General features: G+C 73.4%; 54 protein-coding genes (1 of these 54 running past the window's edge). 23 read left to right on the top strand and 31 right to left on the bottom strand.

All coding sequences use genetic code 11. The features are described 5' to 3' along the window. Positions 1–187, top strand: partial view of a mycoredoxin gene (locus ACZ6I1_RS25225; protein WP_362295934.1) — the 3' portion only. Its footprint begins 74 nt before the window's first position; the window shows 187 of its 261 coding nt (coding positions 75–261); its start codon lies beyond the left edge, outside the window; its stop codon occupies positions 185–187. A 46-nt stretch (positions 188–233) separates the two neighbouring features. Here the strand turns inward: ACZ6I1_RS25225 and nudC are convergent, their stop codons facing one another. The 5 genes from nudC to ACZ6I1_RS25200 form a co-directional block, all read right to left on the bottom strand. Continuing rightward, positions 234–1184 carry an NAD(+) diphosphatase gene (gene nudC / locus ACZ6I1_RS25220; RefSeq protein ID WP_469290742.1) on the bottom strand — a complete coding sequence of 317 codons (951 nt, stop codon included), beginning with the start codon at positions 1182–1184 and terminating at the stop codon, positions 234–236. A 31-nt stretch (positions 1185–1215) separates the two neighbouring features. Further along, a complete protein-coding gene (locus tag ACZ6I1_RS25215) occupies positions 1216–2670 on the bottom strand; it encodes a dipeptidase (RefSeq protein ID WP_469290740.1) in 1455 nt (484 codons plus the stop codon). A 10-nt stretch (positions 2671–2680) separates the two neighbouring features. Continuing rightward, entirely contained in the window at positions 2681–6634 is a 3954-nt protein-coding gene (locus ACZ6I1_RS25210) for a UvrD-helicase domain-containing protein (RefSeq protein WP_469290738.1), read from the bottom strand. Between the two features lie 44 nt (positions 6635–6678). Further along, the gene (locus ACZ6I1_RS25205; RefSeq protein ID WP_469290736.1) at positions 6679–10023 is read right to left on the bottom strand and encodes an ATP-dependent helicase; all 3345 of its coding nucleotides are present in this window, start codon (positions 10021–10023) and stop codon (positions 6679–6681) included. 171 nt (positions 10024–10194) lie between these two features. Then, the gene (locus ACZ6I1_RS25200) at positions 10195–10533 is read right to left on the bottom strand and encodes an MGMT family protein (protein ID WP_469290734.1); all 339 of its coding nucleotides are present in this window, start codon (positions 10531–10533) and stop codon (positions 10195–10197) included. Positions 10534–10700: 167 nt separating this feature from the next. Here ACZ6I1_RS25200 and ACZ6I1_RS25195 point away from each other — a divergent pair, with 167 nt between their 5' ends. The 3 genes from ACZ6I1_RS25195 (at position 10701) to ACZ6I1_RS25185 (ending at position 15522) form a co-directional block, all read left to right on the top strand. Continuing rightward, the gene (locus ACZ6I1_RS25195) at positions 10701–13463 is read left to right on the top strand and encodes a lysylphosphatidylglycerol synthase transmembrane domain-containing protein (protein ID WP_469290732.1); all 2763 of its coding nucleotides are present in this window, start codon (positions 10701–10703) and stop codon (positions 13461–13463) included. A gap of 147 nt (positions 13464–13610) precedes the next feature. Next, positions 13611–13793: a hypothetical protein gene (locus ACZ6I1_RS25190; protein ID WP_469290730.1), complete on the top strand. Its 183-nt coding sequence runs from the start codon at positions 13611–13613 to the stop codon at positions 13791–13793. A 133-nt stretch (positions 13794–13926) separates the two neighbouring features. Beyond that, entirely contained in the window at positions 13927–15522 is a 1596-nt protein-coding gene (locus ACZ6I1_RS25185; protein ID WP_469290728.1) for an alpha/beta hydrolase, read from the top strand. 111 nt (positions 15523–15633) lie between these two features. Here the strand turns inward: ACZ6I1_RS25185 and moeZ are convergent, their stop codons facing one another. From moeZ to ACZ6I1_RS25150, 7 genes are all read right to left on the bottom strand, one after another. After that, positions 15634–16812, bottom strand: a complete 1179-nt coding sequence (gene moeZ / locus ACZ6I1_RS25180) for an adenylyltransferase/sulfurtransferase MoeZ (RefSeq protein WP_469290726.1) — start codon at positions 16810–16812, stop codon at positions 15634–15636. 63 nt (positions 16813–16875) lie between these two features. Continuing rightward, entirely contained in the window at positions 16876–17640 is a 765-nt protein-coding gene (locus ACZ6I1_RS25175; RefSeq protein WP_469290724.1) for a spherulation-specific family 4 protein, read from the bottom strand. Next, positions 17628–18635: an NAD-dependent epimerase/dehydratase family protein gene (locus ACZ6I1_RS25170; RefSeq protein ID WP_469290722.1), complete on the bottom strand. Its 1008-nt coding sequence runs from the start codon at positions 18633–18635 to the stop codon at positions 17628–17630. Before ACZ6I1_RS25170 ends, ACZ6I1_RS25175 begins: the two co-directional genes overlap by 13 nt. After that, positions 18632–19513 (bottom strand): hypothetical protein, encoded by an 882-nt coding sequence (locus ACZ6I1_RS25165; RefSeq protein ID WP_469290720.1) that lies wholly within the window; start codon positions 19511–19513, stop codon positions 18632–18634. Before ACZ6I1_RS25165 ends, ACZ6I1_RS25170 begins: the two co-directional genes overlap by 4 nt. A gap of 212 nt (positions 19514–19725) precedes the next feature. Further along, positions 19726–21309 (bottom strand): GT4 family glycosyltransferase PelF, encoded by a 1584-nt coding sequence (gene pelF, locus ACZ6I1_RS25160; RefSeq protein ID WP_469290718.1) that lies wholly within the window; start codon positions 21307–21309, stop codon positions 19726–19728. A gap of 184 nt (positions 21310–21493) precedes the next feature. Further along, entirely contained in the window at positions 21494–22861 is a 1368-nt protein-coding gene (locus ACZ6I1_RS25155) for a DUF3152 domain-containing protein (RefSeq protein ID WP_469290716.1), read from the bottom strand. 5 nt (positions 22862–22866) lie between these two features. Beyond that, the gene (locus tag ACZ6I1_RS25150; RefSeq protein WP_469290714.1) at positions 22867–23835 is read right to left on the bottom strand and encodes an alpha/beta fold hydrolase; all 969 of its coding nucleotides are present in this window, start codon (positions 23833–23835) and stop codon (positions 22867–22869) included. Positions 23836–23965: 130 nt separating this feature from the next. On the opposite strand from ACZ6I1_RS25150, the gene ACZ6I1_RS25145 reads away from it, so the two are divergent. From ACZ6I1_RS25145 to ACZ6I1_RS25130, 4 genes are all read left to right on the top strand, one after another. Beyond that, on the top strand, positions 23966–24184 hold the full coding sequence (locus ACZ6I1_RS25145; RefSeq protein WP_469290712.1) for a hypothetical protein: 219 nt from the start codon (positions 23966–23968) through the stop codon (positions 24182–24184). Between the two features lie 126 nt (positions 24185–24310). Then, on the top strand, positions 24311–24973 hold the full coding sequence (locus ACZ6I1_RS25140) for a TetR family transcriptional regulator (protein ID WP_469290711.1): 663 nt from the start codon (positions 24311–24313) through the stop codon (positions 24971–24973). Between the two features lie 134 nt (positions 24974–25107). Continuing rightward, complete coding sequence (locus ACZ6I1_RS25135) at positions 25108–25335, top strand: DUF3107 domain-containing protein (protein WP_069921827.1); 228 nt, start codon at positions 25108–25110, stop codon at positions 25333–25335. A gap of 131 nt (positions 25336–25466) precedes the next feature. Then, the gene (locus ACZ6I1_RS25130; RefSeq protein WP_469290708.1) at positions 25467–25769 is read left to right on the top strand and encodes a hypothetical protein; all 303 of its coding nucleotides are present in this window, start codon (positions 25467–25469) and stop codon (positions 25767–25769) included. A gap of 90 nt (positions 25770–25859) precedes the next feature. On the opposite strand, the gene ACZ6I1_RS25125 is transcribed toward ACZ6I1_RS25130, so the two are convergent. Beyond that, positions 25860–26618: a ferritin-like fold-containing protein gene (locus tag ACZ6I1_RS25125; protein WP_469290706.1), complete on the bottom strand. Its 759-nt coding sequence runs from the start codon at positions 26616–26618 to the stop codon at positions 25860–25862. A 451-nt stretch (positions 26619–27069) separates the two neighbouring features. Here ACZ6I1_RS25125 and ACZ6I1_RS25120 point away from each other — a divergent pair, with 451 nt between their 5' ends. From ACZ6I1_RS25120 to ACZ6I1_RS25110, 3 genes are all read left to right on the top strand, one after another. Then, entirely contained in the window at positions 27070–29040 is a 1971-nt protein-coding gene (locus ACZ6I1_RS25120; RefSeq protein WP_469290704.1) for a DEAD/DEAH box helicase, read from the top strand. 109 nt (positions 29041–29149) lie between these two features. Then, entirely contained in the window at positions 29150–30016 is an 867-nt protein-coding gene (locus ACZ6I1_RS25115; protein WP_469290702.1) for an alpha/beta fold hydrolase, read from the top strand. Between the two features lie 86 nt (positions 30017–30102). Next, positions 30103–30255 (top strand): hypothetical protein, encoded by a 153-nt coding sequence (locus ACZ6I1_RS25110; RefSeq protein ID WP_469290699.1) that lies wholly within the window; start codon positions 30103–30105, stop codon positions 30253–30255. Positions 30256–30347: 92 nt separating this feature from the next. On the opposite strand, the gene ACZ6I1_RS25105 is transcribed toward ACZ6I1_RS25110, so the two are convergent. The 4 genes from ACZ6I1_RS25105 to ACZ6I1_RS25090 all read right to left on the bottom strand — a co-directional run bounded on the left by ACZ6I1_RS25105 (position 30348) and on the right by ACZ6I1_RS25090 (position 33325). Then, a complete protein-coding gene (locus ACZ6I1_RS25105; protein ID WP_469290697.1) occupies positions 30348–30953 on the bottom strand; it encodes a MarC family protein in 606 nt (201 codons plus the stop codon). Between the two features lie 83 nt (positions 30954–31036). Then, on the bottom strand, positions 31037–31900 hold the full coding sequence (locus tag ACZ6I1_RS25100; RefSeq protein ID WP_469290695.1) for a PHP domain-containing protein: 864 nt from the start codon (positions 31898–31900) through the stop codon (positions 31037–31039). A 137-nt stretch (positions 31901–32037) separates the two neighbouring features. After that, entirely contained in the window at positions 32038–32682 is a 645-nt protein-coding gene (locus ACZ6I1_RS25095) for a DUF6758 family protein (protein ID WP_469290693.1), read from the bottom strand. A 58-nt stretch (positions 32683–32740) separates the two neighbouring features. Continuing rightward, positions 32741–33325: a suppressor of fused domain protein gene (locus tag ACZ6I1_RS25090; protein ID WP_362587941.1), complete on the bottom strand. Its 585-nt coding sequence runs from the start codon at positions 33323–33325 to the stop codon at positions 32741–32743. A 376-nt stretch (positions 33326–33701) separates the two neighbouring features. Here ACZ6I1_RS25090 and ACZ6I1_RS25085 point away from each other — a divergent pair, with 376 nt between their 5' ends. Both ACZ6I1_RS25085 and ACZ6I1_RS25080 read left to right on the top strand, forming a co-directional pair. Further along, complete coding sequence (locus ACZ6I1_RS25085) at positions 33702–34817, top strand: magnesium and cobalt transport protein CorA (protein ID WP_469290691.1); 1116 nt, start codon at positions 33702–33704, stop codon at positions 34815–34817. Between the two features lie 32 nt (positions 34818–34849). Next, on the top strand, positions 34850–35362 hold the full coding sequence (locus tag ACZ6I1_RS25080; protein ID WP_469290689.1) for a hypothetical protein: 513 nt from the start codon (positions 34850–34852) through the stop codon (positions 35360–35362). A gap of 6 nt (positions 35363–35368) precedes the next feature. Here ACZ6I1_RS25080 and ACZ6I1_RS25075 read toward each other — a convergent pair whose 3' ends face one another. Then, on the bottom strand, positions 35369–36139 hold the full coding sequence (locus ACZ6I1_RS25075) for a hypothetical protein (RefSeq protein ID WP_469290687.1): 771 nt from the start codon (positions 36137–36139) through the stop codon (positions 35369–35371). 178 nt (positions 36140–36317) lie between these two features. Between ACZ6I1_RS25075 and ACZ6I1_RS25070 the strand changes: the two genes are divergently transcribed. From ACZ6I1_RS25070 to ACZ6I1_RS25060, 3 genes are all read left to right on the top strand, one after another. Next, a complete protein-coding gene (locus ACZ6I1_RS25070; RefSeq protein WP_469290685.1) occupies positions 36318–37589 on the top strand; it encodes a magnesium transporter MgtE N-terminal domain-containing protein in 1272 nt (423 codons plus the stop codon). 106 nt (positions 37590–37695) lie between these two features. Continuing rightward, entirely contained in the window at positions 37696–38262 is a 567-nt protein-coding gene (locus tag ACZ6I1_RS25065; RefSeq protein WP_469290829.1) for a DUF1003 domain-containing protein, read from the top strand. A gap of 87 nt (positions 38263–38349) precedes the next feature. Beyond that, entirely contained in the window at positions 38350–39465 is a 1116-nt protein-coding gene (locus tag ACZ6I1_RS25060) for an Mrp/NBP35 family ATP-binding protein (RefSeq protein ID WP_469290827.1), read from the top strand. A 69-nt stretch (positions 39466–39534) separates the two neighbouring features. On the opposite strand, the gene ACZ6I1_RS25055 is transcribed toward ACZ6I1_RS25060, so the two are convergent. The 5 genes from ACZ6I1_RS25055 to sigE form a co-directional block, all read right to left on the bottom strand. Next, entirely contained in the window at positions 39535–40236 is a 702-nt protein-coding gene (locus ACZ6I1_RS25055; protein ID WP_469290683.1) for a hypothetical protein, read from the bottom strand. Between the two features lie 115 nt (positions 40237–40351). Further along, positions 40352–40798, bottom strand: coding sequence for a sec-independent translocase (locus tag ACZ6I1_RS25050; protein WP_469290680.1), 447 nt, complete (start codon positions 40796–40798; stop codon positions 40352–40354). A gap of 118 nt (positions 40799–40916) precedes the next feature. Continuing rightward, positions 40917–42245: a S1C family serine protease gene (locus tag ACZ6I1_RS25045; RefSeq protein ID WP_469290678.1), complete on the bottom strand. Its 1329-nt coding sequence runs from the start codon at positions 42243–42245 to the stop codon at positions 40917–40919. Between the two features lie 27 nt (positions 42246–42272). After that, positions 42273–42950, bottom strand: a complete 678-nt coding sequence (locus tag ACZ6I1_RS25040; protein ID WP_469290676.1) for an anti-sigma factor family protein — start codon at positions 42948–42950, stop codon at positions 42273–42275. Continuing rightward, positions 42947–43726 carry an RNA polymerase sigma factor SigE gene (gene sigE / locus ACZ6I1_RS25035; protein ID WP_469290674.1) on the bottom strand — a complete coding sequence of 260 codons (780 nt, stop codon included), beginning with the start codon at positions 43724–43726 and terminating at the stop codon, positions 42947–42949. The genes ACZ6I1_RS25040 and sigE overlap by 4 nt, the downstream gene beginning before the upstream one ends. 179 nt (positions 43727–43905) lie before the next feature. On the opposite strand from sigE, the gene ACZ6I1_RS25030 reads away from it, so the two are divergent. Beyond that, a complete protein-coding gene (locus ACZ6I1_RS25030) occupies positions 43906–44568 on the top strand; it encodes an O-methyltransferase (RefSeq protein ID WP_362587969.1) in 663 nt (220 codons plus the stop codon). A gap of 49 nt (positions 44569–44617) precedes the next feature. Here the strand turns inward: ACZ6I1_RS25030 and ACZ6I1_RS25025 are convergent, their stop codons facing one another. Both ACZ6I1_RS25025 and ACZ6I1_RS25020 read right to left on the bottom strand, forming a co-directional pair. Next, positions 44618–45235 carry a hypothetical protein gene (locus ACZ6I1_RS25025; RefSeq protein ID WP_469290671.1) on the bottom strand — a complete coding sequence of 206 codons (618 nt, stop codon included), beginning with the start codon at positions 45233–45235 and terminating at the stop codon, positions 44618–44620. Between the two features lie 126 nt (positions 45236–45361). Then, positions 45362–45529 (bottom strand): DUF3117 domain-containing protein, encoded by a 168-nt coding sequence (locus tag ACZ6I1_RS25020; protein ID WP_003966491.1) that lies wholly within the window; start codon positions 45527–45529, stop codon positions 45362–45364. Between the two features lie 332 nt (positions 45530–45861). Here ACZ6I1_RS25020 and chcB point away from each other — a divergent pair, with 332 nt between their 5' ends. Continuing rightward, complete coding sequence (chcB, locus tag ACZ6I1_RS25015; protein ID WP_469290669.1) at positions 45862–46665, top strand: 2-cyclohexenylcarbonyl CoA isomerase; 804 nt, start codon at positions 45862–45864, stop codon at positions 46663–46665. A 41-nt stretch (positions 46666–46706) separates the two neighbouring features. On the opposite strand, the gene ACZ6I1_RS25010 is transcribed toward chcB, so the two are convergent. Together ACZ6I1_RS25010 and ACZ6I1_RS25005 are read right to left on the bottom strand one after the other, a co-directional pair. Continuing rightward, the gene (locus ACZ6I1_RS25010; RefSeq protein WP_469290667.1) at positions 46707–47288 is read right to left on the bottom strand and encodes a DNA-3-methyladenine glycosylase I; all 582 of its coding nucleotides are present in this window, start codon (positions 47286–47288) and stop codon (positions 46707–46709) included. Then, on the bottom strand, positions 47285–47638 hold the full coding sequence (locus ACZ6I1_RS25005; RefSeq protein ID WP_469290665.1) for a DivIVA domain-containing protein: 354 nt from the start codon (positions 47636–47638) through the stop codon (positions 47285–47287). Before ACZ6I1_RS25005 ends, ACZ6I1_RS25010 begins: the two co-directional genes overlap by 4 nt. A 76-nt stretch (positions 47639–47714) precedes the next feature. Between ACZ6I1_RS25005 and folP the strand changes: the two genes are divergently transcribed. Further along, positions 47715–48575, top strand: a complete 861-nt coding sequence (folP, locus tag ACZ6I1_RS25000; RefSeq protein ID WP_469290663.1) for a dihydropteroate synthase — start codon at positions 47715–47717, stop codon at positions 48573–48575. A gap of 48 nt (positions 48576–48623) precedes the next feature. Here the strand turns inward: folP and ACZ6I1_RS24995 are convergent, their stop codons facing one another. Together ACZ6I1_RS24995 and dapE are read right to left on the bottom strand one after the other, a co-directional pair. Beyond that, the gene (locus ACZ6I1_RS24995; protein WP_469290661.1) at positions 48624–49382 is read right to left on the bottom strand and encodes an LOG family protein; all 759 of its coding nucleotides are present in this window, start codon (positions 49380–49382) and stop codon (positions 48624–48626) included. 64 nt (positions 49383–49446) lie between these two features. Continuing rightward, positions 49447–50526, bottom strand: coding sequence for a succinyl-diaminopimelate desuccinylase (gene dapE, locus ACZ6I1_RS24990; protein WP_469290659.1), 1080 nt, complete (start codon positions 50524–50526; stop codon positions 49447–49449). An 85-nt stretch (positions 50527–50611) separates the two neighbouring features. On the opposite strand from dapE, the gene ACZ6I1_RS24985 reads away from it, so the two are divergent. Continuing rightward, complete coding sequence (locus ACZ6I1_RS24985; protein WP_469290657.1) at positions 50612–51583, top strand: hypothetical protein; 972 nt, start codon at positions 50612–50614, stop codon at positions 51581–51583. Positions 51584–51842: 259 nt separating this feature from the next. Further along, on the top strand, positions 51843–52214 hold the full coding sequence (locus ACZ6I1_RS24980) for an ATP-binding protein (RefSeq protein ID WP_469290655.1): 372 nt from the start codon (positions 51843–51845) through the stop codon (positions 52212–52214). Between the two features lie 101 nt (positions 52215–52315). Here ACZ6I1_RS24980 and dapC read toward each other — a convergent pair whose 3' ends face one another. After that, positions 52316–53410, bottom strand: coding sequence for a succinyldiaminopimelate transaminase (gene dapC, locus ACZ6I1_RS24975; protein WP_469290653.1), 1095 nt, complete (start codon positions 53408–53410; stop codon positions 52316–52318). Between the two features lie 107 nt (positions 53411–53517). Beyond that, entirely contained in the window at positions 53518–53847 is a 330-nt protein-coding gene (gene fdxA, locus ACZ6I1_RS24970) for a ferredoxin (protein ID WP_030868357.1), read from the bottom strand. 117 nt (positions 53848–53964) lie between these two features. Here fdxA and ACZ6I1_RS24965 point away from each other — a divergent pair, with 117 nt between their 5' ends. Together ACZ6I1_RS24965 and ACZ6I1_RS24960 are read left to right on the top strand one after the other, a co-directional pair. After that, positions 53965–54951, top strand: coding sequence for a GNAT family N-acetyltransferase (locus tag ACZ6I1_RS24965; protein WP_469290650.1), 987 nt, complete (start codon positions 53965–53967; stop codon positions 54949–54951). A 65-nt stretch (positions 54952–55016) separates the two neighbouring features. Further along, a complete protein-coding gene (locus tag ACZ6I1_RS24960) occupies positions 55017–55742 on the top strand; it encodes a transglutaminase-like domain-containing protein (RefSeq protein ID WP_469290825.1) in 726 nt (241 codons plus the stop codon). The last annotated feature ends 240 nt before the right edge of the window (positions 55743–55982 follow it).

Here is a 55982-nt window from a genome sequence, read left to right as displayed (position 1 = left end):
GGACCGGGAAGGCATCGCGTACAACGAGATCAACATCGAGCTCGACCCGGCGTCCGCGGCGTTCGTGGAAAAGGCCAACGGCGGCAACCAGACGGTTCCGACCGTTCTCGTGAAGTCCCCGGCGGGCAACGAGTCCGTCATGACGAACCCCTCGCTGGCCCAGGTCAAGCAGGCCCTCGCCGTCTGATCGCGCTCCACGGGAAGGCCCCCGCCGCGGCGGGGGCCTTCCTGTGTCAGGTGGTGGGGCCGGGCTTGGGGAGGGGCTGGCCGTACCAGCGCTCGACCAGGCGGGCGGCGATGGAGATGCCTCCCGACGGGGGGTGGACCTCACCCGATTCGATCGCCTTGCGCAGGTCCTCGCGGGAGAACCAGCGGGCCTCCTCGATCTCCTCGCCGTCCACCGTGATCCGGGAGGTGGTGGCGCGGGCGGTGAAGCCCAGCATCAGGCTGTACGGGAACGGCCACGGCTGGCTGGCCACGTACTCGACCTCGCCGACCCTGACGCCCGCCTCCTCCCATACCTCGCGGATGACGGACTGCTCGATCGACTCGCCCGGTTCGACGAACCCGGCGAGCGTGGAGAAGCGGCCCTCCGGCCAGTGCACCTGGCGTCCCAGCAGCGCGCGGTCCTGCTCGTCCGTGACCAGCATGATCACGGCCGGGTCGGTGCGCGGGTAGTGCTCGGCGCCACAGCCCGGGCAGCGGCGGATGTGTCCGGCGGCCGCGACCACGGTGCGCTCGCCGCAGCGGGAGCAGAAACGGTGCATCCGCTGCCAGTTCTCCAGCGCCACGGCGTGCACCATCAGCCCCGCGTCGCGCGGGGACAGCAGCAGTCCGGCCTCGCGCAGGCCGGCCGCGCGGGCCGACTGGTCCATGCGGCCGGGCAGCGAGTCCTTCTGCAGTGCGAAGTACCGTACGCCGTCCTCGTCGGTGCCCAGGAAGTAGCGGTGCGTCTCGGTGACCGGGGCCTCGAAGGCCGGGGTCATCACGATGCCGGTGCCCCCGTCGGGGGTGTCGTCGATCAGGACCTGGCCGCCGGAGACGACGAAGACGCGGGTCGTCGGGTGGCTCCAGGCGGCGGCCAGCCAGGCCTCGTCGAGGCGGTGGTGTGCCGCGCGGTCGATGCCGCTGGGCGCGGTCAGCGAGAGCGGGCGCTCGGTATGGATGCTCACGGGTACTTCCAACTCCCCCGGTGGTGGGACAGGCAGGTGGGCGTCAGTGGGATGTGCGGTGGGGCGCGGCCGGGTCGGAGGCCGGGCCGTACGCGGCCAGGTCGGACGCGGCCAGGTCGCCCCAGAGGTAGGCGGTCGTCTCGGCGCCCTTGAGGAGCAGATCCAGCTCGACCTTCTCGTTCGGCGAGTGCCAGCCGTCGGACGGCACGGAGATCCCGAGGAAGAGGACGGGCGCGCCCAGGACGTCCTGGAGGTCGGCCGCGGGTCCCGAGCCGCCCTCGCGGGTGAAGCGGATCTTCTGGCCGAAGGCGCGGCCCATCGCCCGTACGACCGACTGCAGCGCCGGGTGGTCCAGCGGGGTCAGGCACGGGCGGGTGGGTGCGCCGAAGATGATGGAGTGGCGGATCCCGGCCGGGACGCGGGCCGAGACCCAGTCCCTGACGGCCGCCTCGACCTCGTACGGGTCCTGCCCCGACACCAGGCGGAACGACAGCTTCAGGTGCGCGGAGGCGGGCACGATCGTCTTGCCGCCGGGGCCCTGGTAGCCGCCGCCGATGCCATTGACCTCGGCGGTCGGGCGGGCCCAGACCCGCTCCAGGGTGGAGTACCCGGCCTCGCCCGCGGCCGCGTGGGACTTGGCGGTACGGAGCCACTCGGACTCGTCGAACGGGAGCTCGGCGATCAGCGCCCGCTCGGCGTCGGTGAGCTCGGCGATGCCGTCGTAGAAGCCGGGGATGGTGACCCGTCCGTCCTCGTCGTGCAGGGCCGCGACCAGGCGGGCGGCGACGGTGGCCGGGTTGGGCACGGCTCCGCCGAAGGCGCCGGAGTGGATGTCCTGGTCCGGGCCGTGGAAGTCGATCTCGCAGTCGGCGACGCCGCGCATGCCGGTGCAGACGGTGGGGGTGGTCTCGGACCACATGCCGGTGTCGGAGACGATCACCACGTCGGCGGCGAGCTGGTCGGCGCGGGCCTCGACGAGCGTGCGGAAGTTCGGGGAGCCGGACTCCTCCTCGCCCTCGATGAGGAGCTTGAGGTTCACGGCGGGGGCGTCGGCGCCGGTGGCCGCCAGGTGGGCGCGCACGCCGAGGGTGTGGAAGAACACCTGCCCCTTGTCGTCGGCGGCGCCGCGGCCGTACATCCGGCCGTCCTTGATCACCGGCTCGAACGGGTCGGTGTGCCAGCCGTCGGCGAGGGCGGCGGGCTGCACGTCGTGGTGCCCGTAGACGAGGACGGTGGGCGCGGCCGGGTCCTCGCTCGGCCAGTGCGCGAAGACGGCCGGGGCGCCGTGCAGGGTGGTCTCCCACACCTCGGCGACCGGGAAGCCGGTCTCCTTGAGCTTCGCCGCGAGCCATTCGGCGCTGCGGCGGACGTCGCCCGCGTGCTCGGGCTGCGCCGAGACGGAGGGGATGCGGAGCCACTCGGCGAGGTCGTCGAGGAAGGCGGCGCGGTGGGTGTCGATGTACGTACGGACGACGCTGTCCGGCGGGGTGTCGCTCATGGCCCCGAGCCTAGCTGTCCGCCTGGTGGTCACCGTCGGTGCCCGATGTGCCTTGGAGGATCCGCTCAAGTCGGGCGCGGTCCGGCAGGTTGCGGGGGCGGATCACGCGGCCGCTGCGGACGTGCAGGAAGGCGGCGGTGACCTGCTCGAGCGGGGTGCCGGTGGCTTCCGCCCAGGCCAGGCGGTAGACGGCGAGCTGGAGGGGGTCGGCCTCGGTGGTGCGCCCGGTCTTCCAGTCGACGATCTCGTATCCGGTGTCCGTGCGGTAGACGGCGTCGATCCGGCCGCGGATGACCCGGCCGGCGAGGGTGAGCTGGACCGGGGCCTCCATGCGGTGGGGCGGCCGGTCGGCGTACTCGCTCCGCTCGAAGGCGGCCTTGAGGGAGTCGAGATCGGCCTCGTCGGCGACCTCCTGATCGGTTCCGGGCAGCTCGGTGGCGGGGTCGAGCACGTCGAGGAGCGGGAGCGGGAGCTCGTCGAAGCGGGACTCGACCCAGGCGTGGAAGCGGGTGCCCTGGCGCGCAGCGGGCTGCGGGGGCTTGGGCATGGGACGGGCGAGGTCGCGGGCGAAGGCCTGCTCGTCGGCGGCGAGCCGGAGCAACTGGCTGGCGGAGAGGGCAGCCGGGAGTTCGACGTCGCGGACGGCTGCGCGGGCGCGGCGCAGCTCGCCCTCCAGGGCGTCGAGGTCCCGGTCCCAGGAGGCGACGGCCCGCGCGTCCTCGGGGGTGAGCGAGGCGCCTCCGGCGGGGGGAGGGGTGGTGCCCGCTGCGGCGGGGGCGGGCACGGGCGCGGGCACGGGCACGGCTGCGCCGTCGCCGTCGCCGTGGCGGGGCCCCGGCGGGGACCAGAGGCCGGCCTCCGGCCACAGGTCGTCGTCGTACGGGGCACTGCCCCGGGGCCCGTACGGGGTCGGGCCGACGGCCGGTGTGCGGGACCCGGCGGGGCCGGCCTCGGCGGAACGGGGGCCGCCGGAACGGGAGTCGGCGGGAGCCCAGAGGTCGGCCTCCGGCCACAGGTCGTCGTCGAGGGCGGGGTCGGGCGGGCAGGGGGTCTCCCCCACCCCGCCCCTTCCCGGAACCGGGGCTTCACCCCGGGCCCCGGGGCGGGACCGGGAGCCGTCGCCCTGCGGGGCGGCGGCAGCGGGCTGCGGCTGCGCCGCGGGGCGGACGCCGTCCCGGTCCCGCCCGTCGGCCTCCGCCCCTAGGGCGGCGGAGCCGTCGGGGGTGCCGGAGGCGTCGTCCCGCGGACCGGCCGGGTCGGGCGCGGCGGCCCGCGCCTCGTCCGCCCAGGCTTCTTCCGCCCAGGGCTCTTCGGCCCAGGGGTCGTCGGCCGGCCAGGGTTCGTCCTCGTAGGACGGGTCCTCGCAGGACGGGGGCCAGAGGTAGGAGCCCTCCTCCTCCGGCGGGGCGGGGGCGGGGGCGGGGGCGGCCAGGTAGGACTCGACCAGGGCGGCCGCCGAGCGGCGCAGGGCCAGGGAGTGCGGGTCCAGGGGGAGGGGCCAGGAGTGGTCCTGGGCGGACTCGGCGGCCAGGGCCGGGTTCTCCGCGTCCGGGGCGGGCTCGTCCGCCCAGGCCTCGATCTCGCCGAACCCGGCCGCGCAGTGCTCGTACAGGGCCTGGAGGAACGGCGACGGGCCGCGGCGCCTCTTCTGGGTCGGACCCCACCAGTGGCCCGAGGCCAGGAGGAGGGAGCGCGGGCGGGTGAAGGTCACGTAGCCGAGGCGGAGTTCCTCCACGGCCTTGTGGTCCTTCAGGGCCGTCTTGAAGGACTTCAGCCCGGCCGAGGTCCAGGCCGGGTCCCCGGGCAGGGTGGGCGCGTCGCCGCGCAGCGCGTACGGGAGCACCTTCGCGTACGCGGTCCAGGCCTCCGGCGCCTTCTCCTTCGGGAAGGAGCCGGTGCAGAGGTCGGGCACCACGACCACGTCCCACTCCAGGCCCTTGGACTTGTGGGCGGTCAGGACCTTGACCGTGTTCTCCCCGCCCGGCAGGGCGTGGTCCAGGCCCTTCTCGTACTGGGCCGCCGTGCGCAGGAAGGCGAGGAACGCCAGCAGGGTCGCCTCGCCGTCCAGGGCGGCGAAGCCCGCGGCCACGTCCAGGAAGTTCGACAGGGTCTCCCGGCGGCGGGCCGCCAGCGCGTGCGGGGAGGCCGACAGCTCGACCTCGAGGCCGGTCGCGGCCAGCACCCGGTGCAGTACGTCCATCAGCGGGTCGGCGAGCGAGCGCCGCAGGTCGCGCAGCTCCTGCGCGAGGTGCGCGAAGCGGACCCGGGCCTCGGCGGAGAAGGGGAGCCCGTCGTCGGACTGGCCCGCCCCGTCCAGGAACGTCTCCAACGCGTCGGCCAGCGACACGATCTCCGCCGGGTCCACGCCCTCGACGGCCGCCGCGAGGCGCCCGTCCGGGTCCGGGTCGGCGTCTTCGCCGGCCGGCGAACGGCCCACGAGCAGGCGCGCGCGGCGCCCCAGCAGGGCCAGGTCGCGCGCGCCGATCCGCCAGCGCGGGCCGATGAGCAGCCGCACCAGGGAGGCGTTGGCGCCCGGGTCCTGGAGGACCTCGCAGACGGCGACGAGGTCCGCGACCTCGGGCAGGTGCAGCAGCCCGGACAGGCCGACCACTTCCACCGGCACGTCCCGGGCGACCAGGACGGCCTGGGTCCGCGCGAAGTCCCCGGCGGACCGGCACAGCACCGCGATCTGCCCCGGCTCCGTCCCGGTGCGGACCAGGTGGGCGACGGAGTCCCCGAGCCAGTCCAGCTCCTCGGCGTGGGTTTCCAGCAGGGCGCACCGTACCGAGCCGGCGCGCTCGGCGCCCGGCGCGGGGCGCAGCGCCTCCACCCCCTCGTGCATGGCGCGCAGCGGTGCGGCGAGCCCGTTGGCCAGGTCGAGCAGGCGGCCGCCGCTGCGCCGGTTCTCGCTGAGCGAGAAGCGGGTGGCGGGGGCGCCGTCGGCCTGCGGGAAGTGCACGGGGAAGTCGTCGAGGTTGGCCACGGAGGCGCCGCGCCAGCCGTAGATGGCCTGGCAGGGGTCGCCGACGGCGGTCACCGCGTGCCCGGTGCCTCCCCCTGGCCCTCCGGCTCCGGAGCCGAACAGCCCGGACAGCAGCAGCCGCTGCGCGACGGACGTGTCCTGGTACTCGTCGAGCAGGACCACCCGGAACTCCTCGCGCAGCAGCGCCCCGACCTCGGGCCGGGTGGTGGCGAGCTGCGCGGAGAGGGCTATCTGGTCGCTGAAGTCGAAGAGGTCGCGGGAGCGTTTGGCGGCGCGGTAGCGGACGACGAGCTCGAGCAGTTCGAGGCGGCCGCGGACGGCCTCGGGGACCTTGCGGAGGTCCTCGTTGGTGAGCTTGGCGTCGGCGAGGGTGTTCAGCAGCTCGGTGTCGTACGTCCGCAGGCGGTCCGGCTCGACCAGGTGCTCGGAGAGTTCCGCGTCCAGCGCGAGCAGGTCGCTGACCAGGTCGGGGAGGGACTTGGTGAGCGAGGGGTAGGGGCCGGGGGCCTCGCGCAGCACCTTGGCGGCGAGCTGGAAGCGGGTCGCGTCGGCGAGGAGGCGGGAGCTGGGCTCCAGGCCGATGCGCAGTCCGTGGTCCTTCAGGAGCTGCCCGGCGAAGGCGTGGTACGTCGAGATGCGCGGCTCGCCGCCGGCCGCGTCGGGCCCGGCGTCGGCCGGAGAAGGGTCCGGGTCGGTGATGCCGGCCCGGGCGAGGGCCGTGCGTACGCGCTCGGACAGCTCCCCGGCGGCCTTGTTGGTGAAGGTCAGGCCGAGGACCTGCTCGGGCGCGACCGTGCCGGTGCCCACCAGCCAGACCACGCGGGCGGCCATGACGGTGGTCTTGCCGGATCCGGCGCCCGCGACGATCACCTGGGGGGCGGGCGGTGCGGTGACGCAGGCCAGCTGTTCGGGCGTGAAGGGGATGCCGAGGAGCTCCTTGAGCTGCTCGGGGTCGGTGAGGACGGACGGACGCGCGGACACCTCAAAAGGCTAGCCGCCCGGACCGACACTCCCGCCCGGCCGTCTCACTCCACGGTCTGGCGGCCCTCCGGGCGGGCGCTGCAGGCGCTGCGGAAGGAGCAGTGGTCGCAGTGCTTGCCCGTGGCGGGCGCGAAGCGCTCGTCCAGGACCCGGCCGGCGGCGGTGGCGAGCAGGTCGCCGACCCACTCGCCGTCGAGCGGCTGCTGGGCCTGGATCTTCGGTACCTCGTCGCCGCCCTCCTTCTTGGGCGCGCCCTGGCGGAGCTGGACCAGTTCGGCGCCGCCCGGCGCGGGGCGCAGGCCGTCGAAGACCTCGTCGACGGCGCCTTCGCGCACGGCGAGCTGGTAGACGGCGAGCTGGGGGTGGCGCGCGACCTCGTCCTTGGTGGGCGCGGCCTTGCCGGTCTTGAAGTCGACGACGTACGCACGCCCCTGCGGGTCCGATTCGACCCGGTCCATGGAGCCCCGGATCCGAACGGTGTGCTCGCCGGCTTCGAGCGTGACCTCGAACGAGTGCTCCGTGGCCACGGCCGCCCGGCCCCCCCGGTCGGTGGTGTGCCAGCGCAGGAAGCGTTCGAGGGCGGCCCGGGCGTTCTCCTTCTCCTGCGCCGACTTCCAGGGCGCGTCGAAGGCGAGGGCGTCCCAGACGGAGTCGAGGCGTTCCATGAGGACGGCCAGGTCGGCGGGGGTGCGGCCGGAGGCGACCTCGTCGGCGAGGACGTGGACGACGTTGCCGAAGCCCTGCGCGGCGGTGGAGGGGGCGTCGGCCTTGACCTCGCGGCCGAGGAACCACTGGAGCGAGCAGGTGTTGGCGAGCTGGTCCAGGGCGCTGCCGGAGAGGGCGACGGGCCGGTCCCGGTCGCGCAGCGGGACGCTGCTGCGGGTGGGCTCGTACAGCCCCCACCAGCGCTGCGGGTGGGCGGCGGGGACCAGCGGGCGGTTCTCGTCGTCGGTGAGCGCGGCGAGGCGGGCCAGGCGCCGGGCGGCCGCGTCGCGCAGGGCGGGCGAGGCGTCGGGGTCGACGGTGGTGGCGCGCAGCTCGGCGACGAGGGCCGTGACGGCGAGGGGGCGGCGGGGGCGGCCGGTGACGTCCTTCGGGGTGACGCCGAGTTCGGTGAGGAAGCGGGAGGGCTGGTCGCCGTCCTCGGCCGGGGCCTTGACGGCGGTGACGACGAGGCGGTCGCGGGCGCGGGTGGCGGCGACGTAGAAGAGGCGGCGCTCTTCGGCGAGGAGCGCGCCGGGGGTGAGGGGCTCGGCGAGGCCGTCGCGGCCGATGCGGTCGGCCTCGAGGAGGGAGCCGCGGCGGCGCAGGTCGGGCCAGAGGCCCTCCTGTACGCCGGCCACGACGACCAGGGACCACTCCAGGCCCTTGGAGCGGTGGGCGGTCATCAGCCGGACCGCGTCGGGGCGGGTGGCGCGGGTCGTCAACGTGTCGGCGGCGATGTCCTCCGCCTCCAGTTGTTCGAGGAAGTTGAGGGCGCCGCGGCCGCCGGTGCGTTCTTCGGCGCGGGCGGCGGTGTCGAAGAGGGCGCAGACGGCGTCGAGGTCGCGGTCGGCGTTGCGGCCGGCGGGGCCGCCGCGGCGGGCGCTGCGCTCCAGCCGCTGGGGCCAGGGGGTGCCGTCCCAGAGGGTCCACAGGGCCTCTTCGGCGGTGCCGCCGCCCTGGAGGAGCTCGCGGGCCTTGCGCAGGAGGAGGCCGAGGCGCTGCGCGCCGCGGGCGTAGGCGGGGTCGTGGGCGGTGAGTCGTTCCGGCTCGGCGAGGGCGCGGGCGAGCAGGACGTCGGAGGGCGCGGGCACCTTGACGCCTGCGGCGCGCTCCTCGTCGCGCAGGGCGCGGCCGAGGCGGCGCAGGTCGGCGGCGTCCATCCCGCCGAGCGGTGAGCCGAGCAGCTCGATGGCGGCCTCGACGCCGATCCCGCCGGCGGGCTCGTCGCTCACCTCGTCGCCCGCGGGGGCGGAGCCCGGCGCCGCCCCGTCCGGTTCGGACACGGACGTGTCCGGGCCGGGGGCCACGTGAGCCGCGTCGGGCGTGGCCGCGGCGGCCGTGGCGGCCGTGCGGAGGGCGGTGAGGAGGGGGGCCACGGCCGGTTCGTGGCGGAGGGGGGCGTCCCCGCCGTCCGTTTCCACCGGGACGCCCGCCGTGATCAGGGCGCGCCGCATCGCCGGGAGGGTACGGCCGCCGGCGCGGACCAGTACGGCCATGTCCTGCCAGGGCACGCCGTCCTCCAGGTGGGCCCTGCGCAGGACGTCGGCGATGTTGTCCAGCTCCGCCCCGGCCGTGGGGTAGGTGTACACCTCCACCCGGCCGCCCTCCCGCGTGGCCTGGAGAGCGCGGTGCGCGCGGACCGCGGACGCGGGGAGACGGGGCAGCGGCATGCGGGTCGTGAGGAGGCGGGTGGCCGCGAGGAGGTTGGCGGCCGAGCGGCGGCCGACGGAAAGGGCCCTGACGGCCGCGCCGGGAAAGGCCGACTCGAAGTCCAGGACGTTGTTGATGTCCGCGCCGCGGAAGGCGTAGATCGACTGGTCCGGGTCGCCGAAGGCGACCAGCGTGCCGCCGGGGCCGTTCAGCGCGCGCAGCAGCCGCAGCTGGGAGGCGTCCGTGTCCTGGTACTCGTCCACGAAGATCGCGTCGTACGCGGCGGCCGCCGACGGGGTGCGCTCCGCCAGCAGGACGGCCCGGTGCAGGAGCTCCGCGTAGTCCAGGGTGCCCTGCATGTCCAGGACGTCGAGGTACTCGGAGAGGAAGGCCGCGGCCGCCTTCCAGTCCGGGCGGCCGATCCGGTCGGCGAAGGAGGAGAGGGCGGAGGGGCCCAGCCCCAGTTCGCGGGCGCGGGCGAGCACGGCGCGGACCTCGTCCGCGAAGCCGCGCGTCGTGAGCGCGGCGCGCAGGTCGTCGGGCCAGCGGATGGAGGCGACGGAGGGGATGCGGCGCTGGCCCTCCAGGAGCGTGCGGACCATCACGTCCTGCTCCGGACCCGACAGCAGGCGCAGCGGATCGGCGAAGAGGTCGGTGTCCTGGTGGGCGCGGACGAGTCCGTAGCAGAAGGAGTGGAAGGTGGTCGCCTGCGGGGCCCGCGCGCCGCCGAGCCGCAGGGCGGTCCGGTCGCGCAGTTCCACGGCCGCCTTGCGGCTGAAGGTGAGGATGAGGATGCGGGCGGGGTCCGTGCCCGCTTCCACGCGGGCGGCGACGGCCTCGACCAGCGTGGTCGTCTTCCCGGTGCCCGGTCCGGCCAGGACCAGCAGAGGTCCGGCCGTGTGGTCAACCACCGCGCGCTGCGCTGCGTCCAGGACAGGGGGGTCCACCCGTTCCGGCCCGGTGCGCACGAGGCGGTACGCGTCTGGGGTCCGCGTACGCCGCCGTTCGGTGCGGTCGGAAGGAGAGGTGATCACGTGAGCTGCCGGTCCTGGTGGGTCTTCGGGTGGCACCGCGTCGGCGGCGGCCGGAGCGGAAGAGGCAACGCTACGGCAACCGGGCGGCGCCGCGCAGTGCGTCCCCGTCCCCCGGACGGTCCTTCGCCCGGGCGCTCGACCGCCCGTACCGGCCGCACATGGCCGAAGCTGTCAGGTGTGAGCCTCGTCGCGGTCCCCGCCGCCGTCCCAGCGTGCCCGGCGCATGTCGAGCCGCGGCTCGCCGCCCGCCGTCAGGCGCAGCGGGGTGGCCTCGGCCCGGTAGTGCTCCAGGGCGCGGCGCTCGCTGCCGGGCAGCGGTACGCCGTCCGCGCGCACCACGCGCCACCAGGGCACGGCGCCTCCGTACAGGGCCATGACACGCCCGACTTGGCGCGGTCCGCCCTCGCCGAGCCACTCGGCGATGTCTCCGTACGTCATCACCCGGCCGGGCGGAATACGCTCGGCCACCTCCAGCACGTGCTCCGCGTACGCGGGCAGCTCCTCGCTCATTCGGCCCATGGTGCAGCACGGCGGCCCTCCGGTGGCGGAGGACAAGGTTCCGTACCGGCGCGCACCCTGATGCCCCGCTTGCAGGCCGGTCCGTGCCACCATCTTGCGGGCGGTGACTGGTGATACGTGATCAAGAAGAGACGGAAGTGACGACGAAGGAGCAGGGTGTGAGCCCTCCGGACGGCGCGACGGCGGACGACGACGCGACGCGCCCAGACGACGGCCCCGCCCCCCGGCCCGGACCCCTGCCCGGCAGCGGCACCGGGTCCGGCTCCGGCTCCGGCTCCGGCTCCGGCTCCGGCTCCGGCCGAGGATCCGTCAGCGGCGAGGGCGCGGAGGGTTCGCACGGGCACGACCCCAACGAAGCCGACCGGGTCGAGGTCGACGAACCGCTGCTCGCCGCCCGTGTGCACCGCCCGTCCGACCTCGTACGCCTGCTCGTCGGCATGCTCGGCATCGCAGTCGTCCTCGCCATCGCCGCCTTCGCCCACGGCACCACGGTGGGCCTCGAGGAGGACATCAACAAGGGCACCGGGGCCGCCCCCGACCTGCTGATCAAGGTCGCCGCGCTGGTGTCGAGCATCGCGGTGCTGCTGCTCCCGGTGGCCTTCGCCATCGAGCGGCTGATCAAACGCGACGGGCTGCGCATCGCCGACGGCGTGCTCGCCGCCGTCCTCGCGCACGGGCTCACCCTCGCCACCGACCTGTGGGTCTCGCAGGCCGCCCCGGCCACCATCCAGGAAGCCCTCACCCGGTCGGCCGGGGCCGGCGGGCCCCTCACCGATCCGGTGCACGGCTACCTCGCGCCCGTGATCGCGTACATGTGCGCCGTGGGGATGACCCGCAGGCCGCACTGGCGCGTCGCGCTGTGGGTGGTCCTCCTGCTCGACGCGTTCACGATGCTGGTCAGCGGCTACACCACGCCCTTCTCGATCATCCTGACCGTGCTGATCGGCTGGAGCGTCGCGTACGGGACGCTGTACGCCGTCGGCTCGCCCAATGTGCGCCCCACCGGGCAGACGCTCCTCGCGGGACTGCGCCGGGTCGGCTTCCGGCCGGTCAGCGCGATGCGCGCCGAGGTCACCGAGGGCGGCCCGGAGGCCTCCGAGGTCAGCGACCGGGGGCGGCGCTACCACGTCACCCTGGAGGACGGCCCGCCGCTCGACGTCACCGTCGTCGACCGCGAGCAGCAGGCCCAGGGCTTCTTCTACCGGGTCTGGCGCCGGCTCACCCTGCGGGGCATCACCACCCGGCGCAGCCTGCAGTCGCTGCGCCAGGCGCTGGAGCAGGAGGCGCTGCTCGCGTACGCCGCGATCGCGGCCGGGGCGAACGCGCCGAAGCTGATCGCCACCTCGGAGCTCGGCCCGGACGCCGTGATGCTCGTGTACGAGCACCTGGGCGGCCGGACCCTGGACTCCCTCTCCGACGAGGAGATCACCGACGGGCTGAGCCGCAACGCCTGGGAGCAGGTGCGGGCGCTGCAGTCGCGGCGGATCGCGCACCGGCGGCTGACCGGAGACGCCCTGGTGGTGGATCGTTCCGGCAAGGTCATCCTCACCGACCTGCGCGGCGGCGAGATCGCGGCGGGCGACCTGGTGCTCCGGATGGACATCGCCCAGCTGCTCACCACGCTCGGCCTGCGGGTCGGCGCGGAGCGGGCGGTGGCCTCGGCGGTGTCGGTGCTCGGCCCGGACGCGGTGGCGGACTGCCTGCCGCTGCTCCAGCCGATCGCGCTGAGCCGTTCCACCCGGGCCACGCTGCGCAAGCTGGCCCGGGAGCGGGCCGACCGGCAGCGGGAGGCCGTACTCGAGTCCTCGCGGGCGGCGAAGGCGGCGCGCGAGGCGGACGCCTCCGTCACCAGCCCCGCCGCGGACCGCAAGGCCGAGAAGAAGGCGCTGGACGACGCGCTGGACGGGGCCCGCGAGGAGGACCTGCTGAGCCAGATCCGCCAGCAGGTGCTGCTGATCCGCCCGCAGGCGCCGGTGGAGCCGGCCCGGCTGGAGCGGATCCGGCCGCGCACGCTGGTGTCGTTCATCGCGGGCGCGTTCGGTGCGTACTTCCTGCTGACGCAGCTCGCGCACGTGGACTTCGCGACCATCATCGGCGAGGCCCAGTGGGGCTGGGTCGGGGCGGCGCTGGCGTTCTCGGCGCTGAGCTACGTCGCGGCGGCGATGAGCCTGCTGGGCTTCGTGCCCGAGCGGGTGCCGTTCCTGCGGACCGTGGTCGCGCAGGTGGCCGGGTCGTTCGTGAAGCTGGTGGCTCCGGCCGCGGTGGGCGGTGTCGCGCTGAACACGCGGTTCCTCCAGCGGGCGGGGGTCCGGCCGGGGCTCGCGGTCGCGAGCGTGGGCGCCTCGCAGCTGTTCGGGCTGGCGAGCCACATCCTGCTGCTGCTGTCCTTCGGCTATCTGACGGGCACCGAGAAGACCCCGGAGATGACCCCGTCGCGGACGGTCATCGCGGGTCTGCTGACGGTGGCGGTGCTGGTGCTGGTGGTGACGGCGGTCCCGTTCATGCGGAAGTTCGTCGCGACGCGGGTGCGGGCGCTGTTCGCCGGGGTCGTGCCGCGCATGCTGGACGTGCTCCAGCGGCCGCAGAAGCTGGTGACCGGCATCGGCGGGATGCTGCTGCTGACGGGCTGCTTCGTGATGTGCCTGGACGCGTCGATCCGGGCGTTCGGGGGCGGCCAGGCCATCAGCTACGCGAGCATCGCGGTGGTGTTCCTCGCGGGCAACGCGCTGGGGTCGGCGGCGCCGACGCCGGGCGGTATGGGCGCGGTGGAGACCACGCTGACGCTGGGGCTGATCGCGGCGGGCCTGGAGAAGGAGGTCGCCATCTCGGCGGTCCTGCTGTTCCGTCTGATGACCTTCTGGCTGCCGGTGCTGCCGGGGTGGATCTCGTTCAACTTCCTGACCCGCAAGGAAGCGATCTAGCCTCCGGCTCGGTGTACGGGGTGCGGGTCCGGGTCCGGGTTCGGCTGCGCCGGCGCGGCCCGGGCTCCGCCCCGGACCCGCACCTGCGAGGAGGAACTCCTGGCCCGCTCCGCGGTCGGCGCGGCGGGCGAGCCCCTCACCGCTCGGGTGACGCGCTGGGACCGGGGGCCGCAGTACGGCGTCGGCCACCACGAGCGCGTGGCCCGCATCCGCGGAGCCGCCGCGAAGCTCCCGGGCCTCGCCCTGTGCGGAGCCGCGTACGAGGGCGTGGGCGTGGCCGCCTGCGTCGCCACGGGCCGCGGGGCGGCCAGGCAGCTGCTGGCCGCCTGACCGTCCCGCCGTCCCGCCGTCCCGCCGTCCCGGCGACGTCCTGCCGTCCCACCGGGCGGGCGGGACCGGCGGGCCGCCCCCCGTATGGGTCAGCGCGGAAGCGCGGGCGGCCGGGGCCGCAGAGGATGGGGGCATGCCGAGAAACGTCTTGCGGGTCACTACCGCCGCCGCACTGGCCGCCACCCTGTTCACCACCGGCGGCTGCTCCGGCGACGGCGACGGGAAGAAGACGCAGGCCGACGGGGCCAAGGAGGTCAAGCCCCTCAAGTGGGGCGAGTGCCCGGCCCCCACCCCCTTGGAGGGCGGCGGCCAGGCCCCGCCCAAGGACTGGCAGTGCGCCACCCTCGACGTCCCCCTCGACTACGCGAAACCCGAGGGCGAGACCCTCCCGATCGCCCTGATCCGGGCCAAGGCCCGCGACCGGAAAAACCGCATCGGCTCGCTCGTCTTCAACTTCGGCGGCCCCGGCGGCTCCGGCATCACCACCCTCCCCGGCGCCGCCAAGGAGTACGAGGCCCTGCGCGCCCGGTACGACCTGGTCAGCTTCGACCCCCGCGGGGTGGGCCGCAGCGTCCCCGTCCGCTGTGAGGACGACAAGCAGCTGGACAAGTACTACGCCGAGGACTCCACCCCCGACTCCGCGCCGGAGGAGCAGGCCTTCGTCAAGAACATCCGCGACTACCGGCGGGCCTGCGAGAAGAACTCCGGCAAGCTGCTCCCCCACGTCGGCACCCCCAACGCCGCCCGCGACATGGACCGCATCCGCCAGGCCCTCGGCGACGAGAAGCTGCACTACTTCGGCATCTCCTACGGAACCGAGCTCGGCGGGGTCTACGCCCACCTCTTCCCCTCGAACGTCGGGCGGGCCGTCTTCGACGCCGTCGTGGATCCGACCAAGACCGCCGAGGGCAGCGCGCTCGGCCAGGCGAAGGGCTTCCAGCTCGCCCTCGGCAACTTCGCGCAGGACTGCGTGGACCGCGGCGACGAGTGCAAGCTCCAGGGCAGCACCGCCAAGGAGATCGAAGCCAACATCATCAAGCTGCAGAAGGACCTGTCCGCCAAGCCCATCGCCGGCATCGGCGACCGGCCGCTCACCGAGAGCCAGGCGACCAACGGCATCGCCCAGGCCCTGTACTCACAGGAGCTGTGGCCGCTGCTGGAGCAGGGCCTCGACGAGGCGGACGGCGGGCAGGGCCAGCTGCTGCTCGCCCTGTCCGACGCCCTCAACGGCCGTGACGAGCAAGGGCGTTACAGCAACATCGGCGCGGCGAACACCGCCATCAACTGCGCCGACACCAAGGACCGCTACACCCTGGCCGAGACCAAGGCCAAGCTGCCGGCGTTCCGTTCGGCCTCGCCCGTCTTCGGCGACTTCCTCGGCTGGGCGATGATGAGCTGCACCGACTGGCCGGTCACGGGCGCCTCGGAGACCCCGGACGTGTCCGCCCCGGGGGCCGCCCCGATCCTGGTGATCGGCAACACCGGCGACCCGGCCACCCCGTACGAGGGCGCCCGCCGCATGGTGGAGCGGCTCGGCCCGGGCGTCGGCGTGGAGCTCACCTACAAGGGCGAGGGGCACGGCGCGTACAACAGCGGCGACCCCTGCGTGCAGGAGGCGGTGAACGCGTACCTGCTGGAGGGGAAGCAGCCCGCCGCCGGCACGGTCTGCACCGCGTCCGAGACCCCGACCGGGCCCTCGACCCAGCCCCCGACCCGATCCCCCGCCTGACCCGCCTGACCCGCCCGCCCCGGCCCGCCCCGGCCCGCCCCGGCAGGCCCACGGCACGCCGAAGGGGCCGTACCGCGCATCCCGCGCGGTACGGCCCCTTCGGGCGACTGCTTAGTAGACCGGCTTCTCGGGCTCGATCTGGTGGACCCAGCCGATCACGCCGCCGCCGACGTGGACCGCGTCGGAGAAGCCCGCGGACTTCAGGACCGCGAGGACTTCCGCACTGCGGACACCCGTCTTGCAATGCAAGACGATGCGCTTGTCCTGCGGCATGTCCTGGAGGGCGGTGCCCATCAGGAACTCGCCCTTGGGGATCAGCTTCGCGCCGGGGATCGAGACGATCTCGTACTCGTTGATCTCGCGGACGTCGATGATCTCGATGTTCTCGCCCTCGTCGATCCACTCCTTGAGCTGCTTGGGAGTGATCGTCGAGCCGGCAGCCGCCTCCTGGGCCTCCTCCGACACGACGCCGCAGAAGGCCTCGTAGTCGATGAGCTCGGTGACGGTCGGGTTCGGGCCGCAGACCGCGCAGTCCGGGTCCTTGCGGACCTTGACCTGGCGGTACTGCATCTCCAGGGCGTCGTAGATCATCAGGCGGCCGACCAGCGGCTCGCCGATGCCCGCGAGGAGCTTGATCGCCTCGTTGACCTGGATGGACCCGATGGACGCGCAGAGCACGCCCAGCACGCCGCCCTCGGCGCAGCTCGGGACCATGCCCGGCGGCGGGGGCTCCGGGTACAGGCAGCGGTAGCACGGGCCGTGCTCGGACCAGAAGACCGAGGCCTGGCCGTCGAAGCGGTAGATCGAGCCCCACACGTACGGCTTGTTCAGCAGCACGCAGGCGTCGTTGACCAGGTAGCGCGTGGCGAAGTTGTCCGTGCCGTCGACGATGAGGTCGTACTGGCTGAAGATCTCCATCACGTTCTCGGCCTCGAGCCGCTCTTCGTGAAGGACCACGTTCACGTACGGGTTGATGCCCAGCACGCTGTCGCGGGCCGACTCGGCCTTGGAACGGCCGATGTCCGCCTGGCTGTGGATGATCTGGCGCTGCAGGTTCGACTCGTCCACCTCGTCGAACTCCACGATGCCCAGCGTTCCGACGCCGGCCGCGGCCAGGTACATGAGGGCGGGCGAGCCGAGACCGCCCGCGCCCACGGCCAGCACCTTGGCGTTCTTCAGGCGCTTCTGGCCGTCCATCCCCACATCCGGGATGATCAGGTGGCGGGAGTACCGACGAACCTCGTCAACGGTGAGCTCAGCAGCTGGCTCGACCAGGGGTGGCAGCGACACGGGGACTCCGTAGATGGTGACGTCTGAACGGTGGTTCTTCCCGTAACACTGCCACGCCCGTCTTCATTCCAAGACACCCGTCCCGATCCGCGAGACGATTTCGTCCCAGTACGCGGGCATGGACGCCCAGGGGTCGCGGTCGGCCGCGCCGCGCCGGTCGGTGAACCAGATGGTGCCCGCTCCCTGCCAGCGGGCGATCCGCATGGCCTCCTCCAGGTGCGTGCGCGGCACGCCGTGGACGAGGTGGCAGAACCGCTCCGGCGGATGGTCGGCGGTCCACTCCGCGACCTGCGACCAGCGGTAGTCGGCCCAGGCCCCGGAGAAGGTGACCAGCTGGTCGGCGGCCTCCAGGTAGCCCTCGTACGGGTGCGTGCCGTGCCCGAGCACGATCCGCATGTCCTCGCCGAGGCCGCGCAGGGTGTCGGCGACCCGGCGCACCGAGGCGAGTTCGGCCTTGTCCGCCGGAGCGCCGGCGAGGTAGAAGCCTCCCACCCCGTACCAGTCGCGGAAGCGGTGGGCGTCGGAGACCAGCTCCCCGAAGGACCGCTCGCCGCCCCGCATCGCGAGGTGGCCGAGGAGCCGGGGACCGGTGCCGGCCGCGCCGCGCAGCTTGGCGGCCGCCTCCGTGCAGTGCGGGTCGGGGCGCCCGCCCGGGCCGTCCGTGACGTTGAGCACGGCCCAGTGCAGCGGGGTGCCGGGGCGGGTCAGCTCGGCCCACTCGACGGGGGCGAGCAGCGGGTGCGCATAGCCGGGGATGCCGAGACCGAGGCGGCCGGCCTCGGTCGCGGCGGCCGTGGCGGCCCCGGGCGGGGTGGTCAGATACGGCACGCCGCCTCCATCCAGATGTCCGCGAGGGACTCCTCCAGGTTGATCCGGGGCCGCCAGCCGAGCCGGTCGCGGGCGGTGCGGACGTCGGCCTGCTGCCAGGCCCCGCAGCCGTCGGGGTACGGGTACGGCTGGGGGGCCGCGGCGGCGAGCTGTTCGGCGGTGGCCTCGGAGCGGGGGGAGCCGATGGCGGCGAGACCGGCCGGGCGGCCCGGGTGCGGGTGCTGCCGGTCCCCGCCGTGCGGGACGTCCAGCTCGTGCAGGGCGCCGCCGTACCCGGCGACCCGGGCCAGTACGGCGGCCGCGTCGCGCAGCCGGACCGCGCGGCCGGTGCCGATGTTGACCACGCCCTGGGCGGCGGAGAGGGAGGCGGCGTGCACCGCCCGCGCCACGTCCCGTACGTCGACGAAGTCGCGCTGCACGCCGAGCCCGCTGAGCTTGAGCTCCCCGTCCCCGGACTGCATCGCGCGCCTCATGGCCTCGGCGAGGCGGCCGAGGGGGGATCCGGCGGGGGTGCCCGGGCCGACGGGAGAGAAGACCCGGAGCACGACGGCGTCCAGACCGGAGCCGAGCACCAGCTCGGTGGCGGCCAGTTTGCTGACCCCGTACGGCCCGCCCGGTCTCGGCACGGCGTCCTCGGCCGTGGAGGATCCGGGCTGGCTGGGCCCGTACTCGGCGGCGCAGCCGAGCTGGACGAGCCGGGCCCCGCAGCCGCTGCGGCGCAGCGATTCGCAGATGGTGGCGACGGCCACGGTGTTGTGCCGGGTGAGCTCGCGGGCTCCGCCGCGGGTGGCGCCCGCGCAGTTGATCACGACGCCGGGGTGGACGGCGTCGAGGAAGCGGGTCAGCGCACCCGGGCTGCCGGTGGCGAGGTCGAACCGGACGTCGGCGTCGTCGCCGCGGCCGAGCGCGGTGAGCTGGACGGCGGGGTCGGCGAGCAGCCGGTCGGCGACGTAGCGGCCGAGGTATCCGTTGGCTCCGATCAGCAGCACCCTCATCGCGTGGCCCCTTGGTTGGTTGGCTGGCCGGTCATCTTCTGTTTCTCCTTGCGGGTCGGTGGATGGGGCCGCGCATGGGCGGATGCGCGGGACAGGGCGAGGACCGCGTGTACGAGGAGTCCCGCGGCGGCCGCGGGAGCGGCTGCCGGGACCGGGACGAGGGCGAGTGCCAGGGCCGCGGCGACGGGGCCGCGGTGTGCGCCGTGGCGGAGCAGCAGCCTGGTCAGGAACAGCAGCAGGGCCAGCGGTACCACCGCCGCGGGCGCGGCTCCGGCGAGCGCGGCGGCCCCGGCGGCGGCCGCGGCGAACACGGCGCAGGCGGCGAGGAGCAGCGGCCGGACCCGCTCCGCGAACTCCTCCAGGGCGCGGCTCCCGGCGACCCGGGCCCGTGCCCGGGCGGCGAAGGCGGCGGCGAGCAGGTGCCCGGGGGCGACGGCCAGGGCGAGGCCGAGGGCGAGGGCGGTGCCGTGCCGGTGCGCGGCCCAGCCGGCCACGGCCGCGGTGAGCAGGTGCACTGCGTAGGGGAACCGCCCGCCTGCGGCCCGTCCGGGCCACACGAGCGCGGCGGCGGTCGCGGCCACGGCGGCGGGCCCGGCCCAGGCCGGCGCGGCGGCGGCCGTGCCGAACGCGAGGGCCCCGGGCAGCAGCGCGCAGCCGAGGCCGCGCAGCGCGGACGGCCCGGCGGGCCCCCGGGCGGGCACGGCGGCCGGCCCGTCGCCGTGCGGGGTTCGGGCGTACAGCTCCTCGGCGAGCGAGAAGACGTCCCGGTGCCGGAACCGCGCGGCGGTCCGGTCGGTGATCCCGTGCGCCTCCAGCCCGGCGGCGATCTCGAGCGGATCGACGGCCCGTTCGCACAGCGCGCGGTGGCGGTGCAGCAACGCCTTGACGGGATCACCGCCGCTTCGTCGCCGGCCCGTCTGGGGCGCAGCCCCCCGGGTGTGGGGTGCCCGGGCCCCCGGGTCCGGATGCTGCCCCGGAGCTTCGGCCCCGCCGGCGTGCGAGGCGGGGGGCCCGGCGGGTTCAGCCCCGTCGGAGCCGGTCCCGCGGAGCCCCGGCAGGCGGTCCGCACCGGTGGGCGGGTCCACGATGGTCATACCGTCGCCTCCGGAACGGGCCGGGCCCAGGTGGGGTTGGTCCAGTGGCCCGGTACCCGGGCTTCGGCGGGCCGCGCGAACGGGACCTCCCCGTCCGGCCTGGTGGACGCACCGGCGAGCAGCCGCAGGTAGATCTCCCGGAAGGCGGCCACGTTCTGTTCGACCGTGAACAGTTCCAGGGCGCGGGCCCGCGCGGCCGCGCCGAGCCGCTGCGCCCGCTCGGGATCCCGCAGCAGCGCAAGACAGGCGTCGGCCAGGGCCCGCGGGTTGCGCGGCGGGACGACGAGCCCGGTGCCGCCGATGACCTCGCGGACGGCGCCGACGTCGGTGGAGACGGTGGCCCGGCCGCAGAGCATCGCCTCGGCCAGGGTCACCGGGAAGCCCTCGATCACGGAGGACAGGACGACGACCCGCCCGGCGCCGTACGCCTCGGCCGCGGTGGGCGCGTCGGGTCCGCCGATCTCCTCGAAGGTGACGGGGTTCTCCCCGACGGTGACGGCGTCGGCGGCCTCGTCGGGGAAGAGCTGGGCGGCCAGGGAGCGGCAGTCGGCGAGGTAGCCGGGGGCCGCGGCCGCGGCGAAGATGCGCAGGCGGGTCTGCGGGGCGGCCTTGCGGACCTCCGCGAAGGCGTGCAGCAGGGCGATGAGGTCCTTGGCGGGCTCGATCCGGCCGACCCATACGAGGGTGTCGGGATCCGCGCAGTCCGCGGACTCCCCGACGGTGGCGAATCGGTCCGCCTCCATCCCGGGGTAGACCGTCCGCAGTTTGTCGCGGGTGGCCCCGCACCGCTCCTGCCAGCGCCGGGCGTGCGCGTTCCCGGGGGTCAGGAGGTCGGCCCCGGCGTAGATCTCGCCCGCCAGCCGGATGTGGAAGGCCGCGAGCAGGGCCCGCAGGGCGGGCCGGGCGTCGCGGCTCTGCTCGAGGTAGTGGGCCCGCAGCTGGACCCCGTACTCCGTGACCAGCAGCGGGACCCCGAAGAAGCGTTTGGCCAGCAGCCCGGGGAGCGCCGCGACCCCGCCGGCGGCCGCGTGGCAGACGTCGACCGCGCCGAGGCTGCCGGGCTCCTCGTACCAGTCGAGGGACAACGGCCGCAGCATCCGCTCGAGTTCGTCCGCGAACTCCAGCAGGTCGGGCACCTGCGCCATCTGCACGGTCAGCCCGGCGCCCGGTGCGCGGCAGGCGGCCTCGAGCGCCCGTACGGCGTGCTCGGAACGCAGTGCCGCGTACAGGCCGCCCTGTTCGCGGGCGAGTCCGGCGAGCGCGTACAGCCCGGCCGCGAAGGCGGGTGCCTCACCGGCGCAGATCCCGTGGACCAGTTCCCGGAAGGCATCGGCGAACCGCCGGCGCTCGCGCCGGGAGTACGTGCGCCCGTCGTCGGCGGGGGCCCACAGGGGGGCGGTCCGCACCCGGGTGACGTGCGCGGGCAGCGGGACCCTGGCGCGTTCCTGCTCGGCGCTGCGGCTCAGTGCGTAGAGCTCGAACTCGTGCTGCGGGAGCCCGCGCACGAGCCGGTCGCACCACAGCCTCGCCTCTCCCGTGGCATACGGATAACCACCTTCCGTGAGCAGTCCGATCCGCACGAGTGGCACCCCCGATCTCCCGTTCAGGCGGTCGCCGTCGGTCCGGCGACCCGCCGCGGAAGAACTCAAGCGGATACACGGAAGGCGCGACGGACGGTTGTCCGTCGCGCCACCGGAAGGGGTGAAGAGTCGTAACTTTCCCGTACGGTTCGCGTTCGAGCGCGCTACGCGGGGAAGGGTGCGGTCAACTGCCGGGGAAAACCCAGGGGTTGGGCTTGCACTGGATGCCGTCGATGTCGAGCGATTTGGTCTGCTGCTGCATGATCGGGGCGAGCGCGCCGGGCGTGCGGCAGTTCACGTGGCCGTTTCCGAGCCGGTGGCCGACCTCGTGGTTGATGAGCATCTGACGGTAGGCCAGCATCTGGTCCGGCCCGTAGGTGGCGGAGCCCTGGGCCCAGCGGTACGCGTTGATCATCACGCGGTCGGTGGCGGCGGAGTCGCAGGAGACGTTGTCGATGGTGGTGTCCAGCCCGGACTTGGCGCACCACTTCCCGGTGGTCCCGGGGCTGGCGAGGGTGATGACGAAGTCGGCCTCGCCACCCGGCACCCGCTCGAAGGTCTTCGTGCCGCCGTGTCCCCAGCTGCGGTCGTCGTTGAGCGTGCGGTGCACGGCCTCGGCGAACAGCTGCGGATCCAGGCCCAGGCCCTGCTCCACGTCGACCCGGTAGCGCACGAGCTTGCCCTTGCCGGGGGCCTTGGCCACGCCCGGCACGGTGTCGAAGGCGCCGGAGCCGGTCAGCTTCTCGTCGATCGGCAGGCGCTGGGCCATCTTCTGCTCGTACGTGAGTTCCGGCGCGGGCGCGGGTGCCTGCGCGGGCACCTCGGGCACCGGGCGCTCGTCGGAACGGGAGGCGGCCCCGTCGGCCCGGCCGTCGTCGGTGGCGGTGAGCGTGCCGCGCCGGACGGTCTCGCCGTCCGAGGACATGTGGACCGCGACGACGACGGCGAGGACGGTGGTGACGGCGGCGGCGGCCATGCCGGTGTAGGTGCGGGCCTTGGTGCCGCGGCCGGAGCCGGGCCGGTCCGGGTCCACGGGTGCGTCGGCCGGCTTGCGCGGGCCGGGCACGCGGCGGTGCGCACCGGTGGAGGTGACGGGATCGAGGTCGGGGACCGCGACCGGTACCGGTCCGGCGGCGGGGCCGGGGGCCGGCGCACCCAGGGTGACCTGAGGGAAGCCGACCGCAGGGGTGCCGTAGGCCGGGGTGTCGCCGTCCATCAGAGCGGTCGCGGTCCGGGGGCGCGGGACCCCGCGCCAGTCCCCGTACACGGAGCCGGAGCCGGCTCCCCAGGCGCCGCCGGGCTCGTGCTGCTGGGGGTGGCCGCCGGGGACGGGCCGCTCCTCGGGCACGTATCCCTGGTGCGTGACGGTGCTTTCGGGGGGTTCGGGCCACGGCCGGGTGCGTTCCCCGTACTCCGGCGGCCGCACGGGGGGCTGCCGGTACGACTGCCCGTACGCCTCTTCGTGGGGCTGTCCGTACTGCCGAGGGGCCCGTGCGGGCGCGGGCGTGGGCGCGGGAGCAGGTGCGGGCGCCTTGCGACTATGTCGTCCCACGGTCCTCAGCCTCTGCCGTCTTCGGTATCTCGGAGCAGGTCCCGGAAGGCGGCTGCCACCACCTCGGGGTACTCCATCATCGCCACGTGCCCCGCCTCGGGCAGGCACAGCAGCCGCGAGCCCCGGAAGGCAGCGGCCGCCCTGCGCGCCATACGGTACGAGACGAGCTGGTCCCTGCCACCGTAGACCAGCAGGGTCGGTGCGAGTACCCGCTGTGCCTGCCGCCACAATCCGTGCTGGCCGCCGAGGGTATAGGCGTCGACGATGCCGCGCGAGGAGCGGGTCAGGGCCTCCCAGAAGTACGGCAGCGCCATCCGCCGCTCCATCTCCGCGACCGCGTTGCGGAACCCCTCCGGTGTCACCCGCGAGGGGTCCCCGTAGCAGAGCTCCGTCACCCCCAGGGTGCGCTGCTCGGCGGTCAGGCCCTGCGCGACCCGGCCCAGCAGCGCGGCCATCCCCGGTACGGCGAGCAGCGCGGTCGGCACGGCCGATTTCTGCACGCGCAGTTCGGGCAGGGCGGGCGAGACCAGCGTGAGGCTGCGCACGAGGTCGGGCCGGACGGCGGCGACGCGGGTGGAAATGGCGCCGCCGAGGGAGTTCCCGAAGAGGTGGACCGGCCCGCGTCCGGCGGAGTCGAGGTACCGGATGACCGCGCGGGCGAACGCCGTGACGGAGTAGTCCTTGCCGGCGGGCGGCGGGGACCAGCCGAAGCCGGGCAGGTCGAGGGCCTCGCCGTCGACGGTGTCCGCCAGCCGCTCCATGAGGTCCGACCAGTTCTGCGAGGAACCGCCGAGTCCGTGGACGAACAGCGCGGGCGGCAGATCCGTACGGACAGGCGGGCGCACCCGGACGGCCAGTTCCAGCCCGGGCAGCGCGACGGTGCGCAGCTGCTCTCCCTCGGCCACCCGGACCGCTCCCGCCGGGGCGGAGGGTTCGGCGGTGGACCGTACACCCGGCAGCTCGGTCGAAGACATGCGGCAATGTTACGAGACGATCACGCCGGTCTCCTTGTGTTCGCGGTCACAGCCGCATGGCGATCCGCATAGCGGGGTATCCGCAAGCCTCCTAGGCTCGTACTGAACACAAGGAAGCGAGGGGAGCGGCATGACTGTCGACCCTGCGGAGCCGGACACCTTCCGGGAGCCCTTTCCGGAAGTCGTCGACCCTGAGGCGCCCGAGGCGGACCTGGCGGAGCAGCTGACCGAGGTGGGCCCGTCGGAGGACGACGACCGGGTCACCGGCGTGGATCGCGGCGAGGCCAATGACGGCGACGCCGTGGAGCAGGCCAAGGTGGTGCCCCTGGACGAGGACGACTACCGCTGACCAGCGCGTCCGACCGGTCCGTACCGCGAGAAAACTCGGCCTGAACCCACCAGATTCGGTTACCGAAAAGTACGATGGCGGCGCGGCGCAGAGCGCACTGTGTTCTTAGAGAAAGTGGGAGGCGGCGTGACAGCCATCGAGCAGACCGAGGCAGCGCGTCCGCGGGGCACGCGACTGCCGCGCCGGGCCCGGCGCAACCAGCTGCTGGGCGCTGCGCAGGAGGTCTTCGTCGCGCAGGGGTACCACGCCGCGGCCATGGACGACATCGCGGAGCGGGCCGGCGTGAGCAAGCCGGTGCTGTACCAGCACTTCCCCGGCAAGCTCGACCTCTACCTGGCGCTGCTGGACCAGCACTGCGAGGCCCTGCTGCTGGCCGTGCGCACGGCGCTCGCGTCGACGACCGACAACAAGCTGCGCGTGGCCGCGACGATGGACGCCTACTTCGCGTACGTGGAGGACGAGGGCGGCGCCTTCCGGCTGGTCTTCGAGTCCGACCTGACGAACGAGCCGGCCGTGCGCGAGCGCGTGGACCGGGTCTCGCTCCAGTGCGCCGAGGCCATCTCCGACGTGATCGCCGAGGACACCGGCCTGTCGAAGGACGAGTCGATGCTGCTGGCCGTGGGTCTGGGCGGGGTCTCGCAGGTGGTGGCCCGCTACTGGCTGTCCAGCGAGAGCCCGGTCGCCCGGGACACGGCGGTGGGGCTGCTGACCTCGCTGGCCTGGCGCGGTATCGCGGGTTTCCCGCTGCACGGCAGCGAGCACGGCAGCGAGCAGGGCTCCGAGGGCTGAACCGGCGGAGGGCCGCCTGCGCTGTTCGCTGCGAGCGTGTCCGCTCCGCGCGGTTCCCGTCCCCTCTCCGGGCTAATGTGGACCGCGTACGGCGCGGCTGATCGCGCGAACCGGACCGTCGGAGGGACAAAGCCGTGGAGGTCAAGATCGGCGTGCAGCACGCACCCCGGGAGATCGTGCTGGAGAGCGACCTGAGCGCCGAGGAGCTGGAGAGCATCGTCGCTGCCGCGCTGTCCGGCACGGCGCCGCTGCTCAGCCTCACCGACACCAAGGGCCGCAAGGTCCTGGTGCCGTCCGACCGCCTGTCGTACGTCGACCTGGGCGAGCCGAGCACGCGCAAGGTCGGCTTCGGAGCGCTCTGACGCCTGGCACCTGACGTGCCGAGAACTGTCTGAAACGGCCCGGCGGTTGATTCCGCCGGGCCGTTTCCGTGTCTTCCGCTTCGGGTAGGACGGCAGTGACGGCGTTTGCCCTGATGTGTGGGAGGGACTTCATGCTGCTGATGGAAGTGCTCGGCTCGGCCCTGCTGGGGCTGGCCCTGTCCGCGACAGCCGCCCGCACGCTCGCCCGCCGGCTGCCCGCCCTGCGCGTGGTGCTGGTCAGCGGGGTGCTCGGGGCGCTGTTCGGGGCCTATCTGACGCACTTCGCACTCGGCCCCGGGCACAACACCCTGACCGCGACCTTCCTCGGCGCCGTGCTGGTGTCGGCGGTGGTGCTGTCCCTGCTGCTCCGGCCCGCCGCCGGGCCCCGCAGGCCCCCGCACCGGACTCCGTTTTCGCTCCCGACCCGGGGCTGACCCCTGACATAGGGGCTGACGCACGACAGGGGAAAGGCCCCGGCGCGGAATGATCCGTGCCGGGGCCTTTCCTGCGTCGGGCGCCGGGTGTTACGCGGCGAGGCCGAGGGCCGCCATCCGCTTGGTGTGGGCCTTGGTGATCCGGGTGAACATCTCGCCGACGGCCGCGAGGTCGAAACCGGCGGCCATCCCGTCGACTCCGCCGACGAGCATGGTGGAGAGCGCGTCGCGCTCGGCGACCACGCGCTGGGCCTGCGAGAGGGCCTCGCCCATCAGCCGGCGGGCCCACAGCGCGAGGCGGCCGCCGCAGCGCGGGTCCGCCTCGATGGCGGCGCGGACCTTCTCCACGGCGAAGTTGCCGTGGCCGGTGTCGTCGAGCACGCCGAGCACGAGCGCGCGGGTGTCGGTGTCCAGGTGGCTGGCGACCTCGCGGTAGAAGTCGCTGGCGATCGAGTCGCCGACGTAGGCCTTGACCAGGCCCTCCAGCCAGTCCGAGGGTGCGGTCTGGCGGTGGAAGTCGTCCACGCCCTTGGCGAAGGGCTCCATGGCGGCGGTGGGCTCGACGTCGATCGCCGCGAGCCGGTCGCGCAGCCGCTCGAAGTGGTGGAACTCGGCGGAGGCCATGGCGGCGAGCTCGGCCTTGTCGTCGAGGGTGGGCGCGAGCTTCGCGTCCTCCGCGAGGCGCTCGAAGGCCGCGAGCTCTCCGTACGCGAGCGCGCCGAGCAGGTCCACGACGGCGGCCCGGTACTGCGGCGAGGCGGAAGCGGCCGCCCAGTCCTGGGCGGCGATGCCCACGGCTTCGGCGGGGGTGCCGTCGTCGGCGGGCGTGGCGTTTTCTACGGTCGACATGCTCCGCACAATAGCCCGCCGAATGGCGTCTCAAGTCACCACGCCTGGTCACTGCCGGTCTGCCTAAACGTGCCGCGGTGATGAATTCGCCCGACACAGCTGCGCGATTCCGGGGTACAGTGGTAATGCGCCTGCCGGATACTCGGCGGGCCATCCGAATGAGGATGCCCGGTCGGTGGCCCGATCGGCTCCAAACCGACCGCCCTCAGTGGTGTGGTGTGTACGCACATGCGTGCCTCCCCGCACGAGGGGCCCCCTCAGCGGCAAGAGCGCTTGAGCGACGGCAGTGGTCCCGCGCAGCTTCGTACGTAGAAGTACGGCATAGCCAGGCACGGTACGACCCCCTTCGCCGCCTCGGGCCGCGTCTCACAGAAGAGGCAGCACCCTGACTACGTTCCGAGACCTCGGGATTCTCCCCGAGACCGCCGAAGCCCTCGAGGCCGTCGGCATCGTGTCCCCCTTCCCGATCCAGGAGATGACCCTCCCCGTCGCCCTTTCCGGCACGGACGTCATCGGCCAGGCCAAGACCGGAACCGGCAAGACGCTCGGTTTCGGCCTTCCGCTGCTGGAGCGGGTCACCGTCCCCGCGGACGTCGAGGCGGGCCGGGCCAAGCCCGAGCAGCTGACCGACGCCCCGCAGGCCCTCGTGGTGGTTCCGACCCGCGAGCTGTGCACCCAGGTCACCAACGACCTCCTGACCGCGGGCAAGGTCCGCAACGTCCGCGTCCTCGCCATATACGGCGGCCGCGCGTACGAGCCGCAGGTCGAGGCGCTCAAGAAGGGCGTCGACATCATCGTCGGCACCCCGGGCCGCCTGCTCGACCTGGCCGGCCAGAAGAAGCTGGACCTCTCGCACGTCCGCGCGCTGGTCCTCGACGAGGCCGACGAGATGCTCGACCTGGGCTTCCTGCCCGACGTCGAGAAGATCATGAACTACCTGCCGCCGAAGCGTCAGACCATGCTGTTCTCGGCGACCATGCCGGGCGCGGTCATCGGCCTGGCCCGCCGGTACATGTCGCAGCCGACGCACATCCGCGCCGTCTCCGAGGACGGCGAGGGCGCGACCGTCGCCAACATCACGCAGCACGTCTTCCGTGCGCACAACATGGACAAGCCGGAGCTCGTCTCCCGCATCCTGCAGGCCGAGGGCCGCGGCCTGGCCATGATCTTCTGCCGTACCAAGCGCACGGCGGCCGACATCGCCGAGCAGCTGGAGAAGCGCGGCTTCGCCTCGGGCGCCGTCCACGGCGACCTGGGCCAGGGTGCGCGCGAGCAGGCGCTGCGCGCGTTCCGCAACGGCAAGGTCGACGTGCTGGTGTGCACCGACGTCGCCGCGCGCGGTATCGATGTCGAGGGTGTGACCCACGTCATCAACTACCAGACGCCCGAGGACGAGAAGACCTTCCTGCACCGCGTGGGCCGCACCGGCCGCGCGGGCAACAAGGGCATCGCCGTCACCCTGGTCGACTGGGACGACATCCCGCGCTGGCAGCTGATCAACAAGGCGCTGGAGCTGGACTTCCACGACCCGGTCGAGACGTACTCCACCTCCCCGCACCTGTACGAGCAGCTGGACATCCCGGCCGGCACCAAGGGCATCCTGCCGCGCGCCGAGCGCACGCGGGCCGGCCTGAAGGCCGAGGACGTCGAGGACCTGGGCGAGACCGGCGGCCGCGGTGGCCGCGGCTCCCGCGGTCCGGCCGCCGCCGCCGTGGTGACGGAGGAGCGTCCCGCGCGTACCCGTACGCCGCGCCAGCGCCGCCGTACCCGTGGCGGTTCGGAGCTGGGCTCCGAGGCCGCCGCCGCTCCCGCTCCCGTGGCCGAGGCTTCGGAGGCACCGGCCGCCGACGAACCGCGCAGGCCGCGCCGCCGCCGCACCCGTGTGGGCGCGGTGCCGGCCCAGGCCGTCGAGGCCGTGTCGGTCGTCGAGGCGGCTCCGGTGGTCGAGGCGGCTCCGGTCGCGGTGGCCGCTCCGGTCGTCGAGGCCGCTCCGGTCGCGGTGGCCGAGGAGGCTCCGGCCAAGCCGAAGCGCACCCGCACCCGCAAGGCCGTCGCCGCCGTCGCCGAGGCGGCCGTGGTCGAGGCCCCCGCCGAAGAGGCGCCGGTCAAGCCGAAGCGCACCCGGACCCGCAAGGCCGTCGAGGCCGCTCCGGAGCCGGACTTCCAGACGGCCGCGCCCGTGGAGCCGGTCAAGGCCCGCCCCGTGCGCACCCGGACCCGCAAGGTCGCCGAGGCGGCCCCGGAGCCGGACTTCCAGATGGCCCCGCCCGTGGAGCCGGTCAAGGCCCGCCCCGCGCGCACCCGGACCCGCAAGGCCGCCGAGGCCGCTCCGCAGGCTCCGGCCGCCGCGGTCGCCGAGGAGGCCCCGGCCAAGCCGAAGCGCACCCGCACCCGCAAGGCCGCGGCCGCTCCGGAGGCGTAAGCACCGGTTCGATGGCCCGGCTCCCCGTCCAGGGGGCCGGGCCATCGGCGTACCGGCGTACAGGCCTCCCGCGGAACCGCCGTGGCGACCGGCCAGTAACGTGAGTCGTATGAGCAAGCCGCCGCGCCTCACCCTGCCCCCGCGCGCCCGCGCGTACCTCCTCGACACCGCCCGTGGCGCGTTCGCCGTCCACGAGGCCGGTGCGCCCGTGCGCGGGACCGCCCTGCTGGTCCCCGGGTTCACGGGCAGCAAGGAGGACTTCATCGGCCTCCTGGAGCCGCTCGCCGACGCCGGCTACCGCGTCGTCGCCGTCGACGGCCGCGGCCAGTACGAGAGCGCGGGCCCGCGCGAGGAGTCGGCGTACGCGCTGGAGGAGCTGGCGCGGGACGTCCTCGCGCAGGCCGCCGCGCTGGACGCGGGCCCGGTCCACCTGGTCGGGCACTCCCTCGGCGGGCTGATCTCGCGCGCCGCCGTGCTCCGCGACGCCTCCCCCTTCGCCTCGCTCACCCTGATGAGCAGCGGGCCCGCGGCGATCTCCGAGGAGCAGCAGGCGCGTACGAAGATGCTGGTCGCTGCCTTGGAGGCGCTGCGCGAGGACATGGCGGCGGTGTGGGAGGCGATGCGCGCCCAGGATCCCGCGGACGCCGTCCCGGATGCGCCCGAGCTGGCGCGGTTCCTGCGCGAGCGGTGGCTGGCCACCGTCCCCGAGCAGCTGATCGCGACCGGGCGGGTCCTGATCGGCGAGCCGGACCGGGTCGCGGAGCTGGCGGCCGTGCCGCTCCCCAAGCTGGTGCTGTCCGGAGCCGTCGACTACGCCTGGCCGGTGCCGCTGATGGACGACATGGCGGACCGCCTGAGCGCTTCTCGTGTGGTCGTCCAGGGCGCCGAGCACTCGCCGAACGCGGAGAAGCCGCAGGTCACGGCCAGGGCACTGGCCGCGTTCTGGGACTCCCGACCCTCAGTAGTTAGCGAGTGAAAAAATTTCCTTAGCGTAGGGAATGTTTGCCCTCTACACTTCGTTATACCTACGCAAGGAGAAACACCGACGAAGGGAGAAGCCCCATGCGCTTCGAGATTCTGCGCCTGGACGATGTCGACGGAAGCGCCGTGGACAGCACCGTCGTGGACGCGGCCTCCGTCAACCGGATCGTGCAGCAGGCCGCGGCCATAGGCCAGCGCATCCTGATCCGACCGGCTGCGACGGCGTCCTGCTGACGCCCTGACACACCGCACGGACGTAGACGCCCCCACACCGGACCGGTGCGGGGGCGTTCGCATGTCCACGGCAGCCTGGCGTGCCGGCCGCGTCAGGCGCCGCGTACGACCTGGAGCACGCCGTTGATGATCTGCTGGACGGCGATCGCGGAGAGCATCATGCCGGCGAGCCGCGTCACCAGGACCACGCCGCCGTCCCGGATGACCCGGATGATCACCAGCGAGTAGCGCATGGTCAGCCACAGCACGACGTGCATGGCGATGATCGCGCACCAGACCGAGACCGGGCCGCCGACCCCGTCGGCCTTCTGCACGGCCAGGATCACGGACACGATCGCACCGGGACCGGCCAGCAGCGGCATGCCCAGCGGGACGAGGGCGACGTTGACGTCCTTGGTCTGCTTGGGTTCGTCGGTCTTGCCGGTGAGCAGGTCGAGCGCGATGAGCAGGAGCAGCAGACCACCGGCGATCATCAGCGCCGGGACGGAGACGTGCAGGTAGTCCAGGATCTGCTGGCCGCAGATCCCGAAGACCGCGATGACCCCGAAGGCCACGCAGACGGCCTGCCAGGCCATCTTGCGCTGCACCTTGGCGGGCCGCCCGGAGGTCAGGGCGAGGAAGATCGGCGTGATCCCCGGGGGGTCCATAATCACAAAAAGCGTGAGAAAAAGGGATCCGAAGACGGCGAAGTCGAACACAGTGATGCCTTGCAGGAGAGGGGTGTCGCGAAAAGAACGCGCAGAGAAAGGGGTGGGACGGGTGGAGCGGAGCCCGGGGCTCGCTAGCTTTCGCGTCCGCCGGCGCCGGGCACCGGGAAGGCCCCGGTCGCGCGGCGCGTGATCTCGCCGTAGATCTCGGGGTCGGTCGTGTACTCCCCGAGCCGGCAGGTCTTGCGGCTGCCGTGGTAGTCGCTGGAGCCGGTGGTCAGCAGTCCGAGGTCCGCCGCCAGGCCGCGCAGCCGCGCGCGGGTGTCGGTGTCGTGGTCCATGTGGTCCACCTCGATGCCGTCCAGGCCCGCGGCCGCCAGCTCGGCTATCGCGGCCTCGGGCACGCACTGCCCGCGCTTGACGGCGGCGGGGTGGGCGAAGACCGTGACGCCGCCGGCCGCCTTGACCAGGCGGATGGCGTCGAACGGGTCGAGTTCGTGCTTCTCGGCGTAGGCGCGGCCGCCGTCGGCGAGCCAGTCGGGCGTGAAGGCGTCCGAGACGGTGGGCACGACGCCCAGCTCGACCAGCGCGGTCGCGAGGTGCGGCCGCCCCACGGAGCCGTCGCCGGCGATCCGGGCCACCTGCTCCCAGGTGACGTCCACGCCGAGCGCCTGGAGCTTGCCCACCATGGCCTGGGCGCGCGGGGTGCGGTCGTCGCGCACGAGTTCCCGCTCGCGGGCCAGCTCGGGCTCCTCGGGGTCGAAGAGGTACGCGAGCATGTGCAGCCCGACCCCGTCGAGCCGGCAGGACAGCTCGGCGCCGGTCACCAGGGTCAGCCCGGCGGGCAGTGCGGCGATGGCCTCGGCGTATCCCCGCACGGTGTCGTGGTCGGTCAGCGCGACCACGTCCAGCCCCGCCCGGGCGGCCTTGCGCACCAGCTCGGCGGGGGTGTCCGTACCGTCGGAAGCCGTGGAGTGGGTGTGCAGGTCGATGCGCACAGCCGGGCTCCAGGGGTGGTGGTACGGAAGGGGGGCACTCCAGGATAACCGGGCCGAAGGAGCCCCCGGGCAGCGGGCCCGCGGGCCGGGCAGCCCCTTACGGCTCCGCCCGGCCGGCGGGATCCGGAAGAGACGGCCTAGCCGGGTCCCAGGATGCGCGGGCTGAGCGCCCCGCACGGCAGGAGCTCTATCTCGGCTCCCGCGTCGCGGAGGTCGGTGAGGACCAGCTCGTCGTACATCAGCAGGCTCGTCTGCTCCGGCCAGACGATCGCCCAGAGCCACAGGCCCCGCGCCTCTCCCGCGAAGACGGCCCGGTCGTCGGGGGCTCCGTTGAGGTGCCACAGCGGTGTCGGGCGGCCGGCCGCGACCACCTTGGCGTGCGGCGGCGCCGATACGTCGATGTGCGGGCCGGGGTCCGGGCCGTCGATGCCCGCGAACCGTGCGCCGAGCCCCACTCCCAGCTCCTCGGCCACCAGCAGGAGCTCACCCATGCCGCCCAGCGGGCCGGGACCCGAACAGGCCACGGCCGTCGCCCGGCCCCCGCTGCGGTCGTCGCCGGCGGAGGCGACCCCGGTGAACAGCCACCCCACCGGCAACGGCCACGGCATCCACACCGGCACCCGCGTCCGGCGCGCGACCACGGTCAGGCCTTCGACGCTGGGCGGGATCACCGGCTGCAGAGGGTAGACAGCGCCGTGCACCTCGCACTGCCAGGAGTCGGAGAAGAGACCGGGCGCTCTGACCCGGCCACCGCACTTCGGGCAACTTGGTTCGCCCCTCATAAGAAGCCACGCTCCTCCCCGCCCGGCGCGCCGTCAAGACGCGATCACCCGTCCGGGCTCAGTCCAGTGCGACTGCGGTACGCAGAGGATCCCGCAGATCCGTGCCGCGCGCGAGCCAGCGTTCCTGGAGAGCGGCTGCCCCGTGCACCCGTTTCCACGCGGCCTCGTTCGCGGTCATGGGCAGCAGCGGCAGGAACCGCACCGGGTCCATGGGCTCGTCCAGCTCCAGGTCCTCCACCAGGCCCCCGGGCTCCCCCACCAGGACGGAGCTGAACGGCGCGCCCTCCCAGAGCGGTTCGCCCACCTCCAGCGAGGCGCCGGGGGCCACGATCAGCCCCTCGACCTGCGGGGAGGCGGCCAGTACCGCGAGCGGCCTGAGGAGTTTGTCGGTGGGCGCCAGGCCGCCCCGTACGGTCAGCACCAGCTCGGCGCGCGGACCGCGGACGGGGTCGGCGACCACGGCGGTCGGATCGGTCATCGGGTGCGCGGACATCCCGAGGGTCGCGTACCGCACGAGGTCGCCCTCGGCGAAGCGGAGTACCTCGATGCGGTCGGTGCCCAGGAAGGTGACGGCGGCGCGTGCGTCGGGTACGCCGAACGCGGTGCACAGCCGAGCCTCCACGAGGGCCAGAATTTCTGCCATGGAGCGAGCATAGAACTCGTATCCGCCGGGTAAAGGACGCGTCTTGACCATCCGTCGGCTGATACTGTTGACAGCTGGTCGGGGCCGCGCTGAACAAGCGCTGATGGCATGTCCCCGGCGATAGGACGTCCCTCACGGGGGACCGGCCGGAGGAGGTGGGGCTGCGATGGATCGAAGTCGATCGTGCAGTACCAATCGCTCTTCCGCTTCTGTGACGGGCGCCTCACGCCCCCTTTGATCTCCTGATCAGTAGAAGAGCGACGGCAGAACTTTGTCCTCCGTCCTGCTTCCCTCTCCTGCCCGGGCCTGCCCGCCCGCGGTCGTGGAGGGTCTCCCACCCGTACGGTCCACAGCCGTGCGCGCGAAGGAGCCTGCCATGTCGATGCTGCCCTACCTGCGTGCGGCCGTCCGTCCGTCGCTGCGCAAGTCCACCCCGGCCCAGCCCGGATACGACACCACCCGCGACCCGTCGGCGAGCAGCGCCGTGGTCGACTGCGCCGTGTACCGCGACGGCCGGCGCGTCCTCGGACCCGCCTGCCTGACGCCCCGTGAGGCGATCCGGCGGGTCCGCGAGGACGGCGGCTTCGTCTGGATCGGCCTCCACGAGCCGACGGAACAGGAGTTCGCCGGGATCGCGGCCACCTTCGGCCTGCACCCGCTGGCGGTGGAGGACGCCGTGCACGCGCACCAGCGGCCGAAGCTGGAGCGTTACGACGACACCCTGTTCACCGTCTTCAAGACGATCCACTACGTGGAGCACGCCGAACTCACCGCCACCAGCGAGGTGGTGGAGACCGGCGAGGTGATGTGCTTCACCGGCCCCGATTTCGTCATCACCGTCCGGCACGGCGGGCAGGGCTCCCTCAAGGGGCTGCGCCACCGCCTCCAGGACGACACCGCTCTGCTGTCCAAGGGCCCCTCGGCCGTGCTGCACTCCCTCGCCGACCACGTCGTCGACGGGTACGTCGCCGTCGCCGCGGCCGTCCAGGACGACATCGACGAGGTGGAGAGCGAGGTCTTCGCCGCGCCCGCGAAGGGCGCCGCGCGCGGCGGCGACGCGGGCCGCATCTACCAGCTCAAGCGCGAGGTGATGGAGTTCAAGCGGGCGGTCGCGCCGCTGCTCCGTCCGATGGAGCTGCTCAGCGAGCGGCCCATGCGGCTGGTGGACCCGGACATCCAGAAGTACTTCCGGGACGTCGCCGACCACCTGGCGCGGGTGCACGAGCAGGTGGTGGGCTTCGACGAGCTGCTGAACTCGATCCTCCAGGCCAATCTGGCGCAGGCGACCGTCGCCCAGAACGAGGACATGCGCAAGATCACCTCCTGGGCGGCGATCATCGCCGTACCGACGATGATCTGCGGGGTCTACGGGATGAACTTCGACCACATGCCCGAGCTCCAGTGGAAGTACGGCTATCCGATGGTGATGGCCTCGATCGTCGGCATCTGCTTCACCATCCACCGGACGCTGCGCCGCCACGGCTGGCTCTGAGGCCGCGGCGGGCCTCCCCTACTCTGGTGCGCATGACTCTCAGCGCGCTCGACCTGGCCCTCGTCGAGGAGGCCACCAAGAAGTCCGGCCTGATCTGGGTCCGCGGGACCGGGGCCGACCGTGCCCTGTGGCACGCCTGGGTGGACGGGGCGGCCCACGTCCTGGGCGACGGGCCCGGCGAGCAGCCGTTCCCGGGGCTCGCCGACGGCGCGAGCGCCGAGGTGACCGTGCGCAGCAAGGACAAGGGCGGCCGGCTGGTGGCCTGGACGGCGACCGTACGGGAGCTCGCGCCGCGCGGCGAGGAGTGGGCGGCCGCCGTCGCCGAGCTCAAGGGCAAGCGGCTGAACGCGCCCGACTCGGAGGAGATGACCGAGCGGTGGGCGCGGGAGTGCCGCCTGCTGCGCCTGGAGCCGGAGTCGGTCCGCACGGAACTGCCCTCCGGCTCGCTGGCCGCGGCCCCGCTGGCCTCGCCCGCGACCACCCGCAAGCCGATCCCGGCGCACCTGCCGAAGCTGCTGCTGAAGCGGAAGAAGGCCGCCCGGTAGAAGCGGCTACGGCTTGGTCGGGTTCGAGCCCTGCCCGGAGCCCTTGGTCTCGCTCTCCTTCGTCGTGGGCAGCTGGGACCCGTAGTCGACGGTCTGGTCCTGCGCGGGCGGGTCGAGCGGGAAGGCCTTGCCCCACTCCGCGAGTTCCACCCGGCCGGCGCCGCCCGCGCGTTCCATCAGCAGCGGGTACGGGGTCCCCTCCAGGGAGACCGAGAGCTTGCCGCCCTTGCCCTGGTCGGCCGTGACCTGGACCGCGCGGGTGTGCCCGACCTTGGTGTAGGAGCCCTTGGCGAGCTTGCCCTCGAGGCCCAGCAGCCCGTCCAGCAGGACGTCCATGTCGGTGAACCCGCGGAACTGCTTGTAGGAGGGGTCCCCCTCGGGGACCTTCACGTACTTGTCGCCGAGCTTCCCGGCCGAGTCGGACTGGCCCCAGAAGGCCGCGCTCGCCTTCAGGTACAGCTGCTCCCCCACCCGCAGCAGCTGGAAGGTGTCGTCCTGGGACTTCACCTCGCCGGAGCCGCCGTCCGACTTCAGCCGCATGTCGAGGGTGAAGGACTTGCCGCCGCTCACCAGCGTCCCGGACAGGTGCACCGAGTCCGCCTCCGTGGCGGCCGCCTTCGCCTTCGCCTCGATCTTGTCGGCGGAGAGCTTGCCGATCCCGTTCGTGCCCTCGTCGGGATCGTCCCCGCAGCCCGTACCGGTGACGGCGAGGCCTGCGCACAGCGCACCGATGAAGGCGGCCCGGCGCAGCCGCGCGGCAGGGAAGTAGGCGGTCACGTGCGAGTGCCTCTCGTCGGTCGTCTGCGGCCAGCAGGCAGCGTACCCGCCCGTGGACCGGCCGCCGCCAACCCCCCGGGGGACCCCGTGCGGACCGCCCCACCAGGACGGTTGCGCGGGGCAAGGGCTAGCCTGAGGGGCGGCAGGACTGTTGATTGACGCGTCTGGAGGCGCTCGGATGGCTGCAGGCGCCCCGCGGATCTTCGTCTCGCATCTGTCGGGTGTGCCCGTCTTCGACCCCAACGGCGACCAGGTGGGCCGGGTCCGCGACCTCGTGGCGATGCTGCGCGTCGGCGGCCGCCCGCCGCGGCTGCTGGGCCTGGTGGTCGAGGTGGTCAGCCGGCGCCGGATCTTCCTGCCCATGACCCGGGTCACCGGCGTGGAGTCCGGGCAGGTCATCACCACCGGCGTGGTCAACATGCGGCGCTTCGAGCAGCGCCCCACCGAGCGGCTGGTCCTGGGGGAGCTCCTGGACCGGCGGGTGACGCTGGTCGCGAGCGGCGAGGAGGTCACCGTCCTCGACGTGGCCATCCAGCAGCTGCCGGCCCGCCGCGACTGGGAGATCGATCGCATTTTCGTACGGAAGGGCAAGTCGGGGGCGCTGCGGCGACGCGGCGAGACCCTGACGGTGGAGTGGTCGGCGGTGACGGGCTTCTCGCTGGAGGAGCACGGGCAGGGCGCCGAGAACCTGGTCGCCACCTTCGAGCAGATGCGCCCGGCCGACGTGGCGAACGTGCTGCACCATCTGACCCCGAAGCGGCGTGCCGAGGTGGCGAGCGCCCTCGACGACGACCGGCTCGCGGACGTCATGGAGGAGCTGCCCGAGGACGAGCAGGTGGAGATCCTCGGCAAGCTGAAGGAGGAGCGCGCCGCGGACGTCCTGGAGGCGATGGACCCGGACGACGCGGCCGACCTCCTCTCCGAGCTCCCGGAGGACGACAAGGAGCGGCTGCTGACGCTGATGCAGCCGGACGACGCGGCCGATGTGCGCCGCCTGCTGTCCTACGAGGAGAACACCGCCGGCGGTCTGATGACGACCGAGCCGATCGTGCTGCGGCCGGACGCGACCGTCGCGGACGCGCTGGCCCGCGTACGGCAGGCGGACCTGTCGCCCGCGCTGGCGGCGCAGGTGTACGTGTGCCGGCCGCCGGACGAGACGCCGACGGGCAAGTACCTGGGCACGGTGCACTTCCAGCGGCTGCTGCGGGACCCGCCGTTCACGCTGGTCAGCTCGATCGTGGACACGGACCTGCCGCCGCTGCGGCCGGACGCCTCGCTGCCCGCGGTGACCACGCATCTCGCCGCCTACAACATGGTCGCGGTGCCGGTGGTCGACGAGAGCGGCTCCCTGCTGGGCGCCGTGACGGTGGACGACGTACTGGACCACCTGCTGCCGGACGACTGGCGGGAGACGGAATTCCATTCCGAGGAGGCCGTGGGTGGTCAGTGACCGTGGGCGTTTCGACCGGGGGCGCGGCGAGCAGGCGCGTGAGCGGCGCCGCGAGCAGATCCGGGAGCGGCGCGAACAGGCCCGGATGCAGATGCGGGAGCAGGGGATGGCGGCGGATGCGGCGGAACGGGCGGGGAAGTCCGCCCCGAGCACCGGGGCGAGCGCGCTGACGCGCTCGCGCGCGCGTCTCGACCTGCCGCGGGCGCCGCGCCGGTCGCTGCTGCCGGAGTACGACCCCGAGGCCTTTGGGCGGCTGTCGGAGCGGGTGGCGCGGTTCCTGGGCACGGGCCGGTTCATCGTCTGGATGACCCTGGTCATCATCGTCTGGGTGCTGTGGAACATCTTCGCGCCGCAGGACATGCGCTGGGACGAGTACCCCTTCATCTTCCTGACGCTGATGCTGTCGCTCCAGGCCTCGTACGCCGCCCCGCTGATCCTGCTCGCGCAGAACCGGCAGGACGACCGGGACCGGGTCAACCTGGAGCAGGACCGCAAGCAGAACGAGCGGTCCATCGCCGACACCGAGTACCTGACGCGGGAGATCGCGGCGCTGCGGATGGGCCTGGGCGAGGTCGCGACGCGCGACTGGATCAGGTCCGAGTTCCAGGACCTGATCAAGGAGATGGACGAGCGGCGGCTATTCCCGTCGGAACGTGATGAAGGCGACCGCTGACAGGCTTTCCTGAGCCGTGCTACCGAGCCGTACCATCGGGGCATGGCTACCGACACAAGCTCCGCCGCCGTGCCCGAGCAGGACGCGATCCTGGACGCGCTGGCGACGGTGAACGACCCCGAGATCCACCGGCCGATCACCGAGCTCGGCATGGTGAAATCGGTGGAGATCGGCGACGGGGGCGCGGTCTCGGTCACCGTCTACCTGACCGTGTCGGGCTGCCCCATGCGCGAGACCATCACCAAGAACGTCACCGAGGCCGTCGAGCGGGTCGCGGGCGTCACCTCGGTCGCCGTCTCCCTGGACGTGATGAGCGACGAGCAGCGCAAGGAGCTGGCGGCTTCGCTGCGCGGCGGTACCGCCGAGCGCGAGGTGCCCTTCGCCAAGCCGGGCTCGCTGACCCGCGTGTACGCGGTGGCGTCCGGCAAGGGCGGCGTCGGCAAGTCCTCGGTCACCGTCAACCTGGCCGCGGCGATGGCCGCGGACGGCCTGAAGGTCGGTGTGGTCGACGCGGACATCTACGGCCACAGCGTGCCGCGCATGCTCGGCGTGGACGGCCGCCCCACCCAGGTCGAGAACATGATCATGCCGCCGTCGGCGCACGGCGTGAAGGTCATCTCCATCGGCATGTTCACCCCGGGCAACGCGCCGGTGGTGTGGCGCGGCCCGATGCTGCACCGGGCCCTCCAGCAGTTCCTCGCGGACGTGTACTGGGGCGACCTGGACGTCCTGCTGCTGGACCTGCCGCCGGGCACCGGTGACATCGCGATCTCGGTGGCCCAGCTGGTGCCGAACGCGGAGATCCTGGTCGTCACCACCCCGCAGCAGGCCGCTGCCGAGGTGGCGGAGCGGGCCGGTTCGATCGCCGTGCAGACCCACCAGAAGATCGTCGGCGTCGTCGAGAACATGTCGGGCCTGCCGTGCCCGCACTGCGACGAGATGGTGGACGTCTTCGGCTCGGGCGGTGGCCAGAAGGTCGCCGACGGCCTCACCAAGACGGTCGGCGCGACCGTTCCGGTTCTCGGCTCCATCCCGATCGACGTGCGCCTGCGCGAGGGCGGCGACGAGGGCAAGCCCGTCGTCCTGTCCGACCCGGACTCCCCGGCCGGTGCGGCCCTGCGCGCCATCGCGGGCAAGCTGGGCGGCCGCGCCCGCGGCCTGTCGGGCATGTCGCTGGGCATCACCCCGCGCAACAAGTTCTGACGGCCGGCCCGCACGGGCCGCGCCCTGCGGAAGGGCACCGCCGGCCGGCGGTGCCCTTCCGCGTTGCTGCTACTCGTACGCGCCGAGGTCGGCGATGGCCGAGAACCCGAGCCCGTACGCACTCATCCCGCGCCCGTACGCGCCCAGGTGGACCCCGCTCCCGGTGGACCCGGCGAGCACCCACCCGAACTCCGACTCGCGGTAGTGGAACGGCGTCGGCTCCCCGTCCACCGGCAGGGACAGCGTCGACCAGTCCTCGCCGTCGAGATCGTCCGCGAGCTCCCAGGCGGCCTCGGTCTGCTGGTCGAGCCAGTCGCTGCGCAGGGAGTGGTCCATCTGGCCGGGCCAGCTGTAGGCCAGCAGACCGGAGCCGGCCAGCCAGGCCGCGGAGGAGACCGAGGTGGCCTCCAGGGTGCCGGTGCCGTCGCCGCTGCGCCGTACCGGGTTGCTGGCGACGGTGACGACCACCGCGAAGCGCTCCTTCTCGCCGGTGGCGATCTCCCCGCGGGCGGACGGCTCGTCGCCGTGGCCGGTGGATCCGTGCTCGACGGCGCCGTCGGCGGCCGTGCCCACCTGCATGAGCCAGCGGGGGCCGGTGAAGGCCTCGTCCAGCCCGTACCAGGGGAAGTCTGCCGCGAGAAAGCCCTCGACCGTCCGGCGGGCCGCCGGCACGGGCGCGGCGGCCTCCGGCGGCTGCTCGGCGGTCTGCGGTTCCTGAGCGGGTGCGGCGGCGGTCTGCGCCCCTACCCTGCTGCTGCTCGTCGTCTCCATGTGACCGGCCTCTCGTTCCGTGGGGCCCGGAACGGCCAGCCCCCCTCGGGCGTCCTGGGTCCGGACAACAGATGGAGGATAGCCATCCCACCGCGGATCGCCGGGCAGGCTGCGCTCAGGTGGCGTCGGCGTCGAAGCGGGCGCGCTGCTCCGCGGCGGGCGCGGAGGGCTTCTTCAGCAGGTCCGGGCCGGCGCCGCCGGGCGTGGCGGACGAACCGGCCGGAGCCGCCGCGGGATCGCTCTCCTTGCTGTTCACGGCGTCGGTGACGTCGTTCAGCTCCTTGCGGAGGTCGAAGCTGCTGCGGATCTCCCTGAGGTCCTCGTTCTCGGTCAGCTGCTTGCGGATGAAGGTCTTCGGGTTCAGGTCCTCGAACTCGAAATCCTTGAACTCCGGGCCGAGTTCGGACCGGATGTCCTGCTTTGCGCTGTCCGAGAACGCGCGGATCTTCCGGATGACCCCGGTGACGTCCTGGATGACCTTGGGCAGCTTGTCCGGGCCGAAGACGAGGATGGCGAGCACCACGATCGTGACGAGTTCGAGTGCGCCTATGTCGTTGAACACCTTGCCGCTCCTCGGCTCTCCATCACTTCGGGCCCCGACACACGGTACCCGGCGTTTCCGCCGGGCCCATACCTGCATACCGGCTCAATGCCGGTTTCTCCCGTACGTCATCTGCCGCTCACGAGCCGTTCGCCGAGCCGAGGACCAGTTGCAGCGTGCGCTCCCGGCCGTCGCGGAGCACCGTGAGGGTGAGCGGGTCGCCCGGCCGGTGCGCCCTGATCTTGATGATCAGCTCGTCGCCGCCGCGCACGCGCTGGCCGTCGACCTTGGTGATCACGTCGCCGGCCTTGATCCCGGCGCGGGCGGCCGGCCCGTCGGCGACCACGGCCGGCTTGCCGTCCTCGCCCTTGTCGCCGACCCGGGCCCCGTCGCCCGCGTACTCCATGTCGAGGGTGACGCCGATGACGGGGTGCGTGGCGCGGCCGGTGCGGATGAGCTCCTCGGCGACGCGCTTGCCCTGGTTGATCGGGATGGCGAAGCCGAGTCCGATGGAGCCGCCCTGGCGGGCGGGATCGTCCTTGTCGGCGCCGCGGATCGCGCTGTTGATGCCGACCACGTGGGCCTTGGCGTCCAGGAGGGGGCCGCCGGAGTTCCCGGGGTTGATCGGGGCGTCGGTCTGGAGGGCGTCGACGTAGCTGATGTCGCTGCCGTCGCCCTTGTCCCCGCCGGCGGTGACGGGCCGGCCGGTGGCGCTGATGATGCCCGCGGTGACGGTGTTGGACAGGTCGAAGGGCGCGCCGATGGCCACCACCGGGTCGCCGACCCGGACGTTCTCGGAGTTCCCGAGGCTCAGCGGCTGCAGGCCCCGTACCCCGTTGACCTTGACCACGGCCAGGTCGTAGCCGGAGTCGCGGCCCACCAGCTCGGCGGTGACGCTCTCGCCGGTGCTGAAGGTGACCGCCATCTCCTTGGCGCCGGCGACGACGTGGTTGTTGGTCAGGATGTGCCCCTGCTGGTCGAGTACGAAGCCGGTGCCCGTACCGCTGCCGGAGGCGCCCCGCACGTGCAGGGTGACCACCCCGGGCAGTGCGGCGGCGGCGATGCCCGCGACGCTGTCCGGGGCGCGGCCCTTGTCGGCGGCCGCGGCCTGGGGCAGCTCCAGTCGGGTGCTGCTCTGGCGCTCCGCGAGGACGCCGAGGTAGCCGCCGATCCCGCCGGCGAGCAGGGCCGTCCCCGTGGCGAGGGCCGCCACCTGCCAGAGCCGGAAGCCGCGGCCCTGCCGGCCGCGGTCCACGACCTGCAACGGCTGCCGGCCCCACGGGTCGTACCGGACCTCGTGGACCGGCGCGGCCTCGGCCTGCGCTTGGCTGCCGCCTTCCGGCCGCGGGGCGGGAACACCTTCGCGGCCGGCGTCCGCCGCCGTGCCCTCGGGCCGGCTCCACCACTGTGGAGCCGGGTCGGTCTGCTGCCTGTCGGCCATCGGCGCTCCCCGCGTGCTCGTGCGCATGTGCCGCAGATTCAACCAGGTCCCCGGTCAGCGCAGCAGGGAGACGGGGCGTGCCGAGCTCGGCGGGGAGGGGTGCAGCGGCGGCAGCGGGGTCGCGGCGGTCGACAGCAGCGACGGTACGGCGGCCGGGGTGGGCATCCGGTCGCGGACGAACGCGTCCGTCACCGAGGCGTCGGCCACCGGCACGCCGGGACCGGGCCGGGAGGCGGGCGCGGGGGACTCCCCGCGCAGGTTCGGGTCGACGGTCTCGAGTGGCATCGCGCCGCCCAGCGCGAGCGCGGCGAGGGACACCGCTCCGGCGGCGGCGAACGCGAACCGGCGGCGCGGGCGGCCCACCTCGTGGATCCGGAACCCTTCCTGCTGCGGCCGGGCGGCCGGGGGCAGGGCGTACGCGAACGAGGCGAGCGGATCCCCGGAGAGGGGACCTCCGCCGGGCGGGCCTCCGGGGCCCGGGGGGCCGTCGAAGCCGCCGCCGGGCAGCCCCTGCAGCCGGGCCAGCAGCCCGGCGGACAGCGGCGGCGGCGCGCTCTCCACGAACATGGTCTTCAGGCGGCGCTGGGCATCGGCCTCGGCCTTGCACTTGGCGCAGGTGGCCAGGTGGGCCAGGACCCGCTCGCGCGCGTCGTGGTTCAGCTCGCCGTCCACCAGGGCGGCGAGCCGGTCGCCCAGGTGCTGTTCGGCGGGGGACGGACTGACTCCGCTCACTCGGCTCCGCCCTCTCCCCCGGCGCCCGGCGCGCCCACGGCCGCGCCGGCCAGCGCGCGCTGCTCGGCACGGGCCGCGGGGGACCGGTGCTTGAGCGCCTTGCGCAGGTGCGAGCGGCCCCGGTGGATGCGGCTGCGGACGGTGCCCAGCTTCACGCCGAGCGTCGCGGCGATCTCCTCGTACGACAGGCCCTCGATGTCGCACAGCACCACGGCGGCGCGGAACTCGGGCGCGAGGGTGTCCAGCGCCTGCTGGACGTCCGCGTCGAAGTGGGTGTCGTGCAGGACCTGCTGGGGGGACGGCTCGCGGCTGGGCAGCCGCTCGGCGGCGTCGTCGGCGAGCGCGTCGAAGCGGATGCGCTGCTTGCGGCGGACCATGTCCAGGAACAGGTTGGTCGTGATGCGGTGCAGCCAGCCCTCGAAGGTGCCGGGCGTGTACGTCGACAGCGAGCGGAAGACGCGGACGAAGACCTCTTGGGTCAGGTCCTCGGCATCGTGCTGGTTACCCGTCAGACGGTAGGCAAGGCGGTAGACCCGCGCACTGTGCGTGCTGACGATCTCCTCCCACGAGGGAGGGGTCCACGCCTGGGAGCCCGCATCGGAGGCGAAGGTCGCGGTGGTTGCGGCGGCTGCGGTGTGGAAGCGGTCAGCGGTGTCGGTCACGGATTTCGGCTCACCCGCCGACCAGAAGAGACGTCTCAGCACGCCTCCACGATCCACAGGCGCAGCCGCACCTCCCCTGTCGGCTCTGGTGGTGTCCAGCGGAGTCCCTACCATAGCCACCCCCTCCGTCAGCTCCGGATAAGCGTTTTTGCAGTAACTTTGCACGGCTCGTGGGCCCCGGAGCGGTCCCGGACCGGCGATCTGCCCGGCAGCGTCCCTTCTTATCCCGCCCACACCCCACTCAACGCCCGGTCCCATCTGCGGGTTCCCGACGTCAGCGGATACAGTCACCGTTGCGCCAACTATGGGGACAGGAGAGGGTCATTACCGGCAACCGGCAGACGAGCTGGGCGTTCGCCGACGCGTTTGTCGCCGAGGACGACGCTCTGCGATGGGCCCGCGACCGGTCCAGGGAAGCGGGCCTGCGCTCGGTCTCCCCCGGTACCGGGGCCGCGCTGCGCCTGCTGGCCGCCACCGCGGACGCCAAGGCGGTCGCCGAGATCGGCACCGGAACCGGCGTCTCCGGCATCCACCTGCTCCACGGAATGCGCCCGGACGGGGTGCTGACGACGGTGGATCCCGAAGCCGACCGGCAGGCCTTCGCCCGCCAGGCCTTCCGCGCCGCCGGCTTCGCGGGCAACCGCGCGCGCTTCATCCCGGGCCGGGCACTCGACGTGCTCCCCCGCCTCGCCGACGGCGGGTACGACCTCGTGTTCTGCGACGGCGACCCGGCCGAGTCCCTCGAATACCTCGCTGAATCGTTGCGCCTGCTGCGGCCCGGCGGGCTGGTGTGCTTCGAGGGAGTCTTCTCCGACGGCCGTACGGTCGATTCCTCGGCCCAGCCGGTGGAGGTGCTCCGCGTCCGCGAACTGCTGCGCAGCGTACGGGAGAGCCCCGCCCTGGAGGCCGCGCTGCTCCCGGTGGGCGACGGGCTGCTGTGCGCGGTGCGCCGCTGAGCCCGCGGCGGCAGAGCCCTGGGCTCGTCCCGTACGGCCGTACGACCCGTCAGCGCAGCAGCGCGAACGTCAGGGCCGCCGCGCCGCCCAGTGCCGTACCGGCGAGGACCTGCGCCGGTGTGTGCGCCTTGAGGACCAGCCGCGACCAGCCGAGGGCGGCGGCGAGCAGGGCCGCCGGCAGCACCGCCGCTCCGAAGACGAGCAGCAGGATCATCACGCTGCCCCCGGCCACCGACATGTGGACGGATATCTGCCAGCCGACGGTCACCAGCAGGGACGAGGCCAGGCCGACGAGCATCGCGACGACGAGCGCGAAGACGTCCGCCGGGGCGCCGAGCACGTGCAGGAGCCCGATCCCCGCGGCGACGGAGAGCGCGCTCAGCGCCATCGGGACCATCCGCTGGCGCCGTACGCGGATGTGCTGGTCGGTCAGCGCCCCGCGCCGCACCCCGAGCACGATGATCCCGATCGGGACCAGCCCGCAGAACACGGCGCGGAGCAGCCCCCAGCCGAGCCCCGACCAGGACGTGGTGGCGTGCCAGCCGACCAGCAGGAGCAGGGCCACGACCAGGTTGGCGGGCGCCAGCACGTCCGTCAGGATCCGGGCCGCCTTCTGACGGGGGGTGCACTGCGCGAAGGCGGGCGGGGCGGGCGGGGAGAACGTCACGTCACGGCTCCGGCGATCAAGGTCGTGGTCCTGGACACAACGCTGCCCCGACCGCTCATCACGAGCGATCGGGGCAGCGCAGAGAATGCGAAATGCGAAATGCAGAATGCAGATGGTGCCGACAGGTCAGCCGACGACCTTCTTCAGGGCGTCACCCAGGGCGTCCGCCTCGTCCGGGGTCAGCTCGACGACGAGCCGACCGCCGCCCTCGAGCGGTACGCGCATGACGATGCCCCGCCCCTCCTTGGTGACCTCGAGCGGGCCGTCGCCCGTCCGCGGCTTCATGGCCGCCATGCTCGTTCCCCTTCCTGAAACCAGCTCATCGTCAGCCGACGGCCCCATTCAGGCGCCTAGTACCCGGCATCGAACACATTGCTTCCCAGCCATTATCCCGCATGTCAGGACCCGATGACCAACATCGGCCGGGAACGCTTGGGCAACGCGCTCGGCCAAAACCACTCATTTCGGGGACCCGCCTGGGATACTTCGCCGCCGCCCCCGGTGAACGGCCTCGGCTTTCTTTGACGCACATCACATGTGCGCCTGCCGTCCGGTCCGCCATGCTGGCCCTTGCACCGGCCGGTACCGGCCGGTAGCCAGCCCGCGACGAAGGGGGACCCCCTGCCATGGCCGACAGCGTGCTCTACGAAGTGACCGACGGACTCGCGACCATCACGATCAACCGCCCGGACGCGATGAACGCCATGAACACGGAGGCCAAGGTCGCACTGCGCGACGCGGCCCTCGCGGCGGCCGCCGACACCGCGGTACGGGCCGTGCTGCTGACCGCGGCCGGCACCCGGGCCTTCTGCGTGGGCCAGGACCTCAAGGAGCACATCGGGAACCTGGCGGCGGACCGCGAGACCGGCTCCTCCCTCACGATGAGCACCGTCGCCGAGCACTACAACCCGATCGTCAAGGCGCTCGCGCAGATGCCGAAGCCGGTGGTGGCCGGGGTGAACGGGGTCGCGGCCGGGGCGGGCTTCGGTTTCGCGCTCGCCGCGGACTTCCGGGTCGTCGCCGACACGGCGTCCTTCAACACCTCGTTCGCCGGGGTGGCGCTGACCGCCGACTCCGGGGTCTCCTGGACCCTGCCCCGCCTGATCGGTGCCTCCCGCGCCTCCGACCTGCTGCTCTTCCCGCGCACGGTCAAGGCCCAGGAGGCGTTCGAGCTCGGCATCGCCAACCGCCTGGTCCCCGCGGACTCCCTGCACGCCGAGGCCGAGGCCGTGGCCCGCCGGCTGGCGTCCGGCCCGACGGTCGCGTACGCGGCGCTGAAGGAGTCCCTGGCGTACGGGGCCTCCCACTCGCTCGCCGAGGCGCTGGAGCGCGAGGACGTCCTCCAGACCCGCGCCGGGGCCTCCGAGGACCACTCCATCGCCGTCGAGGCCTTCCTCGCGAAGCAGCCGCCGAAGTACCTGGGCCGCTGACCCCGGCGGCCGGCCTGCCCCGCCCCCGGCCGCCGGCCGGCCTACGCCTCGCGGGACACGCAGCCCTCGAGGTGGTCGTTGACCAGGCCGCACGCCTGCATCAGGGCGTAGGCCGTGGTCGGCCCGACGAAGCGGATGCCCGCCTTCTTCAGGGCCTTGGCCAGGGCCGTGGACTCCGCGGTGACCGCCGGCACGTCGGCGGTGCTCCTCGGAGCCCGGCCCGGCTTCTTCGGGGCGTGGGACCAGATCAGCTCGTCCAATTCCCCGGGCTGCCACCGGGCCAGCACCTTCGCGTTGGCCAGGGTGGCCTCGATCTTGGCCCGGTTGCGGATGATCCCCTCGTCCGCCAGCAGCCGCTCGGCGTCGGCCGGCCCGAACTCCGCGACCGCCGCGATCCCGAAGTCCGCGAAGGCCTTACGGAACCCCGCGCGGCGGCGCAGGATGGTGATCCAGGACAGCCCGGACTGGAAGGCCTCCAGGCACAGCCGCTCGTACAGCGCGTCGTCGCCGTGGACCGGCTTGCCCCACTCGGTGTCGTGGTAGGCGACGTAGTCCTCGGCGGACAGCCCCCAGGGACAGCGCAGAGCGCCGTCCGGCCCGGCCCTGAGCCCGGCGCCGGTCACCGTTCGTCCTTGGTGAGGTCGACCCGGTCCTCCGCGCCCGGGGCGAGCGGGGTGGCCGGGGCGGCACCCGCCGTCAGCTGTGCGATCCGCGCGTCCCGCTCGGCCAGCTCCGCCGCCAGCCGCTCCAGTACGTCGTCCACCTCTGCCATCCGGTAGCCGCGCGGCGCCACCGGCAGCCGCAGGGCGTCGACGTCAGCCCGTACGACGGGCCGGGTCTCCGGCAGCCCGTCGGCCACCCGGTCCGGCTCCGCTTCCGGCAGGACGGCCTCCGCACCGCCGCCGATCACCGCCAGGGTGACCGCTGCCACGACCACGACCAGCGCGATCATCAAGAAGAAGAACACGATCAACTCCCCTGAGAGACTCCGGCCACCAGGTTAAGGTCGCAGGCGAGGCGCATGGGCCGCCGAAGGAGGAAAGAGCAGGATGCTGCGACTGGGCAGGCGCGAGTTCGACACGCACGAGCCGGTGATCATGGCCATCGTGAACCGGACTCCCGACTCCTTCTACGACCAGGGCGCGACCTTCCGCGACGAGCCCGCGCTCGACCGGGTCGAGCAGGCCGTTGCCGAGGGCGCCGCGATCATCGACATCGGCGGGGTCAAGGCCGGCCCCGGCGAGCACGTGGACGCGGCCGAGGAGGCGCGGCGCACGGTGGGCTTCGTGGCCGAGGTCCGGCGCCGCCACCCGGACGTGGTGATCAGCGTGGACACCTGGCGGCACGAGGTCGGCGAGGCCGTGTGCGAAGCCGGCGCCGACGTGCTCAACGACGCGTGGGGCGGGGTGGACCCCAAGCTGGCCGAGGTCGCGGCACGCCACGGCGCCGGGCTGGTCTGCACCCACGCGGGCGGGGTCGAGCCGCGCACCCGGCCGCACCGGACCTCGTACGAGGACGTGATGGCCGACATCCTGGAGGTCACCCTCGGCCTCGCCGAACGCGCCGCCGCGCTCGGCGTGCGCCGGGACGCGATCATGATCGACCCGGGGCACGACTTCGGGAAGAACACCCGGCACTCGCTGGAGGCCACGCGACGGCTGGAGGAGATGACGGCGACGGGCTGGCCGGTGCTGGTCTCCCTGTCCAACAAGGACTTCGTCGGCGAGACCCTCGACAAGCCGGTCAAGGAGCGCCTGCTGGGCACCCTGGCCACGACAGCCGTCTCGGCCTGGCTGGGCGCCCAGGTCTACCGGGTCCACGAGGTCGCGGAAACCAGGCAGATCCTGGACATGGTCCGCTCGATCCAGGGCCACCGCCCCCCGGCGGTCGCCCGCCGCGGCCTGGCCTGAGACCGCTGCGGCCCGGGCCGCGGGGGCCCGGGCCGCAGCGGCTCCGTCCTACTTCCCGACTTCCTTCGTCACGAGCGAGATCGCCTCTTCCACGTCGTCCGTGACGTGGAAGAGGTAGAGGTCCTTCTCCGAGGCCTTGCCCTGCGCGATCACCGTGTTGCGCAGCCAGTCGACCAGGCCGCTCCAGTACTCCGTGCCGAACAGCACGATGGGGAAGCGGGTGATCTTCTGCGTCTGGACCAGGGTCAGCGCCTCGAACAGCTCGTCCAGCGTGCCGAGGCCGCCCGGCAGCACCACGAAGCCCTGGCTGTACTTCACGAACATCGTCTTGCGGACGAAGAAGTACCGGAAGTTCAGCCCGAGGTCGACGTGCTCGTTGAGGCCCTGCTCGAAGGGGAGCTCGATGCCCAGGCCGACCGAGATCCCGTCGGCCTCGCGGGCGCCCTTGTTGGCCGCCTCCATCGCGCCCGGACCGCCGCCGGTGATCACCGCGAACCCGGCGTCGACCAGCGCGCCGCCGATCCGCTCGCCCGCCTCGTACTCCGGCGTGCCCGGCAAGGTGCGGGCCGATCCGAACACGCTGATCGCGGGCGGCAGCTCGGCGAGCGTGCCGAAGCCCTCGATGAACTCGGACTGGATGCGCAGGACCCGCCAGGGATCGGTGTGCACCCACTCGGAAGGCCCGGCGTAATCCAGCAGCCGCTGGTCCGTCGTACTGCCCGCCCGCACCTGGCTCCGCCTCCTCAGCACCGGCCCGAGCTGCTGCTCCTCGGGCCGGCGGCGAGCGGACCCTTCAGGGTTGCCCATGCTGTGCTCCCTCCTGCTGATCGTTGGATCAGGTTAGGCGCACGAAGGTGACGGCAAGCGGAATTCACGAGGTCAGCCAGGCACGGAGTCGTTCCTCGCAGTGCAGGATCGCCTTCGTCTCGACGCGTTCGTCGACCTTGTGGGCCAGCAGGGCGTCCCCCGGGCCGTAGTTGACCGCCGGGACGCCGAGCGCGCTGAAGCGGGAGACGTCCGTCCAGCCGAACTTGGGCATGGCGCGGCCGCCGACCGCCTCCATGAAGGCCGCCGCGGCGGGGTGCGAGAGGCCGGGCAGGGCGCCGCCCGAGTGGTCGTCGACGACGAACTCGGCGATGTCGCAGTCCGCGAACACCTCGCGTACGTGGGCCAGGGCGTCGGCCTCGGTGCGGTCCGGGGCGTAGCGGAAGTTGACCGTCACCGTGCAGGCGTCGGGGATGACGTTGGTGGCGACGCCGCCCTCGATGCGGACCGCGTTGAGGCCCTCGTGGTACTCCAGGCCGTCGATCACCGGCTTGCGCGGCTCGTACGCGGCCAGCCGCGCCAGGATCGGCGCCGCCGAGTGGATCGCGTTGGAGCCCATCCAGCTGCGCGCGGAGTGGGCGCGCTCGCCCGAGGTGCGCAGCAGCACCCGCAGGGTGCCCTGGCAGCCGCCCTCGACCTCGGCGTTGGAGGGCTCGAGCAGCACCGCGAAGTCGCCGGTCAGCCAGTCGGGGTGGGCCTCGGCGACCTTGCCCAGGCCGTTGAGGTGGGCGGCGACCTCCTCCTGGTCGTAGAAGACGAAGGTGAGGTCCCGGTTCGGCTCGGGGACGGTGGCCGCGATGCGCAGCTGCACGGCGACACCGGACTTCATGTCCGTCGTGCCGCAGCCCCACAGGACGTCGTTCTCGTCGAGGCGCGAGGGGACGTTGTCGGCGATCGGCACGGTGTCGAGGTGGCCGGCGAGGACGACGCGCTCGGCGCGGCCGAGGTGCGTGCGGGCGACGACGTTGTTGCCGAAGCGGTCCACGGTGAGGTGCGGAAGGGCCCGTAGCGCACGTTCCACGCGGTCGGCGAGTACCTTCTCGTCGCCGCTCACAGAGGGGATGTCGACGAGCCGGGCGGTCAGCTCGGCTGCGTCCAGGGTGAGGTCCAGCTCGGATTCGGGCATGAACCGACCCTAACGCCCACGGGCCGGGCGCGGCCTCGGCGTCCGGCCGGTGGACTCGTCATATGCCTCAAGTACGGTGGGCCGCGTGTCCGAATCCCGTGGTCCTCGCCCCCGTCGCCGCAGGCCGCTCCGCGCGGCAGTCGGCCTGCTCGTCCTCCTCGCGGTCATCGGCTATTTCGCCGTCCAGCGGTACTCCAACGGCGGCGCCGGTGCCCCGTACTGCACGGCCACCGCGACGGCCGGCGGCGGGCAGAAGTACGAGATGACCCCGGAGCAGGCGGCGAACGCGGCGACGATAGCCGCCGTCGGCATCTCCAAGGGGCTGCCGGACCGTGCGGTGACCATCGCGCTGGCGACGGCCATGCAGGAGTCGGCGCTGCGCAACCTCGACCACGGCGACCGGGACTCGCTGGGCCTGTTCCAGCAGCGGCCCTCGATGGGCTGGGGCACCGCGGAGCAGATCACGGACCCGGTGTACTCGGCCGGGATCTTCTACGACCACCTCGTCGACGTTCCGGGGTACTCGCGGATGCCGCTGACGGTGGCGGCGCAGAAGGTGCAGCGCAGCGGCTACCCGCAGGCGTACGCGAAGCACGAGACGGACGCGACGGTCCTGACGGCGGCCTTCGGGGAGGGCGGCGTGCTGTCCTGCTCGGGCCCGGCGCCGCTGAAGGGCGATGCGGAGAAGGTGAAGGCGGAGCTGGTGCGGGCCTTCGGCAAGGAGGCGCTGGCCGGCAGCGCGGGCGGCGGCACGGGCGGCGGCACCGGCGTCGGTTCGGGCGGCCGGACGGGTGCGGGCGGGGTCGCGGAGCAGGAGATCAGCCTGCGGCTGAAGCCGAACGGCGGCGCGGCCGAGGAGCGCCGCGGCCGTGCGATGGCGCACTGGGCGGTGGCCCGGTCCCACGAGCTGGGCATCGCGCGGGTCTCGTACCGCGGCGGCGGCTGGATCGGCGGCCAGGACCGGGGCGTGTGGCAGAGCAAGGGCGGCGGCAAGTCCGGCGACGGCGATCCGCGCGACTCCTCCGGCGACGAGGTCCGGATCGTCATCGCCCGCTGAGGCCGTCCGCCGCGGCCGGGCGGGTCCGCGCAGGCCACCCGGCCGTGCGTACGAGACGTCCCTCCTGCGGGGGTGGCCGGGGCGGCGGCCGCGGGGCGCCCGGAGGGACAGAATCCCTGGTGGGCGCGCATCCAATGCGCTTGTCGCGGAAGCCGATTAAACGATGCGTTACCGATCTTTTACCCACCGGCTCCGCAACTCCACCCGCCCCACGAGCGGTTGTACACGGCGTACCTAGCCGCTACCGCTTAGGAGCATCATGTCCCTCCCCCTGACCCGTCGGATCGCCCGTACCGCGCTGCTCCTCGCAGCCGGGGCAGCCCCCGTGGTCGGTGCGGCCGGCGCAGCCAGCGCCGCGGACGCCCCGGACGCCGCGGCCGCGACGACGGCAGCGGCCACGGACACGGCGAGCACCGCCGTGGAGGCCCTTCCGGCACCCGCCCCCGCCGCCGACCTGACCAGCACGGCGGGCGGCCTGCTCGGCGGCCTGCCGGCCACCCAGCAGCTGCCGGCGGCCGATGGCCTGACGGGCGGTCTGCCGACCGAACTGCCGGGTGGCGGTCTGCCGGGCGGCGGCCTGCCCGGTGGCGGCCTGCCGGGTGGCGGCCTGCCCGGTGGCCTGCTGGGCTGACACGCCGTGGCAACACCGAAGGGGCCGGGAGCACGAACTCCCGGCCCCTTCGGGCTGTCCGCGGCCGCGGCAGGCCGGCGCGGCAGGCCGGGCGCGGCGGCTCAGCCCAGGCGCTTGACCGCGGCCTCGACCCGCTCGTCGGTGGCGGTGAAGGCCACGCGCACGAACCGCGCGCCCGCCTCCCCGTAGAAGTCTCCCGGCGCGACCAGGATGCCCAGGTCGGCGAGGTAGGCCACGGTGTCCCAGCAGGGCTCGTCCCGGGTCACCCACAGGTAGAGGCTCGCCTCGCTGTGCTCGACGCGGAATCCGTGCTCCTCCAGCGCCGTGCGCAGCGCCGTGCGGCGGGCCGCGTAGCGGGCGCGCTGCTCCTGGACGTGGCGGTCGTCGCCGAGCGCCGCGACCGTGGCCGCCTGCACCGGGGCCGGGGTCATCATGCCGCCGTGCTTGCGGATCTCCAGCAGCTCGCCGAGCACGTCCGCGTCACCGGCGATGAAGGCGGCCCGGTAGCCGGCCAGGTTGGACCGCTTGGAGAGCGAGTGGACCGCGACGAGGCCCTCGTACGAGCCCCCGCAGACGTCGTCGTGGAGGACGGAGACCGGCTCGGCCTCCCAGCCCAGCTCCAGGTAGCACTCGTCGCTGAAGACCAGGATCCCGTGCTCGCGCGCCCAGGCCACGATCCGGATCAGCTCCTCCTTGGAGAGGACCTTGCCGGTGGGGTTGGACGGGGAGTTGAGCCACAGCAGCTTCACGCCGGCCGGGTCCAGCTCCGTGGGGTCGTCGTAGACCACGGCCTCGGCGCCGCACAGCCGCGCTCCGACCTCGTACGTGGGGTAGGCGAGCCGCGGGTAGGCCACCTTGTCCCCGGCGCCCAGGCCCAGCTGGGTCGGCAGCCAGGCCACCAGCTCCTTGGAGCCGACGACCGGCAGGACGTTGCGGTGCTCCGCGGCGCTCGCGCCGAGGCGGCCGCGCAGCCAGCCGGTGATCGCGTCGCGCAGGGCGGGCGTGCCCCACACCGTCGGGTAGCCCGGGGAGTCCGCGGCGCCGATCAGGGCGCGCTGGATCAGCTCGGGCACCGGGTCCACGGGCGTGCCGACCGACAGGTCGACGATGCCGTCCGCGTGGGCCGCCGCCGTCTTCTTGTACGGCTCCAGCTTGTCCCAGGGGAAGGCGGGAAGACGGTCGGATACTGCGGCCACGGTGGTCTCTGCTCTCTCTGGGTGCTGGACGCGAAGGTCGGGAAACACCTCGGTCCCGTGCGGCGGGCAGGCCGTACGGGACCGAGTGGCGCGTGTGCCGTGAACCCTCAGTGAGAAGGGTTGATGTCGGCGGGCAGCGCCGCGATGAAGGGGTGGTCGCGCTCGATCAGGCCGAGCTTGGAAGCACCGCCGGGCGAACCGAGCTCGTCGAAGAACTCGACGTTCGCCTTGTAGTAGTCCTTCCACTCCTCCGGAGTGTCGTCCTCGTAGAAGATGGCCTCGACCGGGCAGACCGGCTCACAAGCACCGCAGTCGACGCACTCGTCCGGGTGGATGTACAAGGACCGCTGGCCCTCGTAGATGCAGTCGACGGGGCACTCTTCGATGCATGCCTTGTCCTTGACGTCGACACAAGGCTCCGCGATGACGTAGGTCACGCTCTCGTTCCTCCTCGGTAGGGCTTTCCATATCGCGCGGGAGCGCGGCGTCGTCGATGCCCGCACCTAGTATCTCCGTTCCCGGGCACGATCCGAACAGGAGGGGCGGACAGAGCTGTGGAAATCACTGCCGGTGGACTGCTGGAGGTCCGTATTACCCCCGCTGACGTGGGTAAACGAGTCTCTGTACGACGGGTGGAGGGCGGGTCGAGCGGGGCCCCCGCATACACGGACACCGTAGGGGTTCTCACATCCTGGGACGCGGGTGTGCTGCTGATCACACAAAAGAACGGAAAGTCCGTCCGCATCGCGGAATCCTCGCTGGTCGCGGGCAAGGTCGTGCCCCCCGCGCCGGCTCGCCGGCGGGGTCCTGCGGCCTCTTTCGAGGAGCTCTCGAGGGTCGCCGCGCGCTCCTGGCAGCCGCTGGAGAGCGAGCCGCTGGGCGAGTGGACGCTGCGGGCGGCCGCGGGATTCACCCGGCGGGCGAACTCGGTGCTGCCGCTCGGCGATCCGGGGATACCGCTGGACGATGCACTCGCTCGAGTGACCTCCTGGTACGCGGAACGGGGACTTCCGGCGTATGTGCAGGCCGCGACGGGAGCCGTCGGCACCCAGGAGCTGCTGATCGCGGAGCTGGAGCGGCGCGGGTGGGCGGCCGAGGTGTCGGCGGAGGTACGGATCGGGGCGCTGGCGCCGGTCGGGGACGTGGACGCGCCCGCCGCCGGGGCGGTACGCCTGACCCGTACCCCGGACGAGGCGTGGCTCGGGCGCTACGGCAGGGTCGGCGACCCGGAGGTGGCCCGGCGGCTGCTGGTCGAGGGCCCGTCGGTGTGGTTCGCGGAGCTGCACGGGGGCCGCGCCATCGGGCGGTGCGTGGTGGACGGGCGGTGGGCGGGTTTCGCCGCGGTGACGGTCGATCCCGCGCACCGGCGGGAGGGGCTGGCGACCGCGGTGATGGCGGCGCTGGCGCGGCGCGCGCTGGAGGAGGGCGCCTCGGCGGCCTGGCTCCAGGTGGAGACGGACAATCCGCAGGCGCTGGCCCTGTACGACGGGCTGGGCTTCGCCACGCACCACACGTACCACCACTACCGGGCGGCGCGGTGAGCCCGGCGGAGCGGCGTGAGCAGTTCGCGGCGGAGGCGCGGTCGGAACGGCCGGACCTGGCGCTGATGTGCCTGCTGCTGGCGGCGGAGGCGGATCCCCAGCTGGACGACCGGGGCATGGACTGGGCGCAGATCGAGCTGGACCGGCTGGCCGGGATGCTGCCGTACGGGCTGCGGGGCGGCCGCGCCTGGGCATCGGCGGTGACGGAACTGCTGGGCGGTCGGCTCGGTTTCCACGGGACCCCGGCGGACTACGAGCGGCTGTCGTCCTCCCTCCTGCACGAGGTGCTGCGGCGCCGGCGCGGGCTGCCGATCCTGCTGTCCGTGGTGTGGCTGGAGGTCGCCCGCAGGGCGGGGGCGCCGGTGTACGGACTGGGGCTGCCGGGGCACTTCGTGGTGGGCTTCGGGGACCCGGAGGAGGGCCTGGTGGTCGATCCCTTCGCGGGCGGCGCGTCCCTGGGGGCGGGGCCGGCGGAGCTGGCGGAGGGTCCGCGGAGCCCCGCGCGCACACTGGACATCGTCCTGCGGATCCTGAACAACATCCGGGCGTGGGCCTCGTCCCGGCCGGAGCAGTCGGGGGTGGCGCTGTGGGCGCTGGAGCTGTCGCTGCTGCTGCCGTCGCATCCGGCGTCGCTGCGGTACGAGCGGGCGCGGCTGCTCGTCGAACGGGGTGCCTTCCGTGAAGGGGCGGCCGAGTTGGACGCGTACGCGGAGGTGGTGGCCGCCGTCGACGCCGAGGCGGCGGCCCGCGTCCACGGCGAAGCCACGGCCGCCCGCGCCCTCCTGAACTGAGGCCGCCCCCTCCGGACCTGGCCGGACCTCTCCGTACCAGGCCGGACCTTGCCGGGCCTTTGCGCGGCCGGGCATAGCGGTGCCCCCGCCCCCGCCCGTGGTGAGGGCGGGGGCGGGGGCGGGGGCACCGCAGGGCGCGGCGGGGCTAGACGAGTAAGTCCGAAGTCTCGGGCGCATGAAGCGAGGGTCTCGTTGATCTGTTTGTGACGACAGATCTCGAAACCCTCGCTACAGCACTGT

The organism is Streptomyces sp. NPDC046303, assembly GCF_055588085.1.
The sequence above is the reverse complement of the archived record's forward strand: the minus strand, read 5'-3'. Positions and strand labels throughout refer to the sequence as shown.

Coding starts and splice junctions, on each gene's coding strand:
- ACZ6I1_RS25080 (WP_469290689.1), top strand. CDS start 34,850: ATGACTCTCAGCGCGCTCGACCTGGCCCTCGTCGAGGAGGCCACCAAG.
- ACZ6I1_RS25150 (WP_469290714.1), bottom strand. CDS start 23,835: ATGTCTTCGACCGAGCTGCCGGGTGTACGGTCCACCGCCGAACCCTCC.
- ACZ6I1_RS24960 (WP_469290825.1), top strand. CDS start 55,017: ATGTGCCTGCTGCTGGCGGCGGAGGCGGATCCCCAGCTGGACGACCGG.
- ACZ6I1_RS25045 (WP_469290678.1), bottom strand. CDS start 42,245: ATGCGCACGAGCACGCGGGGAGCGCCGATGGCCGACAGGCAGCAGACC.
- ACZ6I1_RS25215 (WP_469290740.1), bottom strand. CDS start 2,670: ATGAGCGACACCCCGCCGGACAGCGTCGTCCGTACGTACATCGACACC.
- ACZ6I1_RS25125 (WP_469290706.1), bottom strand. CDS start 26,618: ATGTCGACCGTAGAAAACGCCACGCCCGCCGACGACGGCACCCCCGCC.
- sigE (WP_469290674.1), bottom strand. CDS start 43,726: ATGGTAGGGACTCCGCTGGACACCACCAGAGCCGACAGGGGAGGTGCG.
- ACZ6I1_RS25170 (WP_469290722.1), bottom strand. CDS start 18,635: ATGAGGGTGCTGCTGATCGGAGCCAACGGATACCTCGGCCGCTACGTC.
- ACZ6I1_RS25110 (WP_469290699.1), top strand. CDS start 30,103: ATGCGCTTCGAGATTCTGCGCCTGGACGATGTCGACGGAAGCGCCGTG.
- ACZ6I1_RS25055 (WP_469290683.1), bottom strand. CDS start 40,236: ATGGAGACGACGAGCAGCAGCAGGGTAGGGGCGCAGACCGCCGCCGCA.
- ACZ6I1_RS25020 (WP_003966491.1), bottom strand. CDS start 45,529: ATGGCGGCCATGAAGCCGCGGACGGGCGACGGCCCGCTCGAGGTCACC.
- folP (WP_469290663.1), top strand. CDS start 47,715: ATGCTGCGACTGGGCAGGCGCGAGTTCGACACGCACGAGCCGGTGATC.
- ACZ6I1_RS25090 (WP_362587941.1), bottom strand. CDS start 33,325: ATGGCAGAAATTCTGGCCCTCGTGGAGGCTCGGCTGTGCACCGCGTTC.
- ACZ6I1_RS25185 (WP_469290728.1), top strand. CDS start 13,927: ATGCCGAGAAACGTCTTGCGGGTCACTACCGCCGCCGCACTGGCCGCC.
- ACZ6I1_RS25070 (WP_469290685.1), top strand. CDS start 36,318: ATGGCTGCAGGCGCCCCGCGGATCTTCGTCTCGCATCTGTCGGGTGTG.
- ACZ6I1_RS25145 (WP_469290712.1), top strand. CDS start 23,966: ATGACTGTCGACCCTGCGGAGCCGGACACCTTCCGGGAGCCCTTTCCG.
- ACZ6I1_RS25115 (WP_469290702.1), top strand. CDS start 29,150: ATGAGCAAGCCGCCGCGCCTCACCCTGCCCCCGCGCGCCCGCGCGTAC.
- dapE (WP_469290659.1), bottom strand. CDS start 50,526: ATGCCCGAATCCGAGCTGGACCTCACCCTGGACGCAGCCGAGCTGACC.
- ACZ6I1_RS25085 (WP_469290691.1), top strand. CDS start 33,702: ATGTCGATGCTGCCCTACCTGCGTGCGGCCGTCCGTCCGTCGCTGCGC.
- ACZ6I1_RS24980 (WP_469290655.1), top strand. CDS start 51,843: ATGTCCCTCCCCCTGACCCGTCGGATCGCCCGTACCGCGCTGCTCCTC.
- ACZ6I1_RS25065 (WP_469290829.1), top strand. CDS start 37,696: ATGGCGGCGGATGCGGCGGAACGGGCGGGGAAGTCCGCCCCGAGCACC.
- ACZ6I1_RS25200 (WP_469290734.1), bottom strand. CDS start 10,533: ATGAGCGAGGAGCTGCCCGCGTACGCGGAGCACGTGCTGGAGGTGGCC.
- ACZ6I1_RS25130 (WP_469290708.1), top strand. CDS start 25,467: ATGCTGCTGATGGAAGTGCTCGGCTCGGCCCTGCTGGGGCTGGCCCTG.
- ACZ6I1_RS25095 (WP_469290693.1), bottom strand. CDS start 32,682: ATGAGGGGCGAACCAAGTTGCCCGAAGTGCGGTGGCCGGGTCAGAGCG.
- ACZ6I1_RS24995 (WP_469290661.1), bottom strand. CDS start 49,382: ATGGGCAACCCTGAAGGGTCCGCTCGCCGCCGGCCCGAGGAGCAGCAG.
- chcB (WP_469290669.1), top strand. CDS start 45,862: ATGGCCGACAGCGTGCTCTACGAAGTGACCGACGGACTCGCGACCATC.